61 protein-coding genes (2 of these 61 running past the window's edge) are annotated in these 55,184 nt (G+C 59.9%); 38 read left to right on the top strand and 23 right to left on the bottom strand.

What is annotated here, in order from left to right; translation table 11 throughout:
* From BLO49_RS09015 to BLO49_RS09005, 3 genes are all read right to left on the bottom strand, one after another.
* Positions 1-1,321, bottom strand: the 5' portion of a protein-coding gene (locus tag BLO49_RS09015; protein ID WP_090647419.1) for a PAS domain-containing sensor histidine kinase. Its footprint begins 1,127 nt before the window's first position; 1,321 of the gene's 2,448 nt are visible here — the first part of the coding sequence; it begins with the start codon at positions 1,319-1,321; its stop codon lies off the left edge, out of view.
* 81 nt (positions 1,322-1,402) lie between these two features.
* A complete protein-coding gene (locus tag BLO49_RS09010; RefSeq protein WP_090647246.1) occupies positions 1,403-2,050 on the bottom strand; it encodes an SdpI family protein in 648 nt (215 codons plus the stop codon).
* Positions 2,034-2,345, bottom strand: a complete 312-nt coding sequence (locus BLO49_RS09005; protein ID WP_090647244.1) for an autorepressor SdpR family transcription factor — start codon at positions 2,343-2,345, stop codon at positions 2,034-2,036. Before BLO49_RS09005 ends, BLO49_RS09010 begins: the two co-directional genes overlap by 17 nt.
* A gap of 127 nt (positions 2,346-2,472) precedes the next feature.
* Here BLO49_RS09005 and BLO49_RS09000 point away from each other — a divergent pair, with 127 nt between their 5' ends.
* A complete protein-coding gene (locus BLO49_RS09000) occupies positions 2,473-3,081 on the top strand; it encodes a hypothetical protein (protein ID WP_090647241.1) in 609 nt (202 codons plus the stop codon).
* 3 nt (positions 3,082-3,084) lie between these two features.
* Here BLO49_RS09000 and BLO49_RS08995 read toward each other — a convergent pair whose 3' ends face one another.
* Both BLO49_RS08995 and BLO49_RS08990 read right to left on the bottom strand, forming a co-directional pair.
* Complete coding sequence (locus BLO49_RS08995; RefSeq protein WP_090647238.1) at positions 3,085-3,879, bottom strand: SDR family NAD(P)-dependent oxidoreductase; 795 nt, start codon at positions 3,877-3,879, stop codon at positions 3,085-3,087.
* Positions 3,880-3,892: 13 nt separating this feature from the next.
* Complete coding sequence (locus tag BLO49_RS08990; protein WP_090647236.1) at positions 3,893-4,339, bottom strand: Rrf2 family transcriptional regulator; 447 nt, start codon at positions 4,337-4,339, stop codon at positions 3,893-3,895.
* A 186-nt stretch (positions 4,340-4,525) separates the two neighbouring features.
* Here BLO49_RS08990 and BLO49_RS08985 point away from each other — a divergent pair, with 186 nt between their 5' ends.
* The 13 genes from BLO49_RS08985 (at position 4,526) to BLO49_RS08925 (ending at position 17,180) form a co-directional block, all read left to right on the top strand.
* Complete coding sequence (locus BLO49_RS08985; RefSeq protein ID WP_090647234.1) at positions 4,526-6,541, top strand: potassium transporter Kup; 2,016 nt, start codon at positions 4,526-4,528, stop codon at positions 6,539-6,541.
* Positions 6,542-6,628: 87 nt separating this feature from the next.
* On the top strand, positions 6,629-7,129 hold the full coding sequence (locus tag BLO49_RS08980; RefSeq protein WP_090647231.1) for a DUF2199 domain-containing protein: 501 nt from the start codon (positions 6,629-6,631) through the stop codon (positions 7,127-7,129).
* Positions 7,130-7,225: 96 nt separating this feature from the next.
* Positions 7,226-8,461: an argininosuccinate synthase gene (locus BLO49_RS08975; protein WP_090647228.1), complete on the top strand. Its 1,236-nt coding sequence runs from the start codon at positions 7,226-7,228 to the stop codon at positions 8,459-8,461.
* 172 nt (positions 8,462-8,633) lie between these two features.
* Complete coding sequence (locus BLO49_RS08970; RefSeq protein WP_090647225.1) at positions 8,634-9,545, top strand: diacylglycerol/lipid kinase family protein; 912 nt, start codon at positions 8,634-8,636, stop codon at positions 9,543-9,545.
* Positions 9,542-10,348, top strand: coding sequence for a phosphatase PAP2 family protein (locus BLO49_RS08965; protein WP_090647222.1), 807 nt, complete (start codon positions 9,542-9,544; stop codon positions 10,346-10,348). The genes BLO49_RS08970 and BLO49_RS08965 overlap by 4 nt, the downstream gene beginning before the upstream one ends.
* On the top strand, positions 10,345-11,142 hold the full coding sequence (locus BLO49_RS08960; protein ID WP_090647220.1) for a metallophosphoesterase family protein: 798 nt from the start codon (positions 10,345-10,347) through the stop codon (positions 11,140-11,142). The genes BLO49_RS08965 and BLO49_RS08960 overlap by 4 nt, the downstream gene beginning before the upstream one ends.
* Positions 11,143-11,173: 31 nt before the next feature.
* Positions 11,174-11,845, top strand: a complete 672-nt coding sequence (locus tag BLO49_RS08955) for a LysE family translocator (protein WP_090647217.1) — start codon at positions 11,174-11,176, stop codon at positions 11,843-11,845.
* Positions 11,846-11,950: 105 nt separating this feature from the next.
* Complete coding sequence (locus BLO49_RS08950) at positions 11,951-12,493, top strand: CC0125/CC1285 family lipoprotein (protein ID WP_090647214.1); 543 nt, start codon at positions 11,951-11,953, stop codon at positions 12,491-12,493.
* Between the two features lie 138 nt (positions 12,494-12,631).
* A complete protein-coding gene (dapF, locus tag BLO49_RS08945) occupies positions 12,632-13,465 on the top strand; it encodes a diaminopimelate epimerase (RefSeq protein WP_090647211.1) in 834 nt (277 codons plus the stop codon).
* Positions 13,462-14,748, top strand: a complete 1,287-nt coding sequence (gene mtaB / locus BLO49_RS08940) for a tRNA (N(6)-L-threonylcarbamoyladenosine(37)-C(2))-methylthiotransferase MtaB (RefSeq protein WP_090647209.1) — start codon at positions 13,462-13,464, stop codon at positions 14,746-14,748. Before dapF ends, mtaB begins: the two co-directional genes overlap by 4 nt.
* On the top strand, positions 14,745-15,704 hold the full coding sequence (ftsY, locus tag BLO49_RS08935) for a signal recognition particle-docking protein FtsY (RefSeq protein ID WP_090647206.1): 960 nt from the start codon (positions 14,745-14,747) through the stop codon (positions 15,702-15,704). The genes mtaB and ftsY overlap by 4 nt, the downstream gene beginning before the upstream one ends.
* Positions 15,694-16,410 carry an inner membrane-spanning protein YciB gene (locus BLO49_RS08930; RefSeq protein WP_090647203.1) on the top strand — a complete coding sequence of 239 codons (717 nt, stop codon included), beginning with the start codon at positions 15,694-15,696 and terminating at the stop codon, positions 16,408-16,410. The genes ftsY and BLO49_RS08930 overlap by 11 nt, the downstream gene beginning before the upstream one ends.
* A gap of 122 nt (positions 16,411-16,532) precedes the next feature.
* Positions 16,533-17,180: a MarR family winged helix-turn-helix transcriptional regulator gene (locus BLO49_RS08925; RefSeq protein ID WP_090647417.1), complete on the top strand. Its 648-nt coding sequence runs from the start codon at positions 16,533-16,535 to the stop codon at positions 17,178-17,180.
* A gap of 59 nt (positions 17,181-17,239) precedes the next feature.
* Here the strand turns inward: BLO49_RS08925 and BLO49_RS08920 are convergent, their stop codons facing one another.
* From BLO49_RS08920 to BLO49_RS08875, 10 genes are all read right to left on the bottom strand, one after another.
* Positions 17,240-18,685 (bottom strand): S41 family peptidase, encoded by a 1,446-nt coding sequence (locus BLO49_RS08920; RefSeq protein ID WP_090647414.1) that lies wholly within the window; start codon positions 18,683-18,685, stop codon positions 17,240-17,242.
* Positions 18,686-18,775: 90 nt separating this feature from the next.
* Complete coding sequence (locus BLO49_RS08915; protein WP_090647201.1) at positions 18,776-19,915, bottom strand: murein hydrolase activator EnvC family protein; 1,140 nt, start codon at positions 19,913-19,915, stop codon at positions 18,776-18,778.
* A gap of 125 nt (positions 19,916-20,040) precedes the next feature.
* Complete coding sequence (gene rlmH, locus BLO49_RS08910; RefSeq protein WP_090647198.1) at positions 20,041-20,532, bottom strand: 23S rRNA (pseudouridine(1915)-N(3))-methyltransferase RlmH; 492 nt, start codon at positions 20,530-20,532, stop codon at positions 20,041-20,043.
* A gap of 9 nt (positions 20,533-20,541) precedes the next feature.
* Positions 20,542-21,006, bottom strand: coding sequence for a ribosome silencing factor (gene rsfS / locus BLO49_RS08905; protein ID WP_245678953.1), 465 nt, complete (start codon positions 21,004-21,006; stop codon positions 20,542-20,544).
* Positions 21,007-21,058: 52 nt separating this feature from the next.
* Complete coding sequence (locus tag BLO49_RS08900; RefSeq protein ID WP_415500574.1) at positions 21,059-21,694, bottom strand: nicotinate-nucleotide adenylyltransferase; 636 nt, start codon at positions 21,692-21,694, stop codon at positions 21,059-21,061.
* Positions 21,695-21,720: 26 nt separating this feature from the next.
* Positions 21,721-22,770 (bottom strand): GTPase ObgE, encoded by a 1,050-nt coding sequence (obgE, locus tag BLO49_RS08895; RefSeq protein WP_090647193.1) that lies wholly within the window; start codon positions 22,768-22,770, stop codon positions 21,721-21,723.
* Positions 22,771-22,866: 96 nt separating this feature from the next.
* The gene (locus tag BLO49_RS08890) at positions 22,867-23,451 is read right to left on the bottom strand and encodes a GNAT family N-acetyltransferase (protein ID WP_090647189.1); all 585 of its coding nucleotides are present in this window, start codon (positions 23,449-23,451) and stop codon (positions 22,867-22,869) included.
* Between the two features lie 225 nt (positions 23,452-23,676).
* Positions 23,677-23,946, bottom strand: a complete 270-nt coding sequence (gene rpmA, locus BLO49_RS08885) for a 50S ribosomal protein L27 (RefSeq protein WP_090647186.1) — start codon at positions 23,944-23,946, stop codon at positions 23,677-23,679.
* Positions 23,947-23,971: 25 nt separating this feature from the next.
* Positions 23,972-24,496, bottom strand: coding sequence for a 50S ribosomal protein L21 (rplU, locus tag BLO49_RS08880; RefSeq protein ID WP_090647183.1), 525 nt, complete (start codon positions 24,494-24,496; stop codon positions 23,972-23,974).
* Between the two features lie 215 nt (positions 24,497-24,711).
* Positions 24,712-25,353 carry a hypothetical protein gene (locus tag BLO49_RS08875; RefSeq protein WP_090647181.1) on the bottom strand — a complete coding sequence of 214 codons (642 nt, stop codon included), beginning with the start codon at positions 25,351-25,353 and terminating at the stop codon, positions 24,712-24,714.
* A gap of 146 nt (positions 25,354-25,499) precedes the next feature.
* Here BLO49_RS08875 and BLO49_RS08870 point away from each other — a divergent pair, with 146 nt between their 5' ends.
* The 3 genes from BLO49_RS08870 to mtgA all read left to right on the top strand — a co-directional run bounded on the left by BLO49_RS08870 (position 25,500) and on the right by mtgA (position 28,646).
* Positions 25,500-26,633, top strand: coding sequence for a CobW family GTP-binding protein (locus tag BLO49_RS08870; RefSeq protein ID WP_090647177.1), 1,134 nt, complete (start codon positions 25,500-25,502; stop codon positions 26,631-26,633).
* A 224-nt stretch (positions 26,634-26,857) separates the two neighbouring features.
* Complete coding sequence (locus BLO49_RS08865) at positions 26,858-27,850, top strand: WD40 repeat domain-containing protein (protein ID WP_090647173.1); 993 nt, start codon at positions 26,858-26,860, stop codon at positions 27,848-27,850.
* Between the two features lie 19 nt (positions 27,851-27,869).
* On the top strand, positions 27,870-28,646 hold the full coding sequence (gene mtgA, locus BLO49_RS08860; RefSeq protein WP_090647171.1) for a monofunctional biosynthetic peptidoglycan transglycosylase: 777 nt from the start codon (positions 27,870-27,872) through the stop codon (positions 28,644-28,646).
* A gap of 40 nt (positions 28,647-28,686) precedes the next feature.
* Here mtgA and BLO49_RS18165 read toward each other — a convergent pair whose 3' ends face one another.
* Positions 28,687-29,010, bottom strand: coding sequence for a hypothetical protein (locus BLO49_RS18165; RefSeq protein WP_139159651.1), 324 nt, complete (start codon positions 29,008-29,010; stop codon positions 28,687-28,689).
* A 236-nt stretch (positions 29,011-29,246) separates the two neighbouring features.
* Here BLO49_RS18165 and BLO49_RS08855 point away from each other — a divergent pair, with 236 nt between their 5' ends.
* Positions 29,247-31,142, top strand: coding sequence for a M2 family metallopeptidase (locus BLO49_RS08855; RefSeq protein ID WP_090647168.1), 1,896 nt, complete (start codon positions 29,247-29,249; stop codon positions 31,140-31,142).
* A gap of 127 nt (positions 31,143-31,269) precedes the next feature.
* On the opposite strand, the gene BLO49_RS18160 is transcribed toward BLO49_RS08855, so the two are convergent.
* Both BLO49_RS18160 and BLO49_RS08850 read right to left on the bottom strand, forming a co-directional pair.
* Positions 31,270-31,761: a hypothetical protein gene (locus BLO49_RS18160; RefSeq protein WP_139159650.1), complete on the bottom strand. Its 492-nt coding sequence runs from the start codon at positions 31,759-31,761 to the stop codon at positions 31,270-31,272.
* A complete protein-coding gene (locus BLO49_RS08850) occupies positions 31,758-32,711 on the bottom strand; it encodes an isopenicillin N synthase family dioxygenase (RefSeq protein ID WP_090647166.1) in 954 nt (317 codons plus the stop codon). Before BLO49_RS08850 ends, BLO49_RS18160 begins: the two co-directional genes overlap by 4 nt.
* 232 nt (positions 32,712-32,943) lie before the next feature.
* On the opposite strand from BLO49_RS08850, the gene BLO49_RS08845 reads away from it, so the two are divergent.
* The 7 genes from BLO49_RS08845 to pseI all read left to right on the top strand — a co-directional run bounded on the left by BLO49_RS08845 (position 32,944) and on the right by pseI (position 41,046).
* Complete coding sequence (locus BLO49_RS08845) at positions 32,944-34,713, top strand: S1C family serine protease (RefSeq protein ID WP_245678952.1); 1,770 nt, start codon at positions 32,944-32,946, stop codon at positions 34,711-34,713.
* A gap of 227 nt (positions 34,714-34,940) precedes the next feature.
* Positions 34,941-35,615 carry a YiaD family glycine zipper/OmpA-like lipoprotein gene (locus BLO49_RS08840; RefSeq protein ID WP_090647160.1) on the top strand — a complete coding sequence of 225 codons (675 nt, stop codon included), beginning with the start codon at positions 34,941-34,943 and terminating at the stop codon, positions 35,613-35,615.
* A 53-nt stretch (positions 35,616-35,668) separates the two neighbouring features.
* Positions 35,669-36,433, top strand: a complete 765-nt coding sequence (locus tag BLO49_RS08835) for a WecB/TagA/CpsF family glycosyltransferase (protein WP_170828270.1) — start codon at positions 35,669-35,671, stop codon at positions 36,431-36,433.
* A gap of 65 nt (positions 36,434-36,498) precedes the next feature.
* Positions 36,499-37,485, top strand: a complete 987-nt coding sequence (locus BLO49_RS08830) for an SDR family oxidoreductase (RefSeq protein WP_090647407.1) — start codon at positions 36,499-36,501, stop codon at positions 37,483-37,485.
* An 84-nt stretch (positions 37,486-37,569) separates the two neighbouring features.
* Positions 37,570-38,622, top strand: coding sequence for a UDP-N-acetylglucosamine 4,6-dehydratase (inverting) (gene pseB / locus BLO49_RS08825; RefSeq protein ID WP_090647158.1), 1,053 nt, complete (start codon positions 37,570-37,572; stop codon positions 38,620-38,622).
* A 193-nt stretch (positions 38,623-38,815) separates the two neighbouring features.
* A complete protein-coding gene (pseC, locus tag BLO49_RS08820; protein WP_090647155.1) occupies positions 38,816-40,000 on the top strand; it encodes a UDP-4-amino-4,6-dideoxy-N-acetyl-beta-L-altrosamine transaminase in 1,185 nt (394 codons plus the stop codon).
* The gene (pseI, locus tag BLO49_RS08815) at positions 39,997-41,046 is read left to right on the top strand and encodes a pseudaminic acid synthase (protein WP_090647153.1); all 1,050 of its coding nucleotides are present in this window, start codon (positions 39,997-39,999) and stop codon (positions 41,044-41,046) included. Before pseC ends, pseI begins: the two co-directional genes overlap by 4 nt.
* A 180-nt stretch (positions 41,047-41,226) precedes the next feature.
* On the opposite strand, the gene BLO49_RS08810 is transcribed toward pseI, so the two are convergent.
* The gene (locus BLO49_RS08810; protein WP_090647150.1) at positions 41,227-41,445 is read right to left on the bottom strand and encodes a hypothetical protein; all 219 of its coding nucleotides are present in this window, start codon (positions 41,443-41,445) and stop codon (positions 41,227-41,229) included.
* The gene (locus BLO49_RS08805) at positions 41,442-42,284 is read right to left on the bottom strand and encodes a pirin family protein (RefSeq protein ID WP_090647147.1); all 843 of its coding nucleotides are present in this window, start codon (positions 42,282-42,284) and stop codon (positions 41,442-41,444) included. Before BLO49_RS08805 ends, BLO49_RS08810 begins: the two co-directional genes overlap by 4 nt.
* 120 nt (positions 42,285-42,404) lie before the next feature.
* On the opposite strand from BLO49_RS08805, the gene BLO49_RS08800 reads away from it, so the two are divergent.
* Entirely contained in the window at positions 42,405-42,950 is a 546-nt protein-coding gene (locus tag BLO49_RS08800) for a glycine zipper 2TM domain-containing protein (protein WP_090647145.1), read from the top strand.
* Positions 42,951-42,969: 19 nt separating this feature from the next.
* Entirely contained in the window at positions 42,970-43,632 is a 663-nt protein-coding gene (locus tag BLO49_RS08795) for a trimeric intracellular cation channel family protein (RefSeq protein ID WP_090647140.1), read from the top strand.
* Here BLO49_RS08795 and pseF read toward each other — a convergent pair.
* Positions 43,629-44,312, bottom strand: coding sequence for a pseudaminic acid cytidylyltransferase (gene pseF / locus BLO49_RS08790; RefSeq protein WP_090647137.1), 684 nt, complete (start codon positions 44,310-44,312; stop codon positions 43,629-43,631). The two genes, BLO49_RS08795 and pseF, sit on opposite strands and share 4 nt — an antisense overlap.
* Positions 44,313-44,315: 3 nt before the next feature.
* Entirely contained in the window at positions 44,316-44,537 is a 222-nt protein-coding gene (locus tag BLO49_RS08785) for a phosphopantetheine-binding protein (protein WP_090647135.1), read from the bottom strand.
* Positions 44,538-44,672: 135 nt separating this feature from the next.
* On the opposite strand from BLO49_RS08785, the gene BLO49_RS08780 reads away from it, so the two are divergent.
* From BLO49_RS08780 to BLO49_RS08730, 11 genes are all read left to right on the top strand, one after another.
* On the top strand, positions 44,673-45,740 hold the full coding sequence (locus BLO49_RS08780; protein ID WP_090647132.1) for a 3-oxoacyl-ACP synthase III family protein: 1,068 nt from the start codon (positions 44,673-44,675) through the stop codon (positions 45,738-45,740).
* Positions 45,740-46,831, top strand: a complete 1,092-nt coding sequence (locus BLO49_RS08775; RefSeq protein WP_090647130.1) for an aromatic ring-hydroxylating oxygenase subunit alpha — start codon at positions 45,740-45,742, stop codon at positions 46,829-46,831. Before BLO49_RS08780 ends, BLO49_RS08775 begins: the two co-directional genes overlap by 1 nt.
* The gene (locus tag BLO49_RS08770) at positions 46,828-47,586 is read left to right on the top strand and encodes an SDR family NAD(P)-dependent oxidoreductase (protein ID WP_090647127.1); all 759 of its coding nucleotides are present in this window, start codon (positions 46,828-46,830) and stop codon (positions 47,584-47,586) included. The genes BLO49_RS08775 and BLO49_RS08770 overlap by 4 nt, the downstream gene beginning before the upstream one ends.
* Positions 47,583-48,401 (top strand): alpha/beta fold hydrolase, encoded by an 819-nt coding sequence (locus BLO49_RS08765; protein WP_090647125.1) that lies wholly within the window; start codon positions 47,583-47,585, stop codon positions 48,399-48,401. The genes BLO49_RS08770 and BLO49_RS08765 overlap by 4 nt, the downstream gene beginning before the upstream one ends.
* Complete coding sequence (locus BLO49_RS08760) at positions 48,398-48,646, top strand: phosphopantetheine-binding protein (protein ID WP_090647122.1); 249 nt, start codon at positions 48,398-48,400, stop codon at positions 48,644-48,646. Before BLO49_RS08765 ends, BLO49_RS08760 begins: the two co-directional genes overlap by 4 nt.
* Complete coding sequence (locus tag BLO49_RS08755) at positions 48,639-49,385, top strand: SDR family NAD(P)-dependent oxidoreductase (protein ID WP_090647404.1); 747 nt, start codon at positions 48,639-48,641, stop codon at positions 49,383-49,385. Before BLO49_RS08760 ends, BLO49_RS08755 begins: the two co-directional genes overlap by 8 nt.
* Complete coding sequence (locus BLO49_RS08750; protein ID WP_090647119.1) at positions 49,385-50,389, top strand: ketoacyl-ACP synthase III; 1,005 nt, start codon at positions 49,385-49,387, stop codon at positions 50,387-50,389. Before BLO49_RS08755 ends, BLO49_RS08750 begins: the two co-directional genes overlap by 1 nt.
* Positions 50,389-51,372, top strand: coding sequence for a UDP-2,4-diacetamido-2,4,6-trideoxy-beta-L-altropyranose hydrolase (gene pseG, locus BLO49_RS08745; protein WP_170828269.1), 984 nt, complete (start codon positions 50,389-50,391; stop codon positions 51,370-51,372). The genes BLO49_RS08750 and pseG overlap by 1 nt, the downstream gene beginning before the upstream one ends.
* Entirely contained in the window at positions 51,365-51,934 is a 570-nt protein-coding gene (locus BLO49_RS08740; RefSeq protein ID WP_090647114.1) for a GNAT family N-acetyltransferase, read from the top strand. The genes pseG and BLO49_RS08740 overlap by 8 nt, the downstream gene beginning before the upstream one ends.
* Positions 51,935-52,018: 84 nt before the next feature.
* Positions 52,019-52,510 carry a peptide-methionine (R)-S-oxide reductase MsrB gene (gene msrB / locus BLO49_RS08735; RefSeq protein WP_090647111.1) on the top strand — a complete coding sequence of 164 codons (492 nt, stop codon included), beginning with the start codon at positions 52,019-52,021 and terminating at the stop codon, positions 52,508-52,510.
* Between the two features lie 52 nt (positions 52,511-52,562).
* Complete coding sequence (locus BLO49_RS08730; protein WP_090647109.1) at positions 52,563-54,731, top strand: bifunctional diguanylate cyclase/phosphodiesterase; 2,169 nt, start codon at positions 52,563-52,565, stop codon at positions 54,729-54,731.
* Here BLO49_RS08730 and BLO49_RS08725 read toward each other — a convergent pair.
* Positions 54,728-55,184, bottom strand: partial view of an RES family NAD+ phosphorylase gene (locus BLO49_RS08725; RefSeq protein ID WP_090647106.1) — the 3' portion only. 20 nt of this gene lie beyond the right edge of the window; 457 of the gene's 477 nt are visible here — the last part of the coding sequence; the start codon falls outside the window, past its right edge; its stop codon occupies positions 54,728-54,730. The genes BLO49_RS08730 and BLO49_RS08725 overlap by 4 nt on opposite strands.

The raw sequence follows: 55,184 nt of genomic DNA, 5'->3' as shown, positions 1-55,184 counted from the left end.
CGTCGCTGCCATAGACGGATACCGCGTCATTGAGCTGGTCAAGCGTCGATTTCTGCACCTGGATCAGGCTGTTGAACTGAGCTGTCAGTTTCAGTTCGCCGGTCTTGTCGGAAAACAGGATCAGCAGGCCGCCCAGCGGATGCGGCTGGCGGACAACACGCAACGACCGCCCGTCGGGCAGGCTCCACATCTCGTCGTCAGCCGTATGGGTCAGGCCGTAGAATTCCAGTTCACGGGTCTTGAACCCGCTGTAGTCGCCGGTTTCGGGCAGGCGGCGCTTCTGACGCAGGCGGTCCAGCCATTCACCGTGCGTCGGGCGCTCGGCCAGCCAGGCCGGCTCCAGATCCCACAGCTTCTCGAAGGCGCGATTATGGAAGGTGAGCTGTTTTTCCGGTCCGAAAATGGCGACGGCGTCTTCCAGCGCATCAAGAGTTTCGTCATGCGCCTTGGCGTGGCGTTTCAGGGCTTCGCGGCTTTCCTCGGCCTCGGTGACGTCAATGGCATAGGCGCAGACATAGGCTTCGTTAAGCGGTTCGGCGATCACTTGGAAGGCGCGTCTTTGTCCGCCGACCGTCAGCCAGCGGAAGCCCTCGCGGCGGGTATGCTGCTCCAGCGCCTCCATGACGAGGGCATCGGCATTGCGGTCGAACGACAGGCCCTTCTGCACCGCCTCTTCCAGGCTTGTGGCTTCGGCGGCTTTCAGCCAAGCGGCATTGGCCCAGACAATTCGGCCATCACGGGCGCAGATCCAGCAGGGCGCCGGCACGCGCTCGGCCATCTGGGCAAAGGGACCGGAGGCCAGCGACGCACGGGCGCCGGCGATCGCCAGCCGCAGCCAGGCGGTGGCGCCGGACGCGCGGCCCTCGACGATCAGGGTCAGGCCGGGTGTGGCGTTGCTGAGCTTGTTGGGAGGGGTTTCGGCGAAGACCTCGAAGCGGCAGGCCGTGCCTTCATTGATCAGTTGCTTCAGGCTTTCGGCCGCTTCGGGCGAGGTGTCGCCCAGCGCCTGCAAAACCTGCGGGGCGATGGCGGGAGAGGCGTCCAGATCTTTCAGGCCCAGCGCCTCGCCGCAATGGCGCAGGGTGTCTTCGCCCCAGACCAGACGGACGATATCGCCTTCGACCGCCAGGAAGGCTTCATCGAAGGCCGAGGTCGCCGAGTCGAGCTCGCGCAACATGCTGTCCTTGGCGGTCAGGTCGGCGGCGAGCAGATCACGGGTTTTGGTGAACAGGGTACGGTTGCGCAGGGCCAGCCAGGTGGTGGACAGGGCCAGGGCCAATCCGCCCGCGGCGGCGGTATAGGCGATAGAGGCAATAGCCATCAGGGCATCCATACGAATCACTGTTAACCGCACTATAGAGCAAGATGATTCGCCTGTAAAAAGCAGGGCTGGATGGGGTTTTTAACGAAGACGTTTTGTGACAAGATAAGAATAGGCGCGGGCGACGAAGGCCGCGCCGAGGGTGCTGGCCAGCAGGACATTCATTTGCCAGGATTGCGGCAGCAGGCACGCCGCCAGTATAATCACCAGGCCCGCCAGCATGAACAGCGGCCCCGCCAGGCGATGCGTCCTGTCCCAGACCCGCTCATCCGAAAGCGTCCAGGGTGTGCGCACACCCATGAAATAGTTGAAACGCGTCTTGGGCAGCAGATTGCCGATGATCAGCAATAGAAAACCGGTACCGAGCGATAGGATGGAAATGATATCCATCTGAACACCCAGGGCTTTCAGCACAACGACGATTTGGACGACGGCCAGGAAGGCAATGATGGCAAGCTGCGCGGCATCAAAAGCAGATTGGGACCGTTTCAGCGACGCGCCTTTTGGCGAGAGCGCAGGCAATATCCATAGCAGCAGACCGAGCACCAGCATCAGGGCCGGGCCGAACGCCAGGGCTACATCGCGCGGCATGTAACCGTTCGGCTGACCGTCCACGCCGAAGTGGGTGGCAATCGGGGCGTCCGGCAATTGGTATCGCGCCCACAGGCTGAAAATGATGACCGCCAGCCATAGACCCAGACTCAGAACCTGTTCACTCCTTAGCCGCATGTGCCGCTCCCTTTATATCAGCCTGCTCCGTCGGCGCGCCGATCTTGAAAGCGCTCATCAGGGCGAAGATGGCCTCTTCGAGCACCGAGGTATTCAGCCGGTAGATCAGGGTGGTGCCGTGGCGCGTCACATCGACCAGTTCCGCCGCCTTGAGCACATTGAGGTGACCGGAAAGGGTCGGTTTGGAAACATGGACCTGCTCGGCGATCTGCCCGGCCGACATTTCCGATGTCCGCAGCATTTCGAGGATATGGCGGCGGGTTGGGTCGGCCAGGGCCTTATAGACTTCGGACATGCGCCCTCCCATTTTGTTATTTTGTGAAATAGCGAAATAAATAAAATCCGTCAATGCGTACACGAAAAATTTGCCACAAAGTCGTATTAGGGTCTATCGTGCCTTCGGATCAAATCGTGAACATATAATGTCGCTTATCGCCTATCCCATCGCTGCCGACGCCCACGAGGCACTCAACCGCATAAAGGCGGGGGAGGCTTTGCGCGCCGTGCGTGAAAAGGAAGCGGAACTGGCGGCTAGGGCGCGGGTGGCTTTCGTTACAGAAGCCATTGGGCCGGTTTACGAGCGCCGCGACGAGGCGCTGGACGCCTATGCCGGCCTGGTTGAGGATGACCGCAAGGGGCGGATTTTCACACCGGCGGATACGGACCGTTTTTGCCGGCTGACGTGCCGCATTCTCAATACGAAGCGCGGCAAGCCGCAGCCCATGCAGCCGGTCTTCGCGGAAGGCCAGCGCTGGCCGGCAAAGCGCGAGCCCGTGGCGTCGGTATGGCAATTGTCCTTAAGTTACTGGAAGATCATGACGGTGGCGCAGGCTAAGGCGGCCGGTATTCCGCCGATTGGCCAGGCGCGTCACCTGCGCAAAAAGGCGACCGGCCGTGACCTGACGCCGGAAGAGATTGCGGCCTTATCGCAAGGCCCGCTGACGGCGGCGCGCCCGCAAAAGGCGCTCGATTTCGGACTGTTCGATTTTCCGCTGCCGGAAAACCCGGCCATTATTATTGCTGATGAGTGAGATTCAGCGCTGGAGCTTTCGCAACTGGCCGGCGCTGAACTCCATCGTCCAGTCATCGGGCAGCACCTTGAGCAGGGCGGCGGCGGCCTTGTTGGGCGCGCCGGGTACGCAGGCGGCGCGGTTGGCCTCGGCGGCGACATAGCCTTCACGCGCCACCTCGTCGGCGCCCATCCACGCCCATTCCGGAATGGCCTTGCTCAGTTTGGACGCGCCCACGGCGTCATGAAATTCCGTATAGGTGAAACCGGGGCACAGCGCCGTGACATGGACGCCGTGATCGCGCATCTCCAGATGCAGGCTCTGCGAGAAGCGCGTGAGGAAGGTCTTGATCGGGCCGTAGAGCGGATCGCCCGGTGAGGCCGGAAGGAAACCGGCCAGCGAAGCCACATTGATGATACGGCCGAATTTCTGCTCCACCATGCCAGGGGCGAAACGATGAATAAGCTCAACAGGCGCCGTCATCATGACCTGCATCAGTGTCTGGTGATTTTCCAACGCATTGCCGATAAAGCCGCCGGTCAGTCCGTAGCCGGCATTATTGACCAGGCCATCGACCGTGCGGCCAAGCGCCAGCAGACTTTTTTGCAAGGCTTCCGGCGTGGCGGGGTCGGCGAGATCAGCGGGCAGGGCATGAGCCTCGACACCGAAGCGCAGGCGAATTTCCTCCACCAGTTTTTCCAGACGATCAGCGCGCCGGGCGGTTACCGCCACGTCCCAGCCGTGCGCCGCATAGGTGCGGGCAAAGGCCAGGCCAATACCGGAAGAGGCGCCCGTGATCAGGACAAGACGGCGTGCCAAATCAGTCCCTCACTCAAGCCGGAACTTCGACCGGCAGTTCCGCCGTGTGTTTCAGCAGGTCGGCCACGGTAAAGGTGGCCAGGCTCTGCGCGGCGGCGATATTGGCGGCCGTCATGGCCTCATTGACGGCCTTCGGTATGGCCTGGCTGACCGGGCAGCCCTCGGCGCCCAGTGGCGCGGAGCCCAGGTGCGCACAGCCATTCACCGCTTTCAGAACCTCGTCCAGCTTGATCTGCTCCGGCCGTTTCAACAGCCAGGCCCCGCCGGAAACGCCGGAACAGGTGGCCAGCAGGCCGGCTTTCGCCAGTTGCGTGGTCATGCGGCGGATAACGACCGGATTGGTGGGGATTGAGGCGGCGAGCACAGACGAAGATACCGCCTGTTCACGGGAATAGGCGTTGCGGTGGGCCAGATAGGCCAGCGTGTGGGCGGCCACGGGAAATCTTTGACTATCAGACATTTGCCTAGCATTTATACGCTGATTTCCGCCGTCTTGATAGGGGGATTAACGCCCGTGCCCCCGATAGATGCGAGAATCGAGATTGAATGTGGTAATAAATAGGCGTAAGAGCGCGCAGTTCAAGCGAGGGCCTCCCAAAGTGACCTTGTGTCAGCTTGCCATACCGGCGCCCTCAGGAGCGTATGCATGATCGGGGATACCCCTCCTGAACCCCAGGCGTCTGCCACGGGGCCGGATACAGGTGCGGCCGCGGCTGCCGATACCACTAAAACCAACGCACAATCAGACTCCGTTCCGGAGGGCAGCGGCGAGGCCGAGGCCGTATCCAGCCATGGCCATGGCAGCGAAGGCTTCTGGGCGCTGGCGGTCGGTTCAATCGGCGTCGTCTTTGGTGATATCGGCACCAGTCCGCTTTATGCCATGCGTGAAGCCCTGTTCCATACCCGCGAAGGCACCAATGCCGAACTGGCGGTCAAGGGCGTGATCTCGCTCGTCTTCTGGGCCCTGGTCATGGTGGTGACGGTCAAATACGTCCTGTTCCTGATGAAGGCCGACAACAAGGGCGAAGGCGGCACCCTGGCCCTGATGGCCTTGACGCAAAAGGCGCTCGGTAAATTTTCCCCTACCGTCTTCTTCCTCGGCATCTGCGGCGCGGCGCTTTTCTATGGTGATGGCATCATCACCCCGGCGGTTTCAGTACTCGGCGCCGTTGAAGGGCTTAAGGACGCGCCCGGCCTCGGCGGGCAGATGCATCACCTGATCGTGCCGATATCGGCGGTCATTCTCATCGCCCTGTTCATGGTCCAATCCAAGGGCACGGCCAAGGTGGCCGGCCTGTTCGGGCCCATCACCGTGGTCTGGTTCCTGTGTCTCGGCGGTCTCGGCCTTTATCATATCTTCGATCAGCCGGGCATACTGGTGGCGCTTATGCCGCAATATGGCATCGAGTTCCTGTTCGCCAACGGCTTTGTCGGTTTCGTGATCCTGGGCTCGGTCTTCCTGGCCGTCACCGGCGCGGAGGCGCTCTATGCCGATATGGGCCATTTCGGCAAGAAGCCGATCCAGAGTTCCTGGCTGTTCTTTGTCCTGCCGTGCCTGACGCTGAACTATCTCGGCCAGGGCGCACTGACCCTGGCCGATCCGTCGGCACGGGAAAACCCCTTCTGGCGCATGGTGCCGGAAGTCGCCTACTGGCCCGTCTTCGCCCTGGCCACTATGGCCACGGTCATCGCCTCGCAGGCCGTCATCACCGGCGCTTTCTCGATCACCCAGCAGGGCGTTCAGCTCGGTCTCCTGCCGCGCATCGATATCAAGCGCACGAGCGAAACCCAGGCCGGCCAGATTTTCGTGCCGCAGATCAATACCATGCTGATGGTGGGCGTGCTGGTCCTGCTGTTCGCTTTCCGCTCCACCGACCGCCTGACCTCGATGTACGGCATCGCCGTCACCGGCGCCATGATGGTCGATACCCTTCTGGCCTATGTTTTCCTGCGCCATGTCTGGAAATGGAAGCGCTGGCAGGCCTGGGCGCTCATCGCGCCGGTCGGCCTGCTCGACATTGTGTTCTTCGGTTCCAACCTGCTGAAAATTCCGCAGGGCGCCTGGCTGCCCCTGCTGCTGGCCAGCCTGCTGGTGCTGATCATGCTGACCTGGGCCACCGGCACCCGTACCCTGACTGAAAAATCGCGCCGCGACAGTGTGGCCCTGCTCGACCTGGTCGATATGCTGAAAAAGCGACCGCCGCACCGCGTGGCCGGCACCGCCATCTTCCTGACCTCTGATTCCGACCTGGCGCCGGTGGCGCTGATGCACAATCTTAAGCACAACAAGATTCTGCATGAGAAGAATATCATTCTGACGGTCAAGACGATCGGCGTACCGCGCGTGCCGGAAGATAAGCGCGTCACCATCGAGATCATCAATGATGACTTCAAAAAGGTGACGCTGAACTACGGTTTCATGGAAAGCCCGAACCTGCCGCGGGCGCTTGGCCTCTGCCGCAAGCTGGGCCTGAAGTTCGATATCATGGCGACCTCCTTCTTTGTCGGCAAGCGGTCGGTGGTGCCTTCTGCCAATTCCGGTATGCCCCTGTGGCAGGACAAGCTGTTCATCTTCCTGATGAAAAATGCCACCAACCCGACCGAGTTCTTCCACATTCCGCCGGGCCGCGTGGTCGAACTGGGGACCCAGGTCACAGTTTAAGAGCCTCCGGCGGCAAGGGCCGCAGGCCCTTGACCCGCAACTTGTTCGTGCGCTTATATCGCTCACAGGTGCGGGAAAATACCTTAGATGTTTGGATTTAGGTGGAAATGCCGCATTTGCGGAAAAAAGCACGACAGCGTGCCGAATTGTTTTGGCATAGAAGCCCCTTGGCGCGCTTTTGTGCCGGACGACGAATTTGATCGCCGGGTTAAGTTATCCAAAGATCAATGCGTTATAGATGAAGCATATTTCTTCATTCGTGGGCATATTGAATTACCTATTAAAGGAACGCCGAATTCGCTGGCATTTTCTGTCTGGTCGTCTCTCAGCGAGAAAAGCTTCTATCAAATGAGCGATCGTTGGGATGAAGCTGACCGAGCTGAAGACGCGGCCTATTTTGGCTGGCTTAGTAGTCCAATTTCGCCCTATCCAGATGTTCTGCGCCTGCCGCTTTCCGTGCAAACGCGCGAACCCGGACTGATCCCTCTTTTTACCATTACCCAATCTGATCATCCGTTGGCCATAGATCAAAGAAACGGAATCACCGTTCGGCGTTGGCATGAGATGGCCCTGGCTGTCATGAGTTAGTCGCACATTAAGTCTTGCATCCGGGGGGGTTAAACCTTAAAGCGCGCGTGACTGTTTTAACCCCTCCCGCCTTCTGTCTTTAGAAAGCCTGCGCCCATGTCCGCTTCCGATCAAAAGCCCGTCAAGAAAGTCGTCCTCGCCTATTCCGGCGGTCTCGATACCTCGATCATTCTGAAGTGGCTGCAAACCGAATACGGCGCCGAAGTCGTCACCTTCACCGCCGATCTCGGCCAGGGCGGCGAGATCGAGCCGGCACGCGCCAAGGCTTTGGCTGCCGGTGTGAAGCCGGAAAACATCTTTATCGAGGACGTGCGCGAAGAGTTCGTGAAGGATTATGTCTTCCCGATGTTCCGCGCCAATACGGTTTATGAAGGCCAGTACCTGCTCGGCACCTCGATCGCTCGCCCGCTGATCGCCAAGAAGCAGATCGAGATCGCCCGTAAAACCGGCGCCGATGCTGTTTCCCACGGCGCCACTGGCAAGGGCAATGATCAGGTCCGTTTTGAACTCGGCTATTATGGCCTGGAGCCGGATATCCGCGTCATCGCCCCGTGGCGCGAATGGGATTTCAAGAGCCGCGAGGCCCTGCTCGATTTCGCTGAAAAGCACCAGATTCAGATCGCCAAGGACAAGCGCGGCGATGCGCCCTTCTCGGTCGACGCCAACCTGCTGCACTCGTCGTCCGAAGGCAAGGTGCTGGAAGATCCGGCTGTTGAAGCGCCGGAATTCGTCTACCAGCGCACCATTTCGCCGGAAGCGGCGCCCGACAAGCCGACCGTCTTCACCATCGATTTCGAGCGCGGCGATCCGGTGGCGATCAATGGCGTGGCCCTGTCACCGGCGGCCCTGCTGACCAAACTGAATGAGCTGGGTCATGACAATGGTGTTGGCCGTCTCGACCTGGTTGAAAACCGCTTCGTCGGTATGAAGTCGCGCGGCGTTTACGAGACCCCCGGCGGCACCATCCTTTTAGCGGCGCACCGCGGCATTGAGTCGATCACGCTCGATCGCGGCGCCATGCACCTGAAGGACGAGCTGATGCCGAAATATGCGTCGCTGGTCTATAACGGTTTCTGGTTCTCGCCGGAGCGTGAAATGCTGCAGGCGGCGATCGACTATTCGCAAGCGAAGGTCACCGGCCGGGTCACGATCAAGCTCTACAAGGGCAATGTGACGATCACCGGCCGCGAGAGCCCCTATTCGCTGTACGATCAGGACCTGGTCACATTTGAAGAGGGCAAGGTGGCCTATGATCACCGCGACGCAGCCGGCTTCATCAAGCTCAATGCCCTGCGTCTGCGGGTCGCGGCGAAGCGGGATCGTCGCGGCTAACGAATGGGGCGTGGGGTCTGTGACCCCACAAACCTTGCCTTGTTCCAAAGAAAATCCCGGCCTTTTGGACCGGGATTTTTCTTTGGAAAGAGAGAAGACCTGGGGCCACAGGCCCCAGACCCCATAAGATTACCACATTGAATCCTTGCATCCATCTCGCTCATTTAGCCGCATGGGCGAAGGCTTCAATATTCTCATCAATCGCAAATCCGGCACGGTGCTCAATATGGGCGAACCGGTGGTAGAGGCCGCCATCACGGCCAGTGAAATCCCGGTGGCCGAACTGTGTATGTCCGAACCCGAGGACATGCAGACCAATCTCGAACGCCTGAGTAAAAGACCTGAGCGTCTGCTGATCGGCGGCGGCGACGGCACCATCCGCGAAACCGCCAAATATCTGGCCGCGCACAAAAAAGCCTTTGGTGTCTTGCCCTTCGGCACCATGAACCTGCTGGCCGTGGACCTGGGGCTTACCTCTTTAACGCAAGCGCTGGACGCCTATGCCGGAGGCACACGCGAGCAGACCATGGACGCCGGTTTCGTCAATGGCGAAATCTTCCTGTGCTGTGCCAGCATCGGCACCATGCCGCAGGCTTCGGTCTATCGGGAGGCGCGGCGCATGACCAACAAGTTCCTGCTGTTGCCGCAAATGTTCCTGTTCGTGGCAGACAATATGAAGCGCCATCGCCACGAACGTATCGTTCTGGAAGAAAATGGTGTGATGCGGAAATATCGCGCACCGGCGGTGGTGGTCTCCGTCAATCGCTTCGCCGACACGGAAGGGCTGACCGAGAGTAATTTCAAGCGAATTTCGCTTTCCGGCGGCGAACTGGCCGCTTATATATTCAGCACCAAATCGCCGACCGCCCATATCCGCCTGCTGTGGCGGCTGATCTTCGGTCACTGGCTGAAAGACCCCGACCTGATCGAACGCACCGCCCCGCACTTCAGGATCTGGAGCCAGCATCACAAGCCGCTGGTCTCGATCGATGGTGAAGTCATGAAACTGAAATCTCCATTGGCCTTTACCCTGAAACCCGATTTTGTTCACCTGCTGATGCCGGACGAACAGGTGCCGTCATGATGACGCGGCAATGGCTGGACGCGCGGATCAGGCGCTTGCCGGCGCCCTTCCGTCAGGAGTGGCGGGCACTTTTACTCTTCGGTCTTATCTTCGTGATTGCTGCCTGGCTGTGCTTCGAGGTCATCGAGGAGGTATTTCTCGAAAGTGCCGTATTCGCTCCCGATCAGGCGTTTTACGTCGCCCTGCAGAGCCTGCGGACACCCTGGCTGGACCGGGTTATGATCGCCATTACCGAACTCGGCGACACGCCCGTGGTGATCGCGGTGGCGGCCGTCGTGGCGCTGTGGCTTGTCCATGAACGCGCCTGGCACACCCTGACCTACTGGCTGATGGCCATCTGCGGCGGATCGCTGATCAATTCCGCCATCAAGCTCGGCCTGCATCGAGCCCGGCCCGGTGACATGCATTATGACGGCGTCAGCGTTTTTTCCTTTCCCAGCGGCCACTCCACAACAAACGCCGTGCTCTACGGCTTCCTGATCATCATTATGTCGCGCAAACTGCCTTTTCTGGCACGGATTCCGGTGGTTATAACGCTTGTATTGCTGGTGGGGGTGATCGCCTTTTCGCGGCTGTATCTGGGGGCGCACTGGCTGTCCGATGTCGCCGGCGGGCTGTTCTTCGGCTCCGGCTGGCTGGCCCTGCTGGGCCTCTTCTACATGTGGCGGCCGGCCGAACCGGTTGAACCCGTCAAATTGCTTCTGGTGGCGATGTCGGCGCTGATTTTGGCCGGCGGCTTGAATATCGGGCTTCATCACGGCACCGATATGACCCGCTATGCCGTGCAAAGAGGGTTCGCATGAAGATCGCCCACATTTCCGATCTGCATTTCGGCGCCCATGATCCCGCCGTGCTTGAGGCGCTGGTGGCGCACCTGATCGAGGCTGGTCCTCATCTGGTCATCGCCAGCGGGGATATCACCCAATCGGCGACCGAGGCTGAATTTGCCGCGGCGCGGGCGTTTTTCGATGCCCTGCCGATGGAGGTTTTCGTCATTCCCGGCAATCATGACCTGCCGGGCCTGGACCTGACGCGCTTCCTCAATCCGTTCGGGCGCTACAAACGGCATCTGATCGATGAGCTGAATCCGGAGCTTGCCGCAGGGCCAGTGCATATCAAGGGCATCAATACCGCCCGCCGCATCCTGCCGCACTGGAACTGGGCCAATGGCGCGGTAAGTGCAAAACAGCGCCGTGAGATTGCCCGGACCTTTGAAGCCGCAACCGCGCCCTGGCGCATTCTCGTCCTGCATCACCCGCTGATGAGCCCGAAGGAGTTTCCTCTGGATGTTGCCGTCTTCAACAAGCGGCCGCTGCTGGAAACCATATCCGAACAGCGCATCGATATCGTGCTGGCCGGTCACCAGCATCATGCCTATATCGAGACGCGCCAGGAGGAGGCGCACAAGACCCTGTTCGTCAGCGCCTCGACCGGCATGTCCACGCGCCTGCGCCGCCAGCCACAGGGCTTCAACCTGCTGGAATTTACCGATACGACCCTGCGCATCGACCAGTTGCGCTATGCAGATGGCCGCTTCACCACATTCGAGGCCCTGAGTCATACAAAGAGTCACACAAAACCGGCCGCTTCGGGATAGCGCAATAGGCCAGATATGCTATTGCCCCAGCATGGCTTTTCCGATCGATCCGCATACCTACTGGGCATTTTTCGTCACCATGTTCTTCATGGCCATAACGCCCGGCCCGGCTAACCTGTTCGCCATCCGCACCGGCCTTGGGCGACGCAAGAGCCATGTCATCGCCGCTGTGATCGGGCTGAACTGCGCTTCGCTGATCTGGTTCATCGCCTGTGCTTTCGGTTTGCAAATCCTGCTGACGGCCTTTCCGCTGCTATTCCAGATCGTTGCGGTTGCCGGCGGGCTCTATCTCGGCTGGATGGCTTTTAAAGGGTTCCGCGCGGCGCTCGATATCCGCAATGAAAACATTGCTTCCAGCCTGACGGCGGCACCGGACCCGAACAGGACCATGGCCGCTACCTTCAAGGATGGCTTCCTGGTTCAGCTGCTCAATCCCAAGGTGACCCTGTTCTTCACAGCCGTCCTGCCGCCGTTCGTCGATATTCACCGCGCCGTGCCGCCGCAGATGGTGGCCTTCGCCGCAACGGCCATCGGCATGGATACGGTCACCATGACCACCTATGGCCTGGCCGCCGTTACCCTGTCGCATACCCTGAGCGACCCCAGGAAGAAGCAGGTGTTCGATCTCGGTGTCTGCCTGATCCTGATGGCGATCGCCGCCCTGATCATCTGGCACGCCGGCATGGAGTTGCTGCGGCTGTAGCACAGGCTTATAAACGCATTACGGACGGCCTAATATTGCCACATTGACGGCACACTCTCGAAGGTTAATATGTGTAAAAGTTTTGCATATGTGGGGAGTTATACCATGAAGTCTTTGAGCCTCGCCCTGGCCGCCGCCAGTCTGACCATGCTGTCGGCCTGCGCCACGCCCACCCCTTACCAGCCCGTCGCGGCCAATGTGTCGCCCGCCAACCAGCGTGGCTATTCCGAAACGCGCATCGAGGATAACCGCTACCGCCTGAGCTTTGCCGGCAACGACATGACCAAGCGCGAAACGGTGGAAAATTACCTGCTTTACCGCGCCGCCGAACTGACGGTCGAATCCGGTTATGACTGGTTCGAGGTGGTCAGCCGCAATACCGATGAAAAGAAGCGCGCCACGACGTTTGAAGACCCTTACATGAGCAGCTTCTCCTGGCGCTTCTACAGCCGCAATCGCTGGAGCCGCTGGGGGGCTTTCGGTGCCGACTGGGGTACGGACACCGTCGTCTATTCGCGGTATGAAGCCAATGCGGAAATCCTGATGCACAAGGGCGCCAAGCCGGACAGCGATCCGAACGCCTATGACGCCCGGGCGGTCAAGGCCAATCTGGAATCTAAGATCATCCGGCCGGGCACGACGCACTGATCGCGCGGCAAATCGCTAGGTCATAATTACGGCATTCGGCTGACGCCGAATGCCGTAATTGCGTATGCGCGGGGCCGATTGGTCTGGAAGTCAACAAAGCACTACATTTTCAGCGTCATTGCGACTATATAGGCCGCAATGAGCAGACCTTTTCTGAAGATGAACGGCCTTGGCAATGATTTCATTGTCGTTGACGCCCGCGACACCGCCTTTGCACCGGCGCCGGAACAGGTCCGCGCCTGGGGTGATCGCGCGTCAGGCATCGGCTTTGACCAGTTGATCGCCATTGAAGGCAGTGCAAGTGGCGATGCCTTCATGCGCGTGTGGAACAGCGATGGCGGCACGGTCGAGACCTGCGGTAATGCCCTGCGCTGTGTGGGCTGGTATCTGAACCCGAAGGCCGCTGAGAAGACGCTGAAGATCGATACGCTGGGCGGCGCGACAAAGGCCATTGTGATCCGGGCCGACGAAAAGACCGGAACCGTGGCCGTTGATATGGGCAAGCCGCGCCTCGACTGGCGCGAGATTCCGCTCTCTGAAGAGATGGACACCTTGCGGCTGGAGCTGAAGGTCGGGCCTTACGATGCGCCGCTCTACCATACGCCCTGCGCCGTCAGCATGGGAAATCCGCATGTGGTGTTTTTCGTCGATGATGTGTCGAAGGTCGATGTCGCCGCCACCGGTTCGCTGATCGAGAACCATCCGCTTTTCCCCGAGGGCGTCAATGTCGAGTTCGCGCAGGTGATAGACCGCCAGACCATCCGCATGCGCGTCTGGGAACGTGGCGCCGGCATCACCCAGTCCTGCGGCACCGGGGCCTGCGCCACGCTTGTGGCCACCGCCCGTCGTGGCCTGACCGACCGCACCGCGACAGTTATTATGGATGGCGGCCCACTGCACATCGCGTGGGCGGAAAATGATCATGTCATCATGACCGGCCCGGTTGAGGTCGAGTTCGAGGGCACGTTGTGAGTCCAGAAAACGAAAAAAAGGTAGACGTGGTCACCTTCGGCTGCCGGCTGAATTCTTACGAAAGCGAGGTCATTCGCAAGACCGCCGCCGAGGATGGGCTCGACAACGCCATCATTTTCAATACCTGCGCCGTCACCGGCGAGGCCGTGCGCCAGGCGCGCCAGGCCATCCGCCGCGCCCGCAAGGAAAACCCGGATGCCAGGCTGATTGTCACTGGCTGCGCCGCCCAGACTGACCCGGACACCTTCGCCAACATGGCCGAAGTCGATTTCATCATCGGCAATGCCGACAAGCAGAAGGCAGGGGCTTATAAGCTGACGCCGGATTCGGCCCGTATCGTCGTCAACGACATCTTCTCGGTGCAGGAAACCGCCGGCCACCTGATCGATGGTCTGAAGGATCGCGCCCGCGCCTTTGTCGAGGTGCAGAACGGCTGCGATCACCGCTGCACCTTCTGCATCATTCCCTATGGCCGCGGCAATTCACGCTCGGCGGCGGCGGGCGATGTCATCAGCCAGACGCAAAAGCTGGTGGCGCAGGGTTATAATGAAGTCGTCCTCACCGGTGTCGACCTGACCTCGTGGGGCGCTGACCTGCCGGGCACGCCGCAGCTTGGCCATCTGGTGACACGTATCCTCAAGCTGGTGCCTGACCTGAAGCGCCTGCGCCTTTCCTCCATCGATGCCGCCGAGATCGACGATACGCTTCTGCACGCCTTTGCCTATGAAGAACGCCTGGCGCCCTATCTGCACCTCAGTCTTCAGCATGGGGACGATATGATCCTTAAGCGGATGAAGCGGCGGCACCTGCGGGACGATTCCATCCGGCTGGTCGAAAAGGTGCGGGCTGTGCGCCCGGATATCAGCTTTGGCGCCGATATGATCGCGGGTTTCCCGACCGAGACCGAAGACATGTTCGCCAATGCCGTGTCGCTGGTCGATGCCTGCGACCTCAGCTTCGTCCACGTCTTCCCCTATTCGCCGCGCCCACAGACACCGGCGGCGAAGATGCCGCAACTGCCGCGCACCACTATCAAGGAACGCGCTGCCCGTCTGCGCGCCAAGGCCGAGGAGGCGCTGATCCGTCACCTCAACCGTCAGCAGGGCCGCATCCTCTCCTGCGTGGTCGAAAAACCCGGCTTTGCCCGTGCCGCCGATTTTACCGAGGTCGTCTTTGATGGCGAGGCTGTCGTCGGTGGCATCAGCGATATCCGTATCCATGGCCATGATGGCAAACATGTCATTGGCAGCCTCGTGCAAACTCAGCTACAGCAAGCGGTATGACTGAAGAAAAGAAAAAAGGCTGGTTCCAGCGGCTGACGCAGGGCCTTTCCCGCACCTCGCAGAACCTGACCGAGTCGGTCACGCAGGTTTTCCAGCAAAAGGAAAGCCTGGATGACGCCGCGCTGGAGGAACTGGAAGACCTGCTGGTCGAAAGTGACTTAGGCCCGCAGATCGCCGCCACCATCGCTGGCAAGATGGCGCAACAGAAGTTTAATTCCGCCAAGGATTCCAACGCCGTGCGCGCGGCGTTGGCCGAAGCCCTGGCCGATGAACTGGTGGGGCATGAGGGCACGTTCGAGCCGCTAGCCGGTCCCCGTCCCTATGTCGTGCTGTTCGTCGGCGTCAATGGCTCCGGCAAGACGACGACCCTGGGCAAGATCGCTGCCAAGCTGGTCAAGAGCGGGGCGAAAGTCCTGATCGTGGCCGGCGATACCTTTCGCGCTGCCGCCGTCGAGCAGCTCAAGGTCTGGGCCGAACGCGCCGGCGCCGATTTCATGGGCCGCAAGACCGGCGCCGATGCCGCGGGTCTGGCCTATGACAGCTTTATCCGGGCGAAGGCAGAAGGCTACGATGTCGTGCTGATCGACACCGCCGGCCGCCTGCAAAACAAGCAGGCCCTGATGGATGAACTGCTGAAGGTCGTCCGCGTGATCAAGAAGGTCGATCCGGAGGCGCCGCACGAGACCCTGCTGGTGCTCGATGCCACGGTGGGCCGCAATGCGCTCAGCCAGGAGCAGATTTTCGGCCGCCAGGCGTTTGTGTCTGGCCTCGTCATGACCAAGCTCGATGGCACGGCACGTGGTGGGATCCTGATCCCGATCGCCAAAGCTTCCGATGCCCCAATCAAGCTGATTGGCGTCGGTGAGGATATCGAGGATCTGCACGATTTCAAGGCGCGCGATTTTGCCCGTTCCATGGTCGGTCTGGAGCCGCTGGGAGACAAACATGACGGATGAGCCGAAACTCTCCGACGAGATCCGCGAAGGCGACCAAGTGGTCGACCGCGCTATGGGCATTGCCGCCGAAAAGCTTGGCGAAACCAATCCCGAATTGGCGCTGAAGCCGGGCCAGCCGAAGCAGAACACGGTCAAGATGGCGGTTGATTATGGCCCGCTGATCGCTTTCGGCCTGACCTTTTTCGTCTGCAAAATCTTCAAGCTGGTGCCGGCGGCCGATTGCCTGATCTGGGCGTCCGGCGTACTGGGCGCGGCGTCCGTGCTGGCCCTGATCGGCGGGCTGATCGCGGAAAAGCGCATTGCCTGGATTCCGCTGGTTTCCTGCCTGATCACCATTCCGATGACGATCCTGACCGTCGTTTTCCATGACGCCACCTTCGTCAAGATCAAGATGACCATTGTCGACGTGCTGATCGGCGGCATCCTGCTGGGCGCCCTGGTGCTGAAAAAACAGCCGCTGAAAGCCCTGCTGGGCGATGCGCTGAAACTCAAAGACTCGGCGTGGCCGCGCCTGACACTTTATTACGCCCTGTTCTACCTTGCCATGGCTGGCGTGAATGAGGCCATCTGGCGGACGCAAAGCGATGAATTCTGGCTGACCTGGAAACTGGGTTCCATGATCGGGGGGCCAATCCTGCTGTCTATCTGCCTGCTGCCCTTCCTGATGAAAAACATGATCACCGAACCCGAAAGCGACGCCCGCTGACGGTCATTCCTCCGTGTTCGGATTGAATTGTCGTAAAAGCGACATATAATGATGACACTATCCCGTCGGCTGATTGCACATCGGGAGGCATCGTGAAAAAGTCGAAGTCAGGTGAAAAGACCATGTCTAAGAACGGACTCGATGAGTCGCCCTCGCATCTGCTGCACCGTGTATTGCAGATCGCCCTTGATATCTATAACGCCGAAGCCGGCGAAGATGCGCTTTCCCAGCGGCAATATGCTGTCCTGAAAGCGCTTGAAGGCACGGAGGGGCTGTCGCAGACCGATCTGGTCAAGGTGACCGGTATCGATCGTTCGACGCTCGCCGACTTGGTGTCGCGGATGCTCGCTAAGGAACTGGTCGTGCGCGAGCGCTCCGTCACCGATGCCCGAGCCAACCTGGTGCGCATTGCAGACGCCGGCAAGACGGCCCTGACCGAGATGGAACCGCGCGTCCTGGCGGCCGACGAGAAGATCCTCAGTCTGCTGTCGCCGCCCAAGCGGGAGAGCTTCGTCAAGCTGCTGCGCAAACTCACCCATGCGCGTGAAACCGAATTGTCCGGCGATGTAAAGCCGCGCAAGGAAAAAACGCCAAAGCCGCCGAAGGCCGAGAAGGCACCCAAGGCAGAAAAGAAAAAGAAGGTGAAGACCAAGCTCAGCGCGCGCAAGCTGAAAAAGCTGCCCTTCCCGCCGCTGTCGGAAGGGATTTCCGAGGCGGCGGACAGTGAAGACCTGGTGCATTCACCGGTCGTCAAGACGGACGCCATTTAATAAAAAGAGCGCCGACCCAGACGGGTCGGCGCTCTTTTTATGTCTGCTGATCAGGCTGTTTATTTCTTTTCCGCGGAAGCCGCCGAACTTGAAGATGATGATCCGGAAACCGTTCCGGCCGGCGTGGCGGCCTTCATCTTGGCTTCGATCTTGGCGCCGGGCTTATCGACCAAATCGCTGTCGGCCAGTTTGGTGCCGCGCGGATGAGCGGCGGCCAGCTTGACGTCGCCATTATATTTCAGCACATCGAGCGCGCGGGTCAGTTCGAAATCACCAGTCTTGGTGTCGAAGTCATCCGGCGGCACTTCCTGGACGGCGTGGGCCGAACGGCGAACCTTGCCTTCGTCGGCGTCCAGTGCATTGCCATAAGCGGCTTCGGTATACTGCATGGCGGCCGTGGCGATATATTTCGCCTGTTCCTTGCTCATCGCCACTTCGAGATCAGGCTCGATTCCGGTCTTCTGAATCGAGCGACCCGAAGGCGTATAGTAACGTGCCGTGGTCAGCTTGACGGCGCGGTTGTCACCCAGGTCGATGACGCTTTGCACCGAACCCTTGCCGAAGGTGGTCAGGCCTACAATGGTGGCGCGCTTCTGGTCCTGCAGGGCGCCGGAGACGATTTCCGCTGCCGAGGCGGTGCCTGGATTGGTCAGGACGACGATCGGCTTGCCGTTCAGCATGTCGCCCTTTTTGGCCTGGTAGCGGATGATGTCTTTCGGGTCACGGCCGCGCTGGCTGACGATCTCGCCGCCATCGAGGAACAGGTCGGCCACGCCGACCGATTGCTCCAGCAGGCCGCCGGGATTATTGCGCAGGTCGAGCACCAGGCCCTTCATATTGGGGTTCTTGGCGATCAGGTCGGCCAGTTGGGTCTTGGCGTCGTTGGCGGTCGTTTCCGAGAAGGAGGCAATGCGCAGGTAGCCGTAATCGCCCTCCATCCGCGTCTTGACCGATTTCACCACAATGATTTCACGCGTCAGGGGCACATCGAACGGCGCGTCCTTGCCGGTGCGCACGATGGTGACGGTCAGCTTGGTATTGGGTTCGCCCTTCATCTTGGAAATGGCGTCATTGAGCGGCAGGCCCAGGATCGAGGTGCCGTCGATGGCGGTGATGTAGTCGCCGGATTCGATGCCCGCCTTCTGGGCAGGGGTGTCATCCATAGGCGTCACCACTTTCACCGCGCCGTCCTCGCCGGTCACTTCCAGGCCGATGCCGCCGTAGGAGCCGCGCGTCTTTTCCTTCAGGTCAGTATAGTCGTCGTCCGAAAGATAGTTGGAATGCGGATCGAGCGAAGCCAGCATCCCTTCCAGGGCGGCATTGATCAGCTTCTTGGAATCGACGGGCACGACATAGTCCTGCTGGACGATGGCCAGCACATTACCGAACAGTTCCAGTTGCTTGTAGGTATCCGAGCGAGGCGAGAAGGCCGGCTGGCTGGCATAGGCGACGGCCCCGATGCTCAGGGCGACAGCGGCGGCGCCGGCAAGGTAAATATTCTTCATTTCATCCTCGGTGGGCATACAATCAGTCTAGCATATAAGAGTGAGAACATGGCGTAAACGGGGCGCGGTTATTTAGTTTCATGGATTAGCTTAGCGGCTGGAAAGCTGGAGCGGCGTCGCCGGATTGACCGGCGTTTCGCCTTTGCGCAGTTCCATATAGAGAAGCGCCTTCTTGTCGGAGAGGTTGGGCATCCGCCCCAGTGGTTCATGGCGGCCGACGGTCTGGCCCTGCTGGACATAGATGCGGCCGATGCCGGTGACCACGACGCGATAATCATGGCCGATGCTGAGAACGACCACCTGGCCGTAGGAATCGAGCGGACCGGCATATTCGACCTCGCCTTCCGCGGGCGCGGTGACCTGCGAACCGGGCAGGGCGGCATAGGAGACACCGCGGCTGGCAGGGGTCCTGCCATCGGTCTGGCCGAAATTCACCGTGATATCGCCGACCACGGGGGGCTGTAAATGCGTGTTGTCTATGGCCGGGGAACCAAAAAATTTCAACGGCAGGTCGCCGGTCAGACGGTTTTCGCGCGCCTTCAGCTCGGCGGCGCGGGCATCCATCTGATCGGCCTGGTTCAGCAACTGGTCTTCCAAGTCCATCTTCTGCTGGATCAGGCGCTCTATCTCCGTGCGCTGCTCGGAAACTTCGCTCTCGGAGATGAAAATGGCCTCGTTTTGCAGGGCGGCCTGACGGCGCAGATTGACCAACTGGCTGTTCTGCCGCACCAGGCTTTCGGTGCGCTTCTTCAGTTCCGGAGTGATGGCGCGCATGATGATGGCGGCCAGAACGGCGTCATTGGCCTTGCGCGGGGTGACGAAAAGCGCCGGCGGCGGATTGCGCGAATAGATTTGCAGGGCCGAAAGCAGGCGCGTCTGCTTGTCGCGTTCGGCGATCAGGCGGCGGGAAATGTCGGTTTCCTGCTGGTTGATGGTTTCCAGTTTGGCGCGGTAGATGGCTGAGCGCGTTTCGCCCGTACCCTGCTTCTTTGATATCTCGATAATCTGCTCGCGCAGGGCCTCGACCTCCTGGGCGATCTGGCGGGCGGAGCGGCGCTGGGTGTCGCTCTTGCGTTCCTCGGCGCGACGCTGGGCGGAAAGCGTGTCGAGCGTGGCGCGATCGGCTTCCGAAAGATCATGCGTGCGTTGCTGCGCATCGCTTTGCACCGCGCCTGTAAGGGCGAGCACGGCCAGGCCGGTCAACAGCAGATGGCGCGAGGAAGCGAGCATGTCATTGAGATAAGATGGTTCGGCTTAATTCTCAATAAATGGACTTTTTTTCAGCTCAAACGCCGCATGGCTTCCTCGCATCAGCTCGGGCGGCCGCTTGGCCTTGCCGGGCATATGCCCGGAGATCAGTCACGGTGATAGGGCAGGCCGGCCAGGATGGTTGTGGCGCGGTACATCTGCTCGGCCAGCATGACGCGTACCAGGGCGTGTGGCCAGGTCTGCGGGCCGAAGGCCAGCGAAAAGGCGGAGGATTTCAGCAAGGCCGGGTCGAGGCCGTCAGCCCCGCCGATCAGGAAGGTGACGCGACGCTCGCCGCGATCCTTATAGGTATTGAGGCGTTGGGCGATCTGGCGCGAGGTCAGTTGCTCGCCATGCTCGTCGCAGGTGATCAGGATGCCGCCTTCCCCCAAGCCGGACCTGATCGCTTCCATTTCCTGCGCTTTCAGCAGCGCGGAGGTGGCGGCTTTCGCACCCCTTTTCGCCTCGACTTCGAGCAGGTCGACCGGCGAAATACCTAAACCGCGCCCGGTTAAACTGGCGCGGTTCAGATAGTCTTTCACGAGGTTGTTTTCGACCGTCGCGCCGAGCTTGCCGATGGCGCAGAGCGTCAGCTTCATAAACTAAGCCTAGACGGAAACCGTATGGCCCGTGCCTTCAGGCGACAGCGACCAGATCTTCTCGATATTGTAGAAGCTGCGGACTTCCGGGCGGAAGATATGGACGACGACATCGCCGACATCGATCAGCACCCAATCGCAGGCCGGCAGGCCCTCGATCTTGGCCTTGCCGTGGCCGGCTTCCTTGAGGGCGCGCACGACGTGATCCGCCAAGGCGCCGACATGGCGGTGCGAACGGCCGGAAGCGATAATCAGTGTGTCGGCGACCGAGGATTTGCCCTTCAGGTCGATGCAGACGATATCCTGTGCCTTGTCATCGTCCAACTTATTGACGATCAGGCTTTCCAGGGGCAGCAGGGCGTCGGTACTGGAATCTTCGTGGGCGTCAGCGGACGCGGGAGCCTCAGACTGAGGGGTTTCGGGCGCGGTGTGCGCAGGTTGACGAGACAGGGCTAGGGTTCCTTTATGATCCACGATGGCAACTTGATAGCACAAAATGCGCTTCAGGTCACGCCTTGATGGAAATTTACTGGTTTGGGGATTTTGTCTTTAGTTTCAGCCGCAAGGCCGTGGACGAGTGGCCATGTAACGGACCTTTGATATAGGTCCAGGCCGGCAGCTTAAGACAAGGCAGGGTACGCGCGGCGCGCTCATCCACCCGATAACGGGCGAAACGCTGCGTGGCAGGTGAAAAGCGTGCCTTCATCAGGGCGCCGGGGCGCGAGACGACGGCGATCGGCACCATGTGCATCAGTTGCACCCAGCCGCGCCAGCGATGAAAACCGGCCAGACTGTCGCCGCCCATGATCCAGACGAAATGGACGCCGGGATAACGGGCCTTAAGTGCCCGCAGGGTATCGAGCGTATAGGTGGCGTGGATACGGGTCTCGAAGTCGGAAATGACATCGCCGTGGCCGGTAAAAGGCTGCACGCCGGCCATGCGTTCGGCCAGAGGCGCGGTTTCGCTCTTTGATTTCAGCGGGTTCTGCGGCGAGACCAGCCAGATGATCCGGTCGAGGCCCAGTTGCTGGCGCGCCGTTTCGGCGACATGGCGATGGCCGGCGTGTGCCGGATTGAACGAGCCGCCGAACAGCCCCACCGTCATGCCGCGTTCCAGATGGAAGCCGCTGCGCAAACCACCCGCGGGGACTGCAGGCCGCATCGGGGCCGGACCGGCGAACCACATCCTCAGGCGTTATCCCACGGATTGTAGGCGGACGCGGCCTCCGCTCGGGCGGTTTCAGGCTTTTCCCCCTGTATGGTCTCCAGCGCCGCGAACAGCAGGTCGCGCACGCCTTCGCCCGTCACGCCGGAGATGAGGTACGGCGTCTGGCCGGAGACCTTCTTGATTTTGGTCACCAGCTTCTTGCGGGCGTCGGCGTCGAGCGAGTCGATCTTGTTGATAGCCACCAGCTCGGTCTTGGAACCGAGGATTTCGTCATAGGCGTTCAATTCCTTGCGGATGGTCTTGTACGCCTTGACCGGGTCTTCCTGGGTGCCGTCGATCAGGTGGATCAGCACCTTGGTGCGCTCGACGTGGCCGAGGAACTTGGTGCCGAGGCCGGCCCCTTCCGAAGCCCCCTCGATCAGGCCCGGAATATCGGCCATGACGAAACGCTGCTCAGGGCCTAAGTCGATCACGCCCAGATTGGGCACGAGCGTGGTGAAGGGATAGTCGGCGATCTTCGGCTTGGCTGAGGATGAGGCCGCCAGAAAGGTCGATTTGCCGGCATTAGGCAGGCCGACCAGACCGGCATCGGCGATCAGCTTGAGGCGCAGCCAGATCCACTTTTCCTCGCCATCCTGGCCGGGCAGGGCGAACTTCGGCGCCTGGTTGATCGGGCCCTTGAAGCGGGTATTGCCCCAGCCGCCATTACCGCCCAGGGCCAGAAGGTGGCGCTTGCCGGGCTCGTCCAGATCGACGATCAGGGTTTCGTGGTCTTCCTCGAAAACCTCGGTGCCGACGGGCACATAAAGCACGATGTCTTCGGCATTGGCGCCGTGCATCTGGCGTCCCATGCCGTGGGTGCCGGTCTTGGCCTTGAAGTGTTGCTGGTAGCGGTAGTCGATCAGGGTATTGAGGCCGTCCTTGGCTTCGATCCACACATCGCCGCCCTTGCCGCCGTCACCGCCATCTGGGCCGCCATTGGGGATGAACTTTTCACGGCGAAACGAAACGGCGCCGGCGCCGCCGTTACCGGAACGGATAAAGATTTTACACTGATCGAGGAATTTCATCGCGGTTCTTTGAACTAAAAAGGCTGAAAAAGCAAGAAACCCCGGCACCGCCGCGCGTAGCGACGGGCCGGGGTCCCAAATTTGCTGGATCAAAACCTACAGTATGCGGATCATATGGAGCGCCAGATGCGCGCCTTCGCGTGCCAGTGAGGTCTCCATGGTCTTGCGGCCGGTATAGAGGAAGTCGGCCTTGATCAGGGCCGAGGCCGAAGGTTCATTATCGGCAAAGTGCGCCGCATGGATGATGCGGTGCAGTTTGCGCTTCTTCACCCAGCGCAGCAGACCGTCGGTCGCTTCAATGGCATAGCCCTGACCCTGCCATTGCGGGGCGATGAAGACGCTGAGGTTAGGCCCGAATGAGTGGATGCCGCCCGTCGTGCCGCAGGCCGATTTGGTCAGGCTGATAATGCCGATTAACTGCTCGTCGTCCAGACGGATGGCCCAGTGGGTGAAGGGCGTGGCCGCCATGTCGGCCAGCAGGCGTTCGGCCTCGCTGCGATCCAGCGGGTGCGGGATGGCATGGGTCATCCGCGCCGAGTTACGATCGGCGAAGACGGCCATGACCGCGTCAAGATCGGAAGGTTTCAGTGCCGTCAGGCTCAGACGCGTCGTCTCGACGCTGACCTGGTCTGGCTTGTGCGGGCCGATAGCGGCCCTGTGGGCTTCATTGCGCGTGATCATGTCTGTCACTCCTTGACCCCGGCGGCATGGATGGCACCACCTTGAGGTCTATTTAGGGTGAAACTGTGTCAGTTCCACCACAGGTCTGAAAGAGCGGGATCACGTTTGGTTTATGCCAAAACCAAAAACGAAAAACGGGAGCCAGGTCTAACCCGGACTCCCGCTCACATTCGGTCCGGATCGGCTTAAAATCTTAAGCACGATCCAGAAATCTTCAGGTCGTGCTTATTCGGCAGCCGCGGCTACCGGCAGGATCGAGACGTAACAACGCTCGTCGCGCTTGGTGGTGAACTTCACATTGCCTGTCGCCGTGGCGAAGAGGGTGTGGTCGCGGCCGACGCCGACGTTTTCACCGGCAAAGAACTTGGTGCCGCGCTGGCGGACGAGAATGTTGCCGGCGAGAACGAGTTCGCCACCGAACTTCTTGACGCCGAGGCGCTTGGATTGTGAGTCGCGGCCGTTGCGGGACGAACCACCGGATTTTTTGTGTGCCATGGGAGGTGCTCCTTAGGTTCTGTAATTACGCTTCGTCAGCCGAGGTTTCAGCAGCGGCCTTCTTCTTCGGGGCGGCTTTCTTCTTGGCGGGGGCTTCCTCGGCTACAACCGGAACCGAAACCACTTCCGGGGTCTCGATGGCGGCGGCCAGGTTGCGCGGCGCCAGGTTACGGGCGCGGGCGTCCAGTTCGGCCTTCGTGGTCAGCGAAACGGTGCCTTCCCACTTGGCGGACTTGCCGGCGCCGAGGATCGAGGTAACGCGCAGAACCGACTGGAGCTGGCGATGGCCGCGGGTACGGCGATAGCCCTGACGGCGGGTCTTCTTGAAGATGCGGACCTTCTCGCCCTTGCGGGTTTCGATCAGGGTGGCTTCGACAACGGCGCCATCAACGAGCGGCGCGCCGACAACGGCACCGGCCGCATCGCCGAGCATCAGCACATCGTTGAACTTGACAGCCGCGCCGGCTTCGCCTTCGAGCTTCTCGACAACGATCAGATCGCCAGCCGAAACGCGGTATTGCTTACCGCCTGTTTTGATGACCGCGTACATGGTCAGGAACCTTATGCCGTGGCGCGGGGCTTTTAAAAGCGAAAGTCCTGCGCGGGAGAATGGAAAAACGCCCCAGGAACCACAAGGCTCCGGGCGAGAGGCGGCGACTTATACAAGGATATCTCGCTGAGTCAACGGCTTTATTGGCGGTTTCGGCCAATTCGCTGCCTAAGCTGACATATGTATATTGCGCCATGTCAGGATGATGTTCAACGCTAATCCCATTTTTCATCCTGGTTGTACGGACAAGGATGACTGTCACCCTCCGGCAGGCTTTTTACGAAGTGGTATCGCACTGTAGCCTTTTCCACGCTGTATATGTAACATCGACCGTCGCCTGGGCCGTTATCTCCGACCAATGTGAATATAGGGTTTGCCGATATTGTTATGCGTTTTCCCTCATCCTTGAGAAAGTAGACATAGTAATGAAAGACCTGACTTTTATGCTTATGAATGCGGGCAAGGATGTCGGGAAATATCAAGGCCGCCAGATCGGCTGGGGGCTGCTTCTTGTTCAGATTGAATAGGAGTGGCTGTGCGGCGCCACTGCCGTCGAAATAGTTGATGACGGCATACTTGCCATCCTTCATCCAGTGGAGAGCGGCGCTGCTTTCCATGAGAAAATCCGATTGTTTTTCACCGGTACTCATATTGATCAGAACGGCATTGTTGTCGCCAAAGCCGCCGGGAACTTTCAATGGTGGTGGTTCATCACTGGCCTGCACGGAGAACGCCCAGTGACAATCTGGCGAGTAGGTTGTGATTGAAGCCCCCACGGTTAACATGATGGGCTTGTAATCCGCGCATGGTTTCGCGGGCGCATGGATGGCTGGTGGTGTAATGGCGGCAGTGATCATGATTTCCCCCTCAGGTCTCCATTTTACCGCATCGTCAATGCACCGGACAGGGAATCTTGCGTACTGTTTCTCACTTCCGCTTGATTTCAATGCGCGAAGGCTTAACTAAGCGGCAGATCATTCCACCTTTATAAAGTAACACTCAAATGGCCGATACCGCGCACTCATCGCAAAAGACCCCCGTCACAGTCCTGACCGGCTATCTGGGCGCCGGCAAGACGACCCTTCTCAACCGCATCCTTTCCGAGAACCACGGCCAGAAATACGCCGTCATCGTCAACGAGTTCGGCGAAATCGGCATCGACAACGACCTGATCGTCGGCGCCGATGAAGAAGTGTTCGAGATGAACAATGGCTGCGTCTGCTGCACGGTGCGCGGCGACCTGATCCGCATTCTGTCGCAACTGATGAAACGTAAGGGCCGGTTCGACGCCATCATCGTTGAGACGACCGGCCTGGCCGATCCCGGCCCGGTGGCGCAGACCTTTTTCGTTGACGAAGACATCAAGGCCAAGACCTATCTCGACTCGGTGACGGCACTGGTCGATGCGCTGCATTTTGACGAAGCGCTCAAGACCGATCGTGTGGTCAAGGAACAGATCGCCTTTGCCGACCATATCATCCTCAACAAGACCGACCTGGTTGATGATGCCAAGCTGGACGAGATTGAGGGCCGCCTGAAGGGGCTGAACCCGCTGGCCCGCATTACCCGCGCTCAACGTTCGTTTGTCGATATCGCTTCGTTGCTCAACCAGCATCGCTTTGATCTGACCAAGCTGGAAGAGATTGGCCACGACGAGCACCACCATCATCATGACCATAATCCGGCGCATGGCGAACCCGGTCATGTTCATGATGAACACTGCGGCCATGACCACCATCACCATGATCACGGGCACCATCATCACAATCCGGCGCACGGTGAAGCGGGTCATGTGCATGACGAGCATTGCAGCCACACCATCAATCCGATCCACGACGAAGAGATCAAGAGCCTGTCGCTCAGCACCGATAAGCCGATCGATGGTATTCGCTTTACCCAGTGGCTTGATAAGCTGCTGGCGGAAAAGGGGCAGGATATCCTGCGTGCCAAGGGCATTCTCAATGTGAAGGGCGAGAACAAGCGCCTGGTCTTTCAGGCGGTTCACATGATCCTGGAAGGCGACCTGCAACGCGAATGGCAGGCCGATGAACCGCGTGTCTCGCGCGCGGTGTTTATCGGCCGTCATCTCGATACGGCGGCGCTCAAGGCTGGCTTTGAAGCGACAATCGCGGCGTAAACATTTCATCCTCCCCTGCGAAACGGCAACTTCGTTCCGAGGGAGGTGTCGAGCAAGCGAAGCGCGTCGAGACGGGGGGCATTACTGACAGTGGAATAGCCCCCTCCGTCAGCGACACCAGCCCTTCGGGCTTCGCCCAAAGAACTGGGCGCTGCCACCTCCCCCGATAAATCAGGGGAGGATCAAGGGTATTCAAACTTTCTCTCTTTGCTTATAAGCGCCCCATGACCTTTGCTTATCAAAAATCATTCGATTCTTACGTTGTCGACGCCCTGTTCGATGCGCTCGATGAGCCCGTGGTGGCGCTCGGTGACGGCCGTGTTGTCTTCCCGGATTCGGAAAAAGAATACGACGCGCATCCCAATGCCGGCATACTGAGCGCCGTCATCCACCCGACCGGGCTTGGCGTCATCACCGGTGGCGATGATGGCCGCGTGGTCTGGACCTCGAAGGACGCCGGCCCGATCGAACTGGCCGCCCATAAAGGCGCCTGGATCGACGTCATCGCCGTGGCGCCGGAAGGCCAGGTTATTGCCTATGCCGCGGCCAAGAAGGTGCATGTGCTCGACCTTCTCAAGAAGGAAAGCAAGACCTTCACGCACGAGCATTCGGTCTCGGATCTCTGCTTCGATCCCAAGGCGCGCAAGCTCTACTGCGCCACCTATAATGGCGTCGTGGTGTGGTTTGCCCGTATCGATGAAAAGCAGAAGCCGCAGAAGCTGTTCTGGGCCGGGTCGCATACCAAGATCGCCATGGCGCCTTCGGGTGAATTCGTCATCACCGCCATGCAGGAAAACGCTCTGCACGGCTGGCGGTTGAAGGATTCAAAAGACATGCGCATGGGCGGCTATCCCGCCAAGATCAAGTCGCTCGATTTCTTCGCCAAGGGCAAGCTGCTGGCTACCTCCGGCGCCAATGGCGCGGTGGTCTGGCCCTTCCTGCGCCCCAATGGCCCGATGGGTGAGGAAGCCTCCGAGATCAACCCTCTGGAAGGCAGCATGGTGTCTGTCGTGGCGGGCGCGGCCGAGGAAACCATCCTCAGCGCCGGCACCGAAGACGGCCGCGTCTGGCTGGCCGAACTGCAATCGACCCATGTGGAATGGATCAAGGGCGAAAAAGGCGCGCCGATTACCGCGCTTGCCATCTCCGGCGAGGCCAATCGCATTCTGTTTGGCGATGAAGACGGCGTAGTCTATATATTTGAACACGCGGAGTAGGTTTGGCGCTGGGGGCGTTATGAGTGAGCGTGACGATGAACCGGAGGATATCGTTCCGGGCCTGAGCGAAGAAACCATCTATGACGCCCCGCCGGAGCCGACACCCCAACCCATGCCTGTAACCGTAAAGCGTAAATTCCGTCCCTTCCGTTTCGTGGGCGCCTGTATTGTCGGCTTCTTCGCCTTTTCGATCCTGTCTGTCGCCATCCACCGCTTCGTGCCGGTGCCGGTGACCTTCCTGATGATCGAGAAACTGACCCAGGGCAATGGCCTCGATCACCGCTGGGTGCCGGGCTATCAGATCAGTGACAATCTCAAGCGCGCCGTCATCGCCTCGGAAGATGCCAAGTTCTGCACCCACGATGGTTTCGACATGCAGGCCATCGAGAAGGCTGAGCGCTACAATGCCACGCACAAAAAGAAACGCGGCGCCTCGACCATTTCGCAGCAGACGGCCAAGAACGTCTTCCTGTGGCCGGATCGGTCGTGGGTGCGCAAGGGGTTCGAGGTCTATTACACCTTCCTGATCGAACATATGTGGTCGAAGGACCGGATCATGGAGGTCTATCTCAATTCGATCGAGATGGGGCCGGGCATCTATGGTGCGGAAGCGGCCTCACAATACTGGTTCGGCCATAGCGCGAAGACGCTGTCCCGCGCCGAGGCGGCGCAACTGGCGGCCATTCTACCCAATCCGATCAAACGCAAGGCCAAGGGCAGCAAGCGCTCCGGCCGTATCGCCGCCAATGCGCGGGCGGTGGTTAGCCAGGGCCTGGATGCCTGCGCGGCGGAATAGTTTAAAGACCGTTTCGAAAGTCTAGGTTACTAGACGATTCTCAAACCCAAACTCTAGATTCATAAACGCTGAAAATCGCATTTGATCCATCCGCTGGCACCGCGTTGTATTTTAATAGATGTTCATTGGAATGGTGGCGTTTTAGAAATTCGGACCTAAAAGCAGTATCACCTAACCACAATTGTTCATGAGAGGGACAACCGTAATTGTCTGCCGGGTTTCCATAAACTTCTACTATAATTTCGTTTTGATGAGATTGCGTGACCGCACCCCTATCACTCTTAATTCCCAAAGAATAAACATATTTGATGAGCATTTTTTTGTCCTCGAACAGGCTGGTTTTTAATAAAATCGAATATCCCATGATTCTATGTTCAATATTAACGACTTTAGCATGTGACCCCAGGCTAAAGAGGTAGGAATATTAATCCGTCCCATCTTAAATTTGCTATTGTTTCGTGGCGCTTAGTTTTTAGGTTCGATATTTACATACTGTTTAGTAACGACCTGATGGCCGTTGGATTTTGTCAGCGCTTATCCCCTTGACGCCTGCAACCAAATAGCCTTCCCTGCGATTGTTAACCACTGGGAGGACTGGTCATGAAGTATCTGCTGACGTCTGCGGCCTGTATGGCCTTGCTTACCGGGTGCGCCACCACGACAACGCCTTCCGCGCCCTCGGTGGTATTGGGGGGGAACACCGGCGCCTATACCGTGCCGGTCGAGCCCGCGCCGGAAGGCCCGCCCGCTGCCGCCAAGCCGACGCCGGAAGAGGCCACGGCCTTTATCAACGACGCCGAAGCCAAGCTGGCCGATCTCAATGAATATGACCAGCACGCCCAGTGGATGGGCGCCACCTTCATCAATTACGATACCGAATGGCTGCAAACCCGCGCCGATGCCGCCCTGAACGAGGCCACGGTCAAATATGCCATGGAATCGGCGCAGTATAACGATGTCGATGCCGATCCGGTAACGCGCCGCAAGCTTGATTTGCTACGCATTTCCCAGACCCTGCCGGCGGCGGTCGAACCGGGCGCTGCGGAAGAACTTTCCGCAGTGGCCGCCAAGCTGGGCGCCACCTATTCGACCGGCAAGTTTACCTGGAAGGGCAAGACCTATAATCTCGATGACGCTTCGGACGTGATGGCGAAATCGCGCGATCCGCTGACCACCCGCGCCATGTGGGAAGGCTGGATGAGCATCGCCGCGCCGATGAAGGACGATTACGCCAAGCTGACGGAACTTTCAAATGCGGGCGCGCAAGGTCTGGGCTTCAAGGATACCGGTGCGCTGTGGCGTTCCGGCTATGACATGGACCCGGACGCCTTCGCTGCCGAGACCGACAAGCTGTGGACCCAGGTGGCGCCCTTCTATAAAAATCTGCACTGCTATACGCGCCGCAAGCTCAATGAGAAGTATGGCGATGCCGTCCAGCCGAAGACCGGCCCGATCCGTGCCGACCTGCTGGGCAATATGTGGGCGCAGGACTGGTCGAACATCTATGATGTGGTCGCACCGAAAGGGATAAAATCCAGCTACAGCCTCGACAAGCTGCTGGTAAAGAAGAAGTACGATCCCCTGAAAATGGTCCATACGGGCGAGAACTTCTATACTTCGCTCGGTTTCAAGGCGCTGCCGTCGACCTTCTGGGAGCGGTCGCAATTCACCCGGCCGCGTGACCGCGAAGTGGTCTGCCACGCTTCTGCCTGGGATGTCGATAATAACGAAGACCTGCGCATCAAGATGTGTACCCAGGTCAATGGCACGGACTTCTATACGGTCCACCATGAGCTGGGGCATAATTTCTATCAGCGCGCCTATATGGACCAGCCCTTCCTGTTCAAGAACGGCGCCAATGACGGTTTCCATGAAGCGATCGGTGATTTCATCGGCCTGTCTTCGGTAACGCCGACCTATCTCAAGCAGATCGGCCTGCTGGACAAGGTGCCGGGCGAATCCGAGGATATTCCCTACCTGCTCAAGATGGCGCTGCAAAAGGTGGCTTTCCTGCCGTTCGGTCTGGAAATCGACCGCTGGCGCTGGGAGGTCTTCTCCGGCCAGATCACCGAGGCGCAGTATAATCAGCGCTGGTGGGAACTGGTGCGTAAGTATCAGGGCATAGAGGCGCCGGGGCCGCGTCCGGAGTCGGCTTTTGATCCGGGCGCGAAATATCATGTGGCGGCCAGCGTGCCCTATACGCGTTATTTCCTGGCCGATATCCTGCAATTCCAGTTCCAGCGCGCGGCGTGCGAGGAGGCCGGCTGGAAGGGGCCGCTGTCGCGTTGCTCGATCTATGGTGAACGCGCTGTGGGCGAGAGGCTGAACGCCATGCTGGAGATGGGGCAATCCAAACCCTGGCCGGATGCGCTGGAAACCTTCACCGGTCAGCGGGAAATGGATGCCACGGCGATCATGGATTACTTCGCGCCGCTGAATGCCTGGCTTGAAGAGCAGAATGCGGGCCAGCAATGCGGCTGGGATGGCGAGATTTGACTTACGGGGTTTGGGGCCTGCGGCCCCAAGTCTTCTCTCTTTCCAAAGAAAAACCCGGTCCTAAAGACCGGGTTTTTCTTTGGAACAAGGTTAGGTTTGCGGGGTCACGGACCCCACGCCCCGTAAGCTACGCTCTCTGCCAGATTTGCGCGTTTTTAAAAGCTTGATGGGGAGGATGAGGTAGAAACGTGATCTGCGGGTCATCATAGCTTACAACATTAACCAGATGATTTTCGGTTAGGATTTCAAAATGCTTTAATGGCCGTTCGCCAAAAATATCGTAGGGGCAACTGATTTTTTCTACTGCTTCCAACAAGTTCGATCGTTCATATTTTCGAATTTTCTTTCCAGTAAAAATCGCATCGGGTTCAATTAATCCATGTGACTCATTTATGATCGCATAGAAAACATAAGTCTCGAAAGAGACTTCAAAATGCTGGCTTTTGTCTGTAACTTCTACTGCTCTGCAGGGTGCGTTTATGTTGGGATCGACAATGGTATCATCTGATAAGCACCCCGATGAAAGTGAAATACTTAATACATTGGAGCCAGGTTCGGATATCCCATTTAAAAAGAGGCTAAACGCTGTTTCCAAATTTTCGACAATCGGGTTGCTCATGCCAGCTTGATCTCCCGCAGCCGCTGCATCAGGAAATCCTGAGCGGTGATCGGCGCGGCGCCGAGGTCGGGGTGCGCGTCCGTGATGCAGTTCGGCAGGGTTTCGATCAGGTAAGGCGGTTCGAAATGCAGGAAGAAGGGCGTGGAAAAACGCGCAAAGTCCTTGCGCGCCTCGGCCGGATTGATCACCCGGTGCTGGGTCGACGGCAGAACCCCATTGGTCAGGCGGGATAGCATGTCGCCGATATTGCAGACGATACAGTCCTCAGGCGGGGTGATCGGCAGCCACTGGCCGTCGCGGTCGAGCAGTTGCAGGCCAGGCTCCTCAGCGCCCAGCAGCAGGGTGATGACATTGATATCGCCATGCGCCCCGGCGCGCACACTTTCCCCCGGTGTCGTCACCGGCGGATAGTGCAGCAGGCGCAGAACGCTGTTGCCCTCGTTTACCGGCGCCTCGAAGAAATCGGCGTCGAGCTTCAGATAAACGGCGATGGCGCGCAGCACCTTCTTGCCCAGGGCATCAAGCGCCTCATAAAGCGCATAGGTACTGGCGTGAAAGTCGGCGATTTCCTGCGGCCAGATGTTCGGTGGCATATATTCCGTGTACGGATGACCGGCCGGAAGCTCGCGGCCGATATGCCAGAATTCCTTGAGATCGTGGTGCGTGGCGCCCTTGGCGGTTTCGATCCCGAAAGGTGTATAGCCGCGCGCCCCGCCTATGCCGGTCTTGTATTTCCGCTTGGTCTCCTCTGGCAGGGCGAAGAAGGCTTTTGTCGCCGAAAGCGCACGGTCCAGCAGGGCCGGATCAATGCCATGACCGCCCAGAACAGCAAAGCCATAACGCTCGAAGGCGGCGCCCAGATTTTGCGAAAAGGCTGGAAAATCAGTCTCGTAAAGCGCCATCGGCACCGGCGGGATAGCGGAAGCGGGCGGCATAGCGGAATCGGGCATATTGGGCACTTTGTAGGGAGGATGATTGGGGCCGAATCTAGCGTACATCGCCACTTCCGGGCAATTCGTTTCTTAAATCCCACAACCGACAATAAGCGTGTCGGCAGGGGTGATTTTTGTATCAAACTCGGTTATGACCCGTATAGTTGCCGCGACTCACGAGAGACCGTGGTGTTTTGTTCTGGCTATAAGGCAAGGTTCAGTGTTTGCGGGTACGGGCGCGGGGCGCCACATGCGGAAATGGGTGATGGGCACGGCGGCGCTGCTGGCGGCTGTAGCGGTCGTTATGTGCGCCCTGCCACACCTTGCCGCCGCCCAGGATAGTTCTTCCGCCAATCAGTCCCTGTCTGACCTGGTCGACAGCGATCTCCAGCCGGTCAATTCCACCAAGGCGCTGAAAACCTCCGAGCAGTCGGTGGTGCGCGTGCTGGTCGTTTATCGCGGCTATGGCGGTGTGCCGCTTGATACGGTCGGCATGGGCTCCGGCTTCGTGGTCGCACCCGGCTATATCGTCACCAATTACCATGTGGTCGAGGTGCCGCCCGAAGCCTCCAGCGCCGATATCTATATCGTGCCGCACAAGGATTCCGGCGCCACCTACCAGCCAGTGCAACTGGTGAAGAAGTGGGTGGAGGGCGATCTGGCCCTGCTGGCCGCGCCTGGCCTCAAGGTGCCGCCGCTCAAGCTCTATCTGACGCCCTATAAAAACGAACGCGTCGTCACCATGGGCTATCCCGACGTTACGGATCACCTGCTGAACCGCTCCGGCACCGCCCTGCTGGAGCCGGCCGATGCCTATGTCACGCAAGGCTCGATCGCCCTGTTCGCCTCCACCAACCCGGATGGCAGCCGCGTCGAGACCCTGTTCCACACCGCGCCGATCAATCACGGCAATTCCGGCGGTCCGCTGCTCAATGAATGCGGGCAGGTGGTGGGCGTCAATACCTGGACGGCGCCGTCCTCGGTATCGACCGCGGGCAATCTCGATGTCTCGGCCGGCCAGTATGTCGCCACGCATGTCTCGGCGTTGAATAGCTTCCTGAGTTCAGCCAGCGTCACCCCCACCGTGGTGACCACGCCCTGTTATGCCAAGAGCGAGGACGAGATCGTCAAGGATGACGCCCTGTCGCGTGTGCTTGCCGCCGCCGCCGAAGCCCAGGTCCAGCGCCTGGCCGAGCAGAAGAAGGCCGAAGCCGATCGCGCCGCCATGGAAATCTGGCAACTGGGCGCCATGATCGTGCTGTCCGTGCTGGTCCTGATCCTGATCGGCCTGATCATCCGCCGCGAAATCCGTCACCGCACCGAAATCCACAATAAGGAGCCTTTGGCGCCGACGGCTTTCGACGAACCGGCCCGGCCGGAAAAGGTGAAGCCGCCGAAGCCGGAAAAGGCAAAGGCGGAATGGGTGCCGCATGACCGCGTCAAGCTGCCCGGCATCAAGCACCCGATCCCCTGGGGCTGGATCGCGCTGGCGCTGATCATCATCGTGGCCGTGGTCGGCTTCCTGATCAAGGAACGCGAAATCGATAGCCGCCTGAGCAAACCGAAGGTGGCTGCGCCCGTGGCCACCGCCGCCATCCAGCATATGTCGTGCGATGTCGACAAGTCTATGTCCGCCAATCCGCTGCCGGATGCTGGCCATATCGAGTTCGATTTCGACCTGGTTCATGCCTGCGTCAATGGCCGCACGCCCTATGAACGCCAGGCAGACGGCAACTTGCTGCGTTTCACCACGGGGGACGCCAATCCTGTGGCGGCGCGCATGGAACTGACAGCCGATGGCACCCTGTTCACGCGCTATGATTACCGCATCGACCCGGCGCAGTATAAAACCTTCGTGGCCCAAAAGGCCGCGCTCGGCTCCCTGCGCTGCTCGGCCAATGCCGATGCCGGGGCCCTGGCGGCGCTGGGCGAGAATCTCGCCCGCATCCGCACGCTGTCCCAATCCTACCTGACCATGGCACCGGAAACAAAAACCGTGTGGCGCTGCAAGGCCAGTTAGGTTAACGGCGTCACACGGCCGCCTTCATCCTGTGTTCAGTTGGCGATCAGTAAAGCTTAATCCGTGATCTCTTAAAGCCTTGAGTGCTTTACAGGTTTCTAATGAGATCGCGCGGTGTTTCATTCAGCCTCCTTATCCCGGCTATGCCATGGATAGGGAGAGGGTCTGGTCTTCCCGCCTGTGAGGCGGATAAGGTCAGGTCACCAATTCATCTGAGGAGTTTATTCATGCGTAGTTTTAATCTGTCCGGCCGCAAAACCATCCTGGCCCTGACCGGCGTGGCCTTCCTTCTGGCCGGTTGTGAAACGGTCGATACTAGCAATGGCGTCAAGACAAGCAGCAATACCAAGTCGGGCGCGCTGATCGGTGCCGGCGCCGGTGCGGTGCTTGGTGCCCTGTCCAACAAGAACGACCGCCGCAAGAACGCCGTCATCGGTGCCGGTATCGGTGCCCTGGCGGGTGCCGGCGTGGGCGCCTACATGGACCGCCAGAACAAGGATCTGCGCGCCAAGCTGGAAGGCCGCGGTGTCTATATCACCCGTTCGGGTGACAATATCATCCTGAATATGCCGGGCGATGTCACCTTCTCGTCGGGCAGCGCGGATCTGTCGTCCAGCTTCATGCCGGTGCTGAATGATGTCGGCGTCATCCTGAACCAGTATCCTTCGACCTATATCGACGTGGTCGGCCATGCCGACAGCACCGGTAATGCCGCCAGCAACATGGAACTTTCCGAGCGCCGCGCCAATGCCGTGGCCGGTTATCTGGTCGGCCAGAAGGTCAAGGCCGAGCGTATCTATATCGCCGGCGCCGGTGATACCCAGCCGATCGCCAGCAATGCCACGCCGGAAGGTCGTGCCAAGAACCGCCGCGTCGAAATCACCCTGCGCCCGGTGGAATAAATTAACCCTGTCCCTTCGGGGAATATCAAGGTTAGCCCTGTAAAACAGGCGGCATGGATAAACCGTGCCGCCTGTTCTTATTGGGGGCCGAGGTTGACGTAATCACCCCGGCCGATGTCATGGCTTTCGTCGGCCGCAAGGTAGCCGCGAAAGAGCGCGCCATCGTGGCCAATCACAATCTGCACAGTCTTTACCTCTTCCAGCGCCGCGCCGACATGCGCGCCTTTTACGATAAGGCCGACCTGATCGAGATCGATTCCACGCCGATGATCGCCTGGGCGAAGCTGATGGGCCACAAGGTTTCGCGTACCCATCGTTGCACCTATCTCGATTTCCGCGAGGATTTCTGGGCGCTGGCGCAAAAGAATGGCTGGCGGGTCTATCATGTGGGTGGTGAAGCGGCGCATAATGCCGCTTCCAAGGCCGCTATCCTCGCGCGGTATCCGCGGGTGCATCTTGATCTGCACACCGGCTTTTTCGATATCAATGGCCCGGCCAATGCGCTGTTGCTGGCTGATCTCAGGGACAAGAAGCCGGATGTCCTGTTGGTCGGCATGGGGATGCCGCGTCAGGAAACCTGGATTCTGAATAATCTCGACCGTCTGCCGGATTGCGTCATCCTGCCGGTGGGGGCCGCTTTCGATTATGAAGCCGGCGTCATGTACACCCCGCCGCGCTGGACCGGCCGTCTGGGTATCGAGTGGCTTGTGCGTTTTTTCCATGAGCCGAAACGTCTGTTCGAGCGCTATTTCATCGAACCCTGGTGGCTTATTCCGCAGGCTTTACGCGATGTATGGCGGCTTAAGCGCACAGCCTGATCGATTTTTGATGATCACCGGGTCTTTATGAGTGGCGGGCTGGGGCTTCAGCCAGGTAAATGACTATGACACCCCTCGATTATCAGGACGAGGCGGAAGACACCGCCGCCGTCCAGCGCGCCCTGCAGGCGGAGCGCCGCCAGACCGACAAAAGCCATCCGCTGGAAAAGCCGCAAAAGGCCATGCAGGCAGGCGCACGAAAATACCCGGAGCCGCCCATGCCGGATCAGACGCTCGACAAGCCAGGCAGCGAAGCGGACATGGACCTGAAGCCCTTTTACGACGCGCCCTTCTATAAAGGTTCCGGAAAACTGGAAGGGAAGGTGGCGCTGATCACCGGTGGCGACTCTGGCATTGGCCGCGCGGTCGCTATTCTTTTTGCCCGCGAAGGCGCTGATGTCGCCATTGTGTTCCTGGACGAGCACGAGGACGCCGAATTGACACGCAGCCTGGTGGAAGCCGAGGGCCGGCGCTGTCTGCTGATCGCCGGCGATGTGTCGGACCGGACCTTTGCCCGTGAGGCCGTGGCGCAGACCGTGGCCATGCTGGGAAAGCTCGATGTGCTCGTCAATAATGCGGCCTTTCAGCTTCACGCCCGGTTTGAAGACATCAGCGAAGAACAATTCGACAGGACGCTGAAAACCAATCTCTACGGCTATTTCCAGATGGCCCAGGCCGCGGTCGAGCATCTGCCCTATGGCGGCGCCATCGTGAATACCGGCTCGATCACGGGTATCGAAGGCAGCCCGTCGCTGGTTGACTATTCGATGACCAAGGGCGGCATTCACGCCTTCACGCGGGCACTGTCCGGTCAGTTGCTCGAACGCGGTATCCGCGTCAATGCCGTGGCGCCGGGGCCGGTCTGGACGCCGCTCAATCCGGCCGACAAGACGCCGGACGAGGTCTCCCAATTCGGCGCGCAGACCGCGATGAAACGTCCCGCTCAGCCGGAGGAACTGGCTCCGGCCTATGTCTTCCTGGCCTCGGCGCACATGTCGAGTTACATCACGGGTGAAATCCTGCCTGTGGTTGGCGGTTATGGTGGTGGTTAACCTGGGTTAACGCCCCTTTAACCGGGGCAGGGCACCATGCGGGCCACGGACGGGTAGTGTCCGGATTACCAATCGCAGGGCTGCATGACCGACCTTATTCATCGTGATTTCTCGCCACAGACCGATCCGGTCAAGAACAAGGTCGTGCTGATTACCGGCGGCACCGGCTCGTTCGGCCGCCGCATGGTGCAGGCGCTGCTGGAGCAGTATGATCCGCGCAAGGTCATCATCCTGTCGCGTGATGAACTCAAGCAATATGAGATGAAAAACGAGCTGGAGGAGCGCTTCGATCGGCTGCAACTCTCCAAACTGCGTTTCTTCCTGGGCGATGTACGCGACCGCGAGCGCCTGGTCATGGCCTTCCGCGGCGTTGATATCGTCATCCATGCTGCTGCGCTGAAACAGGTGCCGGCAGCCGAATATAACCCGTCCGAATGTATTGCCACCAATATCAACGGCGCGGAAAACGTCGTGGCCGCCGCCTTCGCCACGCACGTCAGGCAGGTGGTGGCACTTTCGACCGATAAGGCGTGTTCGCCGATCAATCTCTACGGCGCCACCAAGCTGGCGTCCGACAAGATCTTCGTCGCCGCCAACAACATGTCCGGCGATATCGGCACGCGTTTCTGCGTGGTGCGCTATGGCAATGTCGTTGGTTCGCGCGGCTCCGTGGTGCCGTTTTTCAGGCGCCTGCTGGAAAAGGGCGCGACCGAACTGCCGATCACCGATCCGCGCATGACCCGTTTCTGGATTTCGCTCGATCAGGGCGTGGCCTTTGTGCTTTCCTGCATGGAACTGACGCAAGGCGGCGAGATTTTCGTGCCGAAGATTCCGGCGACGCTTGTCACCGACCTGGCGACCGCCATGGCGCCGAAAGCGAAGCAGGCGGTTATTGGCATCCGGCCCGGCGAGAAGCTGCACGAGATGATGATCTCGGCCGATGATGCCCGTTCGACCTTTGAACTGGACGACCGCTACGTCATCGAACCGGAATTTGCCGAATATACCCGCAAGAGTTTCGCCAAGGTGCGCGGCATAAAGAAGGTGCCAGAAGGCTTTTCCTATGCCTCGGATAACAACGAAGAGCGTCTGGACGCGGACGGCATCAAGGCTATGATGAAGGCTTATCTGACATGAGGGTTAGCCCCATTTTCTCCTCCCTTGCGAAGCGGGGGAGGTGTCAGCGCGAGGCTCGCAGAGCCGGTGTCGCTGACGGAGGGGGCATAACGGGCGGCGCTCCCTCCGTCTTGACGCGCTGCGACCTGCGGTCCGCGCGTTGCTCGACACCTCCCACGGAACGAAGCTTCCCGCTTGCGCAGGGGAGGATAAATTGAAATTTCTCCCCTACGGCCGCCAGTCGATCAGCGAGGCCGATATCGCGGCCGTGGTCGAGACCCTGCGATCCGATTTCCTGACCACCGGCCCGATGGTCGAGCGCTTTGAAACCGCCCTGGCCGAAACAGTGGGGGCGAAGGAAGCCGTGGTGGTTGCCAATGGCACGGCGGCCTTGCATCTGGCCGTGATGAGCGAGGAACTGTCGCCGCGTTGCGCTGTTATCGTACCGGCCATTACCTTTGCCGCCTCGGCCAATTGCGTCGCCTATTGCGGGGCGCCGGTGATCTTCGCCGACGTTGATCCGATCACCGGCCTGATGACCGATGAGACCTTCGATGACGCGCTGAAGATTCTGGAGCGTGACTATCACGGCTATCGTCTGGGCGGCGTCATTCCCGTGCATTATGCCGGCCGGCCGGTTGATCTTTCACATATTCGGGAAGTATGCGAGGAGCACGGCTCCTTCGTGATCGAAGATGCCTGTCACGCCATTGGCACGGTGGGGCCGCAGGGGCCGGTCGGCTCGTGCCAAAGCTCGACCGCCGCCTGTTTTTCCTTCCACCCGGTCAAGACCCTGACCACGGGCGAGGGCGGGGCGATCACCACCAATGATCTGGCACTGGCGCGGCGGCTGCGGGCCTTACGCTCACACGGAATTGAACGCGATCCGGCGCATTTTGTTGGCCTGCATTATGATGGCGAGGGCGACACCGGGCCGTGGGTCTATGAGCAGCATTGCCTGGGCTATAATTACCGCCTGCCGGATATTAATTGCGCGCTGGGCCTGTCACAACTGAAGCGCCTGCCGGAATTTGCTGCCCGGCGAAAGGCGCTGGTGGCGGCCTATCAGGCGGCGCTGGCGGTGACTAATATTCCGGTAAACTGGAAGTGTTCGGAACATGACACTGTTTTCCACCTGTTTGCTGTGAATATCGATTTTGCTGCGCTCGGTACGACCCGCACTACCGTCATGGCCGGTTTGCGCGAGCGCGGTATCGGTACGCAGGTCCACTATGCGCCGGTGCATCGCCAGCCGTACTGGCAGACCCGCGCCCTGGCGCAGCGCGACCTGCCGGGCGCCGATCGCTTCTACCAGAACACACTCTCTTTACCGCTCTATGCTGATATGGCGGATGACGACCCCGCACGGGTCATTCAAGCCTTAAGTGAAGTGTTATGACCCTTGAAGTCACAATTGCCGGCCGCAAGATCGGCGCCGATCATGAGCCCTATATTATCTGCGAGCTGTCGGGTAATCATAACGGCTCACTCGATCGCGCACTGAAAATGATCGATGCCGCTGCCGATACCGGTTGCGACGCGATCAAGCTCCAGACCTACACGGCCGACACCATCACGATGAAATCCGACCGGCCGGAATTCCAGCTCAAGGGCGGGCTGTGGGACGGCTATTCGCTCTATGATCTCTACCAGGAAGCGCATACGCCGTGGGACTGGCATCCGGCGCTGTTCGAGCGGGCGAAAGCGCGCGGCGTGACGCTGTTTTCCTCGCCGTTCGATAATACGGCGGTGGACCTGCTGGAAAGCCTTAATGCACCGGCCTACAAGATCGCCTCGTTCGAACTGGTGGACCTGCCGCTGGTGGCCTATGTGGCGCAGCAGGGCAAGCCGATGATCATGTCCACCGGTATGGCCAATGCCGCCGAGATCGACGCGGCGGTGCAGACGGCGCGCAAGTTCGGTTCGGGCGAAATCATACTCCTTCACTGTGTCTCGGAGTACCCGGCCAATATCGCCGACGCCAATGTCCGCACGGTTCCCGACCTCGGTGCCAAGTTCGGGTGCGTGTCCGGTCTATCCGATCATACCTTCGGTACGGCTGCCAGCGTCGCCTCGGTAGCGCTCGGTGGCTCAGTGATCGAAAAGCATTTTACACTTGCCCGCGCCGATGGCGGACCGGATTCCGGCTTCTCGCTGGAACCGGCGGAATTCACCGCCCTGGTGCGCGATTGTAAGGATGCCTGGAAGGCGCTTGGCCGCGTCCATTACGAGACCCTCGGCACCGAACAGGGCTCGAAGACCTTCCGCCGCTCGCTCTATGTGGTGAAGGATATCAAGGCCGGCGAAGTGCTGACGAATGACAATATCCGCTCGATCCGTCCGGGTCTGGGCCTGCCGCCCTCGCGCCTGTGGCATGTGCTGGGCAAGACCGCCAGCCGCGATATTACGCGGGGTGAACCTCTGGCAATGGATATGATTGGTTAAACTCCTCCCTATCGCTTGCGATGGGGAGGTGTCAGCGCGAAGCCCAACGGGCTGGTGTCGCTGACGGAGGGGCGTTGCGCCATACCCTGCCACAATGCCCCTGCTTCAATTTCTGCACCGCGCCCCTCCGTCATCTTGCTACGTTGGATGCCACCTCTCCAGCTTCGCCAAGGAGGAGGGTTATTCCATCTCAGACGGCTTCAGGTCCGGATGTTCTTGCCAAAGTGGCCTGAGAATATCGGCATACAGGTTACCCATCAACATGCCGATATGCCGTCGATAATCATTGAATTCCTCGTCGCTGCATTGTCCTTGAGCCGCGAAAATCGACTCATTCAACTGCCTTGAAACCTCAAGCAGTCTGCGGCTGATATCCTCTGACAGCGCTTTATTCTTCATCCAAACTTCCCCGCCTTATAATCGGCATAGGCCTGGTGGATTTCCTGCACCGTATTCATCACGAATGGACCATGCGCCACGATCGGTTCATTGATCGGCTGGGCATGGCCAAACAGCACCACGCTGTCCTTCACCGCCTCGATATCGATTAGCCCGCCATTGCCGAACTCGACCAGATTCCAGTGCGGCACATCGGCGCCATTGACCGCCAGATCGCCGCGCACGACATATAGAAACACATCGCGGCCTTCGAGGCCATCAAAGCTGATCCGGCCGCCGGCTTTCATCTGAAGCGTTGACATAAAAACACCGGTAAGCGAGTCAATCGGCCCATCCAGCCCGCGCCAGTGGCCGGAGATCAGGTTCAGGATCACGCCCTCGGCTTCACTGGTCGGGATTTCGCGCTTCTGCACGCCGGTATAGCGCGGCGCGGTCATTTTCAGCCGCGCCGGCAGATTGACCCAGAGTTGCAAAATCTCCATCGGTCCGCCTGAGCGCTTGAAGGCTTCGGGCGAGACCTCTTCATGCACCAATCCGCTGCCGGCGGTCATCCACTGTACGCCGCCGGCATGGATGATGCTTTCATGGCCGCCGGTATCGCGGTGCGCCAGATCGCCTTCCAGAATGAAGGTCACGGTCTCGAAACCGCGATGTGGATGCGGGCCAAAAGGCAGGCCGCGATTATTCGGCGCATAGATCTGCGGGCCGTGGTGATTGAGAAAGAGAAAGGCGCCGATATTGTTCAGTCGCCGCGAAGGCACCGGGCGGCGCGTCACCAGGTCGCCGATATCGTCACGATAGGCGCTGTGCAGGGCGATGACGGGTTTCATTTCGGACATTTTCGCGCTCCTTGGCTACACGCAGGCTTGAACCTCTGGGGTCATGCGGTCAAGCTTTTGGCCATGCACCGAACATAATTTTGAGGTAAGTAAAAACCGACAGAGCGGAGTAAAGCGTAGATGAAACCCCTGATCACAAACACCTGCCTGATTGCGGGCGCGGCCCTGATGCTGGCCCAGCCGGTTTTGGCGCAAACAAATGATACGCAAGGCGACACTCTGCGGCCCTACAGCCAGCAGGAACTGCGCCGCGCCTATGAGCAAGGCCGCGCCGATCAGGCGCGCGATAGCGGATATCCCGCGCCGGTGCGCGCGGGCCGTGAGCCCGTGGGCTATTGCTATCAGCGTCAGGCCAGCGCCCGTGCCACCGGCACCATAGTCGGCGCCGTTCTGGGCGGGGTGGTCGGCAATGGCCTGTCCAACCGCTGGAACCGGGGCGGCAATACGATCGGCGGTGCCCTGGTCGGCGGAATGCTCGGAAATGCCGTGGGTTCGGACAGCGTGCCGTGCTATCAGGATGCGTATTACAGCTATGATGACGGCGGCTATTACGCCCCACCGCCGCCACCGCGCGGCTATGTCACCGTCTTTTTCTCCAGTAGTCCCGGCTATGGCTACGGATATCACCATTATCGCGGCCGTCCCTACTATGGGCGTCACTGGTAAGATGTGATATGGCGCGGTCATGGATACCCTGACCGCACCCGCATCCCTGACCGCCCAGATTTCCCTGGCCCTGTTCTGGCTCGATTATGCCGCCGTGGCCGTCTTCGCCATGACGGGCGCGCTGGCGGCGGCGCGCAGTCGTCAGGATATCGTCACCTTCGGTTTCTTTGCCGCCATTACCGGCGTCGGCGGGGGCACTCTGCGCGACCTGCTGATCGGTGCGCCGGTCTTCTGGGTGCAGCGGCCGGGCTATGTCATGGCCTGTCTGGTGGCGGCCGTGGCGGTCTGGGTATTTGCCAAACGCGGCTGGCGGTTTCGCGCGCTTCTGTGGCTCGATGCCATCGGTCTGGCGGCCTATGCGGTGGTCGGCACCGCCAAGGCGATGGGCTTGGGCGTCCATCCCTTTTCTGCGGTCATCATGGGGGTGCTGACCGCATGTTTCGGCGGGGTGATCCGCGATGTGCTGGCGGGCGAGCCGAACCTTTTGATGAGCCGGGAAATCTATGTCACGGCAGCGCTGCTGAGTGCCGGGGCCTTTGCCATACTGAAGCTGATGGGGGCGGATTTCTGGCTGGCGGCGCTGGTGGGTTTCTTTGCCGGCGTGGCTTTGCGCGCCTGCGCCATCAAATACAATCTGCGCCTGCCGGGCTTTGCGCAGGGTGGAGGCGAGACGGAGTATTAGCCCTTTAAAACCCGATAGGTCACTTCGGCGACCTCCCAGTCTTCCGGCGTATCGATATCCACCACCTGGGTGCGCGGCAGGATGACCGGTGCGGAGATTGGCGAAAAGGCGATCTCGCCGTTCAGCCAGGCGTCCGTCCAGCCCCAGTAGAATTGCGCGGCGTCATGATAGGCCGGTTCGAGATCCTGCGAGCGCCTGGTCAGGTTTTCCGGCCAGAACATATCGACGCTGCCATCGGTGGTCTGGCGCAGGGCGCGCTGGATCGGGAAGGGGAAGGAGGTGACGCTGAAAGCAAAGCGCTTGCCTTGCAGCTTTTCCCAGCCTTCCTTCAGGCGTTCCGGATCGAGCAGGGGCGCGGTGGCATAGATGCAGCAGGCGGCATCGTAATCAATTCTATTTTTTCGGAACCATTCCAGCGCATGAATGACGACCGCGCCGGTGCCGGCGTGATCATTGGCCAGGTCAGCCGGACGCATGAAGGGGATATCGGCGCCGAAGGATCGCGCCACATCGGCGATCTCTTCATCATCGGTGGAGACGACGACGCTGTCGAACAGGCCGGAATCCAAAGCCGCCCGTATCGAATAACTGATCATCGGCCGGCCGAAGAAGGGCTTTATGTTCTTGCGCGGAATGCGTTTCGAGCCACCGCGTGCCGGGATGATGGCGACCCGTTTCATGGCTTAGAGACCGACGAGTGCCGCCAGGTCGTTCAGGGTTTTCGCGCCCTTGAGCTGTTCGCCATCGACGATCTGGTCGAGGTCAGAATCCACCATGGCGACGAAGGAGATGACCGACAGGCTGTCCCAGTTGCCGACATCACTGATCAGTTCTTCGCCGGTCAGGCCGGCCGGATCGGCTTCCAGGATTTCGGCGACGGCGGCGAAGAAGGCGGACTTATCCATGACATGCTCCTGATATACTGGTCTTTAGGAAATCCCGATTCCGTCAATATTCCCTTAAATTCTTGATGCGCAGGGTTGTGATTGGTTTGCTTGAGGCGAATCATCGATAAGCGTTGCGTAACCGAGGAAGCGGCCATGACCGAAGCGACAATGAAGGGCGTCAGTATCCGCGGCATTCGTGCCTGCGTGCCCGCCGAAACGCGCGACCTGGCCGCCGAAAACCTGATCCCCGATGAAGCCGAACGCGAACGCCTGATCGGCTCGATCGGAGTGCGCTCGCGCCACATCGCCCGCCCGGATATCCTGACCTCCGACCTGTGCCAGAAGGCGGCCGATGGCCTGATTGAAGAGCTTGGCTGGGCGCGTGACAGCATTGATGTCCTGATCATGGTGACGCAGAGCGCCGATTACGTCATTCCGGCCACGGCCTGTGCCCTGCAATCGCGTTTGGGGCTGGGGTCGTGCCTGGCGTTTGATATCAATCTCGGCTGTTCGGGCTATGCCTATGGTCTGTGGACGGCCGCCTCGCTGATGCAGACGCTCAAGGTTGCCGGCCGGCCTGCGCGGGCGCTCGTACTGGCGGGCGATGTCTCGACCTCCAAGCTGCTGGAAGGTGATCGGTCGACGATTCCGCTGTTTGGCGATGCCGGTTCGGCCACGGCGCTGGAAATTGATCCGAAGGCGGATGAAATGTTCGGCGTCTTCGGCACGGATGGTTCCGGCGCCCCGCATATCATGGTTGAGGCCGGTGGTTTGAAGCATCCGTTGCTGCCGCCAAAGGATCCGCACAGCCCTGAACGTGCAGAGGAACTGTATCGCAAATCGCGCCTGCACCTGAATGGCACCGAGGTCTTCAACTTCACCCTGAAAAATGTCCCGCCGCTGGTGAAGGGCATACTGGAAACGGCCAATACAACGATCGATGAGGTCGATTATGTCCTGTTCCACCAGGCCAATGTTTTCATGCTCAATCACCTGCGCAAGAAGTCGGGCCTGCCGGAAGACAAGGTGCCGATCGCCATGGAGACCTATGGCAATACCTCCTCGGCCTCGATCCCGTTGACCATCGCCGCCAGACTGGCCGACAAGTTCGACAGGCCGCAAAGCCTTGTCATGATGGGCTTCGGCGTGGGTTGGTCGTGGAGCGCCATCAAGATGACGGTCGGCCCTATGCTTAGCCCCCAGGTCGTGGAACTGGCGTAATGTACCAGGAACGGCTTGGCCAGATACCGGCGGACCACTACTGGCGCGAGGATGTCCTTGCCGCCGAAATCGAGTATGTCTTCAAACCATCCTGGCTATGCGTCGGCTTTGTTCACGACCTGCAAAACGACAAGGATTTCATCACCGCGCAGATCGGTCCGCATTCGATCGTGGTGCAGAATTTCGGCGGCGAGCTGAAGGCGTTTCGCAATGTCTGTTCGCACCGTTTTTCCCGAATTCAGTGCGGCAAGGGCAATCGCGTCCTGCAATGCCCCTATCACGGCTGGACCTATGACGGGGCGGGCAAGCCCATCGGCATCCCGCTCAATAATCAGAGCTTCGGTTTCGACGAGGCGGACAAGGCCCGGCTGGCTCTGGAAGCCTATGAACTGGAAGTCGTCGGCCATTTCGTCTTTGTTCGGGTGAAGCCGGGTGGGCCATCATTGCCTGCGTTTCTCGGCAGCTTCTATGATGATCTGAAACATGTCAGCGAGGTCTGCCCGGACCATTTCGAGCAGGAAAGCTATGATTGGGCCGCCAACTGGAAGCTGGGCATGGATAATGCCGCCGAGGGTTATCATGTGCCGCTGGTCCATGCCGATAGCTTCGGCCTGATCCTGAGTATCGACCTGAAAATTTCAACCGATGGCGACCATAGCCGCTATGTCGGCAATCTGAAAGAGCGCTCGCTGAAATGGTGGGGTCAGGTGGCGAAAAGCATCAAGCTGGAGCCCTCTGACCGTTATCCGCAGTATGGCAACTTCCTGATCTTCCCCAATATCGTCGTCACCTTCTCGGCTGGTGCCTTCCTGACCTTCCAGACCTTCGAGCCGACCGGGCCGCAGACGTTGCGCATTCATTCGACCTCCTGGCTGGCGAAGAACAATGGCCGGGCGGCGCGCGGCATGGTGATCGATTCCCTGAAAAGCTTCTCCGAGCAGGTGCGCAATGAAGACCGTGATATCTGCGCCGTCGCCCAACTGGGCACGCGCGATGCCCCGCCTCATCGTCCGCCGGTGCTGGGCGAACTGGAAGGCCGTATCGCCCATTTTCAGAGGGCCTATGCCAAGCGTATGAAGGGCGTGATATGACGTTTAACCCTATGTCGCTTGAGGGGCGGACCATCCTGGTCACCGGCGCGACCAGTGGAATCGGTAAGGCGACGGCCATCTATCTGTCGAAGCTCGGCGCGCGCGTGGTGGCTTCGGGTCGCAATTCGGCGCGTCTCGACGAAACCCTGGCGGCATTGGAAGGAACGGATCATATTGGTCGCCTGTTCGATCTGGCCGATCTGGACGCTATCGTGCCGTGGCTGAAAGCGCTGTGCGCTGAGATTGGCCCTTTGAACGGCATCGCTCATTGCGCCGGCGTGCAGGCCACGCGGCCCATCCAGGCGGTGAAGCCCGATTTCGTCATGGACGTGCTGACCCAAAACCTTGGCGCGGCCCTTATGCTCGCGCAGGCCTTTCGGCTCAAGTCCTGCCACGGCAGTCCAGCCTCGCTGGTCTATTGTTCATCCTCCGCCGCGTTAAAGACCGCGCCCGGCAATGTTGTCTATGCAGCCTCCAAGGGCGGTATCGTGTCGGCGGTCAAAGGGCTCGGCGTCGAGCTGGTGCGCGATGGCGTGCGCGTCAATGCCGTGGCCCCGGCCATGGTCGATACGCCGATGTCGGATCAGTTCCGCACCATCCTTTCTGAAGAAAATTTCCAGCGCGTGGTCGATATGCATCCGCTGGGCCTGGGCAGGCCGGATGATGTCGCTGCGGCCATCGCCTTTCTGCTGGCCGACACCTCGCGCTGGATCACCGGGTCCATATTGTCCGTAGACGGAGGGTTTTTGGCGTGAACGCACAAATCCCGATCAAACCGTCACGCAGGATTTCACTGTCCGTCAGTGAGGCGCACAGTCATGGCCCGCTCGGCTATCTCGAAATGGGTAATCCGGCGGGTGAAACCGTCCTGTTCGTGCATGGCTTTGGCGCCGACCTCCTTACATGGCAATTCTGCCTGGTGCCGCTGGCCTCGCGCTATCGCCTGATCGCGCTCGACCTGCCGGGCCATGGGCGCAGCACGCCGGATGTCGGCGCGGCGGATCTCACCTTTATGGCCCACTGGCTCGATGAGGCGCTTGATGTGCTGGATATCGATAAGGCGCATGTAATTGGCCATTCCATGGGTGCCAAGATTGCGCTGGGGTTTGCTGCCAGCCACGCAGCGCGCGTCAAATCCCTGTCTTTGATCTCCCCCGCTGGACTGGGTGGCGAGTTTCATCACGAGACGCTGGACGCCTTTCTCAATCAGGGTGACGCCGACGCCCTGGCGCGTTATCTGCTGGGGCCAAAAGGGCAATCGCTGGGGCCATCCCTGACCGCCTCGCTATCGAATGCCGCCGCCGATCCGGCGCGTAGCGAGGCGCTGCGAGCCCTGCTGGGCAATGCCAAGATTTACGGTCTGGCGCTTTCGCCCGAAGGTTTCGACTGGTCGCGCGTGGCCTGCCCTGTCCAGATATTGTGGGGCGATCATGACCGCCTGATCCCGATACCGGAAGCGCATCGCCTGCCCCCATCCGCGCCGCTTCTTCTCATTGAAGGCGCTGGCCACTTGCCGCACATGGAGGCACCTGCCGCCGTCATCGCCCATCTCAAGGACTTTCTGCCGTGACCACCACCCTCGACCTGATCCGCGAAGAACTGACGCAAATCCTGACCGACAAAGGCGCGGCCACTGGTGAGATAACTGCCGATACATTGCTGCTCAATGGTCCGCTCGATATCGATAGTCTCGATCTGGCGACGCTCGTTGTCATTCTGGAGGAAAAGACCGGCCTGTCACCTTTTGCCGATGGCTTTGTCCTGTTCCATACTGTCGGCGAACTGGCGGCGCTTTTTGGTGATGCGCATGACTGACGCGCCGCGCAAATGGGTGCTGGTCAGTGGAGTCAGCCGGGGCTTGGGTCTGGCCCTGGCGCGCGACCTGCTGGCGCAGGGCTATGGCGTGGCCGGGTGCAGCACAACATTCAGCGACGATTTACAGGCGCTGAAAGACGTTCACGGCGACTGGTTCTTCTGGCAGGGCGTGGATATGGCCGACACATCGGCGATCGAAGCCTTCGTTTTGGCAGCGGTAAAGGCTTTCAATGGCCATCGCATGTGGGGCGTGGTCAATAATGCCGGCATGTCGGTCGAGGGCATCCTCTCCACCCTGCCGGTCAGCGATATCGAAAAGGTGTTGCAGGTCAATCTGACCGGCGCCATCTGCCTGGCGCGGTCGGCCCTGCGCCAGATGATGAAGACGCGCAAGCCGGGCCGCATCATCAATATTTCCTCGATCACCGGCCTGCGCGGTTATACCGGTCTGACCGCCTACGCCGCATCGAAAGCGGGCATGGACGGCTTTTCGCGCGCCTTGTCGCGCGAGGTTGGGCGCGTCGGCATTACCGTCAATTCGGTAGCGCCCGGCTATATGAAGACGCAGCTTTCCGAAGGGCTGGATGACAGGCAGCTCGATCAGATCGTTCGGCGCACGCCGCTGGGGCGCTTGTGCGAACTTGCGGATATTGTCCACCTGGTCCGTTTCCTGCTGTCCGAAGAGGCCGGCTTCATTACCGGTCAGACCCTGGTGGTCGATGGGGGGCTCACCTCGTAATGGTCAGCTTTACCGCCCGTGCGCCGAAACTCTGCGGCATAGTCACCGCCCTGCCGCAGGCGGTCAGTGAAAACGCCGACCTCGCCGCCAGCTTCGGCGCGGAAACCATGGCCAAGATCATCGCCGCCACGGGCATTGAGCGCCGGCCGGTCGCGGATCGGCATACGGTCAGCCAGTTAGGCGTGGCGGCGGCGGACGTCCTGCTGGAAAAGCTCAACTGGGCGCGTGAAACCATTGGCTTGCTGATCGTGGTCACGCAAACGCCGGACTACCCGCTGCCCTCGACCGCCTGCGTCATGCAGAACGCGCTCGGACTGTCGAAGGAGACGGCGGCTTTCGATCTGGGCCTGGGCTGTTCGGGTTATGTCTATGGGCTCTCTGTGGCCAATGCGATGATGCAATCCGGCGGTATTTTCCGCGCCCTGCTGGTGACCGGCGATATCACCACGCACATGATTTCCGACAGTAATCGCTCGCTGGCGCCATTGTTTGGTGATGGCGTGGCGGTGACCGCCCTTGAACTGTCCGAAGACGGATCAATCGCCTTCGATTTGGGTTCCGATGGTTCCGGCGCGCCATACCTGATCTCGAAAACGGGCGGGCTGGCGGAGCCCGGTGCGGCGGAACTTTTCATGGACGGCACGCAGGTCATGGCCTTTTCGCTGAAACAGGTGGCGCCGTCGATCGAGCGCGCCCTGACGGCGGCCGGCCGGGCCATCGGCGATATCGATCATGTAATCCTGCATCAGGCCAATGCCATGATGATCCGGACGCTGGGCCACAAGATCAAGGCGCGCGACGATCAGATGGTTTATGCCGTGCGCGACTTCGGCAATACCTCCTCGGCCTCGATCCCGCTGGCCATCTGTGACCATCTGAACCGGATGCGGCCGCAACCGGACATGTCCTTTCTGCTGTGCGGGTTCGGCGTTGGCTGGTCCTGGGCCACGGCCGTATGGCATACCGAAGCGCCGGCCTGTCACGATATCATCCGGGTGCCGTAATGCGCCTCTTCATCCGCACGGAAGCCTCATCGCAGATCGGTATGGGCCATTTCATGCGCTGTTTCGCCATTGCCGAGGAGGCGCGGGCGCAGGGGATCGCGGTCACCTTCCTGCTCAATGAAGTGGGTGAGGCGGTGAATGCGCAGCTGGCGCAGATTGGCGCGCAGGGCATGGCAATTGCGGGCGCCCTGGGCAGCATGGCCGATTTTCTGGCGCTGGGCGCGGTGGGCCTGACGCGGGAGGACTGGCTGCTGATCGACAGCTACGCGGCGGCCGAAGACTATATCGCGCTCCAGAAAAAGGCGACGCGCCTGGCGGTGATCGATGATCTCAATGCGCTGGCTCACTTTGATTGCGATCTGCTGATCAATCCGGCGCAGGCGGCGCGGCCGGTCGATTACGAACGAAAGACGAAGGCAAGGCTGCTATTGGGAGCCGATTATGCCCTGATCCGCCGGGAATTCCTGGAGGTGGGAAGCGCTGGTGGAACGGCGATTACAATCATGTTCGGCGGCAGCGACCCGACCCAACTGACCGCGCGCTGCGCCGAGGCCGTTCATGCGGCCCTGCCGGACAATGATATTCGTCTGATTGCCGGCCCGGCCAATCAGCATACGGACGATCTGGTCAGGCTGGGGCAAAGGTCCGATCGCATTCAGGTATTTGCCTCTCCCAAGCGCGTGGCCGATGTGCTGGCCGGCAGCCGTCTGGTGATCACCGCCGCCGGCGGCAGCGTCGGAGAGGTGGCGGCCATGGGACTGCCGGCTTTGGTTTTGGTGGTCTATGACAATCAGGCCGCGGCGCTGAAAGCGTGCCCGTTTCCGGTGATCGATGCCCGCAAGGGTCTGCCCGATGATCTGGGCGCGCGCGTCAAGGCGCTGATCGATAATCCGGCCGCTCGCACCGAGATCGCCGCCAAGGCTCATGCCGTGGTCGATGGCTTCGGGCCGAAACGTATTGTGGAGACCATGCGCCGTGTATGATTTCCTGTCCTATCGCCGGATCACGCCCGATGATGCCCGTCTGTTGCTCGACTGGCGGACGGCGCCGCATATCACAAAATATATGCTGACCGATGTGCCCTATGACATCGCGCGCCAGACCGCCTGGATCGAGCGCTGCAATGCGCGCGACGATTACGAACATTGCATCATTCAAATCGAAGGCCGCGATGTCGGCTATGCCTCGATTACCGTAACCGACGGGCATTCCGGCATTGGCGAAATCGGCGTCTATATCGGCGATGCGGCCGCGCCGAAGGAACTGACCATCTATAATTTTGTCGGCACGCTCAATCACGCCTTCTTCACCATGGGGCTGCACAAGATCGTCAATCATGTGGTAGCGTGGAATGATCGCACGGTGCGTCTGCAAGCCTTCAACGGCTATCGCGCCGTCGGGGTGCTGAAGGATCACACACTGAAGGATGGCATCCGCCACGATCTGCATATTTTCGAGCAGTCAGCGGCGCACTGGGCGGAATTTGGCAGAAAATTTAAAGATAACCGTAACTGGTGGGGCGAAGAGACCGTATATAGGGGGTAGATAAAAAAACCCACCACCCCGATCATGAAGAATGATCGCGGTCCCCCTCTCAACAAGTTGGGGAGGTATAAGAAAGGGCCTGTAATGACCAAATCCGCTCTCGGTTTTGACCTGACCCCGCCGACGGACGCACAAAAGCAGGAACTGGCCGCGCGGCTCGATCCGGAAGCCCGCCGGATCCTGCTCAATGCGGGCACGGAAGCGCCCTTCTGCGGCAAGTTTGACGAATATGAGGAAGAGGGCACCTATGTCTGCAATCTGTGCGCCTTGCCACTCTTCGACAGCCGCGCCAAGTTCCATTCCGGTTCGGGCTGGCCGAGCTTCTACCAGGGCATAGACAAGGACCATATCCGCAATATCGTCGATCGCTCTCACGGCATGATGCGGATCGAAATCCGCTGTGCGCGCTGTGATTCTCACCTCGGCCATGTGTTCGAGGACGGTCCACGCCCGACCGGCCTGCGCTATTGCCTTAATTCGGTGGCGATGGAATTCGTGCCCGAAGGCGAAGCCCTGCCGGATCGCCTGGGTCGTGGCGCGCCGGAAGGTCAGCCGTTGAAAATACCGTCCGCGTAAGGAAGAAATTCACGATTTTACCGCATGATGCGCCCTCTCTCAGGGGGCGCAAATGCAGAAGCTATTGCACGGAGTGATGAATCTGAAGGCCCGGACCCTGTTCGGGCTGGTGTTCGCGGCGGGTTTCGGCCTGCTGCTGGCGATCCTGATTCTGCTGCATTCCTCACTCGGTATGGTCGCTGAGAAGACCAATGAACTGGATACACGCCGCGCCGAGGAAACCGCGCAGGCCGCCATTACCACCACCATCGACAATCTCACCGCCACCCTGACCGACAATGCCGTATGGAATGGTGGCCAGGAGGAAATCTACCGAAACGGCATTGAGCCGGACTGGCTCTATTCGACCTGGGGCAACAAAGCCAGCGACCAGAACGCCTATGACGGCGCGTTTGTGCTTGATGGTGATTATCGGATTCTATGGGGCTATATCGATGGCAAGCCCTATCCGGGGGGCAGCTTTGCGCGCTTCGGCGCCGGCTTCAATGCCCTGGTTAAGGCCGATCCATCGCAGATTTCGTCAGGCGAGCGCGTGGTGGTCGGCCTGTCCGAAACCTGGAAGGGGCCGGCGATTGTCGGCATCAGCCTGATCCGCCGGTCGGATTCCGGCGTTGCCATCCTGGGAAAGGAGCGGCGCTATCTGGTGATGACCCGCCACCTGACGCCGGCCCTGCTGAAACCTATCGGCACCACCTTCGGGCTGGCCAATCTGCGCCTGGCGGCTTCTGGCGAGGCAGTGGCCCCGGCCAAAAGACTGCGCAGCGCCGCCGGTGATATCGGCCAACTGACGTGGACACCGCGCAAGCCCGGCATGGAGGCGGCGCGCGCCGCCGCCTGGGGCATCCGCAAGGTGGGCCTGGTTACCGCCCTGCTCATCCTGCTGTTTACCGCCGCCAGCGCCTTCGGGCTTTATCGCCTGTCCAAGAGCGAGAAGCTGGCGCGCAGTTTCGCCCTGACCGATGGCCTGAGCGGCCTGCCCAATCGCCGCGCCCTGTTCGAACTGGTGCAGAAGGCGAAATCCGGTCGCGGACCGGTGCATAAGACGGTGGTCTATCTCGATCTCGATGGCTTCAAGGAGGTCAATGACATCTATGGCCATGCCACCGGCGACAAGCTGATCATGATCGTGGCGGCCATGCTGAAGGGCATCATGCCGCAAGGCGCCCTGCTGGCGCGCATGGGCGGCGATGAATTCGCCATGGTTCTGACTGGACCTGAAGCCATGAAGCCGTGCCTTGATTTCGCCCAGGCCATTCTCGATTTCTTCGCCAAGCCGGTGCGGATCGGCGAACGCAGTTTGCAGGTCGGCGCCAGTATCGGCATCGCGGCCGCCGACATCAAATCGGTGCGCAGCCAGGAACTTTTCCGCCGCGCCGACATGGCGATGTATGAATCGAAAAGCGCCGGCAAGAACCGCATAACCCTTTATGACGCCGAACTTGATGCCGAACGCCTGCGCAAGGCTGCCATCGAGGCCGGTATCCGCAAGGGGCTGGAGGGCGATGAATTCGATGTCGTCTACCAGCCGATCATTGAGGCCCGCAGCGGCGCGATCAACAGCCTTGAGGCCCTGGTGCGCTGGCCGCGCCGCCCGGAAGGCCCGCTGATGCCGGATCAGTTTATCGATGTCGCCGAGGCCAGCGGGCTGATTCATCCACTGGGCCAGTTCGTGCTGAAAAAGGCGTGCAACGATCTGCGTGAGGTGCCGGGTTTGCGCCTGAGCGTCAACCTGTCGCCGGCGCAGTTCCGCGATCCGGAGCTGGAGGCCAAGGTGGCGAAGACGCTGGCAGAGACCGGCTTCCCGACCGACCGTCTCGAACTGGAAGTCACCGAAGGCTATCTGATCGAAAATCCGGCGCGGGCCGTAGCCGCCATCGGCAATCTCAAGGCGCTGGGCGTTTCCATGGCGCTCGATGATTTTGGCACCGGCTATTCCAGCATTGGCTATCTGCGCCGTTATCACTTCGACAAGATCAAGATCGACAAATCCATGGCCGGCACGGTCGACCGCGATCCGCAGGCGGCCGCGCTGGTGGCCGGCACAGTGGCCATCGCCCAGGCGCTGAATATATCGGTCACAGCCGAGGGCGTCGAGACGGAGGATCAGGCGCGCCTGCTCAGGCTGGCCGGCTGTCAGTATTTGCAGGGCTATTATTACAGCCGCCCCAAGCCGCTGTTAGAGGTGTTGGCGATTCAGAAACACATGACTGAAGTGGCTTAGGTATAAAGACGGCTGTCCCACCATATCGGTACGGCCAGATTCTGGCTGATTTTGGGAAAATCCGGATGAGCCGGATTGATCAGGATATTACGTTCTTCGCGCGCCACAACACTGGGAACCAGAAGCAGACAGGAGCGTTTTTCGACGATCCAGGCGCTGCCAAAGGCTTTTGAGTCAATGCAATCGCTGTTGTGCCAGCCGGGCAGGTGTGCAGGCTGCAAGGCTTCGTAACTAACGGCGGCCGGGATTTGAATGCGAATGAAATGCTGCTGCTTTGGCATAAACCCGTTCGTATGCACAAGGCATTCCAGCATGGCGGTAGAATAGTGCTCAGACGTATATATTACGGGTGTAGTTGATGTATTCCAGCGGCCGGGACTAATGGTTGATCCCGTTGCGTCGAAGATCGGATAAAGTCCGTTCGGATCGCCCAATCGATACGCAGTCAGCGCA

Source organism: Asticcacaulis taihuensis (assembly GCF_900100255.1).
GTDB lineage: Bacteria > Pseudomonadota > Alphaproteobacteria > Caulobacterales > Caulobacteraceae > Asticcacaulis > Asticcacaulis taihuensis.
The sequence above is the reverse complement of the archived record's forward strand: the minus strand, read 5'-3'. Positions and strand labels throughout refer to the sequence as shown.

Bases quoted from the DNA above. Each gene is read 5' to 3' on its own strand.
- BLO49_RS09005 (WP_090647244.1), bottom strand. From the start codon at position 2,345: ATGTCCGAAGTCTATAAGGCCCTGGCCGACCCAACCCGCCGCCATATC.
- BLO49_RS08915 (WP_090647201.1), bottom strand. From the start codon at position 19,915: ATGCTCGCTTCCTCGCGCCATCTGCTGTTGACCGGCCTGGCCGTGCTC.
- BLO49_RS18165 (WP_139159651.1), bottom strand. From the start codon at position 29,010: ATGGGATATTCGATTTTATTAAAAACCAGCCTGTTCGAGGACAAAAAA.
- BLO49_RS08785 (WP_090647135.1), bottom strand. From the start codon at position 44,537: ATGGATAAGTCCGCCTTCTTCGCCGCCGTCGCCGAAATCCTGGAAGCC.
- BLO49_RS08840 (WP_090647160.1), top strand. From the start codon at position 34,941: ATGCGTAGTTTTAATCTGTCCGGCCGCAAAACCATCCTGGCCCTGACC.
- BLO49_RS08930 (WP_090647203.1), top strand. From the start codon at position 15,694: ATGACGGATGAGCCGAAACTCTCCGACGAGATCCGCGAAGGCGACCAA.
- mtgA (WP_090647171.1), top strand. From the start codon at position 27,870: ATGAGTGAGCGTGACGATGAACCGGAGGATATCGTTCCGGGCCTGAGC.
- BLO49_RS08845 (WP_245678952.1), top strand. From the start codon at position 32,944: ATGCGGAAATGGGTGATGGGCACGGCGGCGCTGCTGGCGGCTGTAGCG.
- BLO49_RS08755 (WP_090647404.1), top strand. From the start codon at position 48,639: ATGACTGACGCGCCGCGCAAATGGGTGCTGGTCAGTGGAGTCAGCCGG.
- BLO49_RS08950 (WP_090647214.1), top strand. From the start codon at position 11,951: ATGAAGTCTTTGAGCCTCGCCCTGGCCGCCGCCAGTCTGACCATGCTG.
- BLO49_RS08795 (WP_090647140.1), top strand. From the start codon at position 42,970: ATGGATACCCTGACCGCACCCGCATCCCTGACCGCCCAGATTTCCCTG.
- BLO49_RS08980 (WP_090647231.1), top strand. From the start codon at position 6,629: ATGTTTGGATTTAGGTGGAAATGCCGCATTTGCGGAAAAAAGCACGAC.
- BLO49_RS08870 (WP_090647177.1), top strand. From the start codon at position 25,500: ATGGCCGATACCGCGCACTCATCGCAAAAGACCCCCGTCACAGTCCTG.
- BLO49_RS09000 (WP_090647241.1), top strand. From the start codon at position 2,473: ATGTCGCTTATCGCCTATCCCATCGCTGCCGACGCCCACGAGGCACTC.
- msrB (WP_090647111.1), top strand. From the start codon at position 52,019: ATGACCAAATCCGCTCTCGGTTTTGACCTGACCCCGCCGACGGACGCA.
- BLO49_RS08970 (WP_090647225.1), top strand. From the start codon at position 8,634: ATGGGCGAAGGCTTCAATATTCTCATCAATCGCAAATCCGGCACGGTG.
- BLO49_RS09010 (WP_090647246.1), bottom strand. From the start codon at position 2,050: ATGCGGCTAAGGAGTGAACAGGTTCTGAGTCTGGGTCTATGGCTGGCG.
- BLO49_RS08890 (WP_090647189.1), bottom strand. From the start codon at position 23,451: ATGATCACGCGCAATGAAGCCCACAGGGCCGCTATCGGCCCGCACAAG.
- obgE (WP_090647193.1), bottom strand. From the start codon at position 22,770: ATGAAATTCCTCGATCAGTGTAAAATCTTTATCCGTTCCGGTAACGGC.
- pseG (WP_170828269.1), top strand. From the start codon at position 50,389: ATGCGCCTCTTCATCCGCACGGAAGCCTCATCGCAGATCGGTATGGGC.
- BLO49_RS08730 (WP_090647109.1), top strand. From the start codon at position 52,563: ATGCAGAAGCTATTGCACGGAGTGATGAATCTGAAGGCCCGGACCCTG.
- BLO49_RS08975 (WP_090647228.1), top strand. From the start codon at position 7,226: ATGTCCGCTTCCGATCAAAAGCCCGTCAAGAAAGTCGTCCTCGCCTAT.
- pseI (WP_090647153.1), top strand. From the start codon at position 39,997: ATGACCCTTGAAGTCACAATTGCCGGCCGCAAGATCGGCGCCGATCAT.
- BLO49_RS08855 (WP_090647168.1), top strand. From the start codon at position 29,247: ATGAAGTATCTGCTGACGTCTGCGGCCTGTATGGCCTTGCTTACCGGG.
- BLO49_RS08925 (WP_090647417.1), top strand. From the start codon at position 16,533: ATGTCTAAGAACGGACTCGATGAGTCGCCCTCGCATCTGCTGCACCGT.
- rlmH (WP_090647198.1), bottom strand. From the start codon at position 20,532: ATGAAGCTGACGCTCTGCGCCATCGGCAAGCTCGGCGCGACGGTCGAA.
- BLO49_RS08810 (WP_090647150.1), bottom strand. From the start codon at position 41,445: ATGAAGAATAAAGCGCTGTCAGAGGATATCAGCCGCAGACTGCTTGAG.
- BLO49_RS08965 (WP_090647222.1), top strand. From the start codon at position 9,542: ATGATGACGCGGCAATGGCTGGACGCGCGGATCAGGCGCTTGCCGGCG.
- BLO49_RS08750 (WP_090647119.1), top strand. From the start codon at position 49,385: ATGGTCAGCTTTACCGCCCGTGCGCCGAAACTCTGCGGCATAGTCACC.
- BLO49_RS08835 (WP_170828270.1), top strand. From the start codon at position 35,669: ATGGATAAACCGTGCCGCCTGTTCTTATTGGGGGCCGAGGTTGACGTA.
- BLO49_RS18160 (WP_139159650.1), bottom strand. From the start codon at position 31,761: ATGAGCAACCCGATTGTCGAAAATTTGGAAACAGCGTTTAGCCTCTTT.
- BLO49_RS08780 (WP_090647132.1), top strand. From the start codon at position 44,673: ATGACCGAAGCGACAATGAAGGGCGTCAGTATCCGCGGCATTCGTGCC.
- BLO49_RS08865 (WP_090647173.1), top strand. From the start codon at position 26,858: ATGACCTTTGCTTATCAAAAATCATTCGATTCTTACGTTGTCGACGCC.
- BLO49_RS08770 (WP_090647127.1), top strand. From the start codon at position 46,828: ATGACGTTTAACCCTATGTCGCTTGAGGGGCGGACCATCCTGGTCACC.
- BLO49_RS08920 (WP_090647414.1), bottom strand. From the start codon at position 18,685: ATGAAGAATATTTACCTTGCCGGCGCCGCCGCTGTCGCCCTGAGCATC.
- BLO49_RS08900 (WP_415500574.1), bottom strand. From the start codon at position 21,694: ATGCGGCCTGCAGTCCCCGCGGGTGGTTTGCGCAGCGGCTTCCATCTG.
- rpmA (WP_090647186.1), bottom strand. From the start codon at position 23,946: ATGGCACACAAAAAATCCGGTGGTTCGTCCCGCAACGGCCGCGACTCA.
- ftsY (WP_090647206.1), top strand. From the start codon at position 14,745: ATGACTGAAGAAAAGAAAAAAGGCTGGTTCCAGCGGCTGACGCAGGGC.
- BLO49_RS08775 (WP_090647130.1), top strand. From the start codon at position 45,740: ATGTACCAGGAACGGCTTGGCCAGATACCGGCGGACCACTACTGGCGC.
- dapF (WP_090647211.1), top strand. From the start codon at position 12,632: ATGAGCAGACCTTTTCTGAAGATGAACGGCCTTGGCAATGATTTCATT.
- pseB (WP_090647158.1), top strand. From the start codon at position 37,570: ATGACCGACCTTATTCATCGTGATTTCTCGCCACAGACCGATCCGGTC.
- pseF (WP_090647137.1), bottom strand. From the start codon at position 44,312: ATGAAACGGGTCGCCATCATCCCGGCACGCGGTGGCTCGAAACGCATT.
- BLO49_RS08875 (WP_090647181.1), bottom strand. From the start codon at position 25,353: ATGATCACTGCCGCCATTACACCACCAGCCATCCATGCGCCCGCGAAA.
- rplU (WP_090647183.1), bottom strand. From the start codon at position 24,496: ATGTACGCGGTCATCAAAACAGGCGGTAAGCAATACCGCGTTTCGGCT.
- BLO49_RS08990 (WP_090647236.1), bottom strand. From the start codon at position 4,339: ATGTCTGATAGTCAAAGATTTCCCGTGGCCGCCCACACGCTGGCCTAT.
- BLO49_RS08985 (WP_090647234.1), top strand. From the start codon at position 4,526: ATGATCGGGGATACCCCTCCTGAACCCCAGGCGTCTGCCACGGGGCCG.
- BLO49_RS08960 (WP_090647220.1), top strand. From the start codon at position 10,345: ATGAAGATCGCCCACATTTCCGATCTGCATTTCGGCGCCCATGATCCC.
- BLO49_RS08805 (WP_090647147.1), bottom strand. From the start codon at position 42,284: ATGTCCGAAATGAAACCCGTCATCGCCCTGCACAGCGCCTATCGTGAC.
- BLO49_RS08830 (WP_090647407.1), top strand. From the start codon at position 36,499: ATGACACCCCTCGATTATCAGGACGAGGCGGAAGACACCGCCGCCGTC.
- BLO49_RS08800 (WP_090647145.1), top strand. From the start codon at position 42,405: ATGAAACCCCTGATCACAAACACCTGCCTGATTGCGGGCGCGGCCCTG.
- BLO49_RS08850 (WP_090647166.1), bottom strand. From the start codon at position 32,711: ATGCCCGATTCCGCTATGCCGCCCGCTTCCGCTATCCCGCCGGTGCCG.
- BLO49_RS08955 (WP_090647217.1), top strand. From the start codon at position 11,174: ATGGCTTTTCCGATCGATCCGCATACCTACTGGGCATTTTTCGTCACC.